At 69.2% G+C, this 56132-nt stretch carries 54 protein-coding genes and 1 pseudogene (2 of these 55 cut by a window edge); 26 read left to right on the forward strand and 29 right to left on the reverse strand.

Going from position 1 to position 56132, the window contains the following annotated elements:
• Together OZ671_RS01700 and OZ671_RS01705 are read right to left on the reverse strand one after the other, a co-directional pair.
• Positions 1-887 carry the 5' portion of a glycosyltransferase family 4 protein gene (locus tag OZ671_RS01700; protein WP_268859113.1) on the reverse strand. 268 nt of this gene lie to the left of the window's left edge, so 887 of the gene's 1155 nt are visible here — the first part of the coding sequence; its start codon is at positions 885-887; its stop codon lies off the left edge, out of view.
• The gene (locus tag OZ671_RS01705; protein WP_268859114.1) at positions 884-1852 is read right to left on the reverse strand and encodes an NAD-dependent epimerase/dehydratase family protein; all 969 of its coding nucleotides are present in this window, start codon (positions 1850-1852) and stop codon (positions 884-886) included. The genes OZ671_RS01700 and OZ671_RS01705 overlap by 4 nt, the downstream gene beginning before the upstream one ends.
• An 84-nt stretch (positions 1853-1936) precedes the next feature.
• Here OZ671_RS01705 and OZ671_RS01710 point away from each other — a divergent pair, with 84 nt between their 5' ends.
• Together OZ671_RS01710 and lptB are read left to right on the forward strand one after the other, a co-directional pair.
• Positions 1937-3013 carry an inositol-3-phosphate synthase gene (locus tag OZ671_RS01710; RefSeq protein ID WP_268859115.1) on the forward strand — a complete coding sequence of 359 codons (1077 nt, stop codon included), beginning with the start codon at positions 1937-1939 and terminating at the stop codon, positions 3011-3013.
• Between the two features lie 48 nt (positions 3014-3061).
• A complete protein-coding gene (gene lptB, locus OZ671_RS01715; protein ID WP_268859116.1) occupies positions 3062-3778 on the forward strand; it encodes an LPS export ABC transporter ATP-binding protein in 717 nt (238 codons plus the stop codon).
• A gap of 175 nt (positions 3779-3953) precedes the next feature.
• Here lptB and OZ671_RS01720 read toward each other — a convergent pair whose 3' ends face one another.
• Positions 3954-4463, reverse strand: coding sequence for a phosphatidylglycerophosphatase A family protein (locus tag OZ671_RS01720; protein ID WP_268859117.1), 510 nt, complete (start codon positions 4461-4463; stop codon positions 3954-3956).
• Entirely contained in the window at positions 4460-5620 is a 1161-nt protein-coding gene (locus OZ671_RS01725; protein WP_268859118.1) for a hypothetical protein, read from the reverse strand. The genes OZ671_RS01720 and OZ671_RS01725 overlap by 4 nt, the downstream gene beginning before the upstream one ends.
• A gap of 131 nt (positions 5621-5751) precedes the next feature.
• Here OZ671_RS01725 and OZ671_RS01730 point away from each other — a divergent pair, with 131 nt between their 5' ends.
• From OZ671_RS01730 to OZ671_RS01740, 3 genes are read left to right on the forward strand one after another with little or no spacing between them, the layout of a single operon-like run.
• Positions 5752-7011 (forward strand): LptF/LptG family permease, encoded by a 1260-nt coding sequence (locus OZ671_RS01730; RefSeq protein WP_268859119.1) that lies wholly within the window; start codon positions 5752-5754, stop codon positions 7009-7011.
• Positions 7008-8195 (forward strand): LptF/LptG family permease, encoded by a 1188-nt coding sequence (locus tag OZ671_RS01735; protein WP_268859120.1) that lies wholly within the window; start codon positions 7008-7010, stop codon positions 8193-8195. The genes OZ671_RS01730 and OZ671_RS01735 overlap by 4 nt, the downstream gene beginning before the upstream one ends.
• A 9-nt stretch (positions 8196-8204) precedes the next feature.
• Positions 8205-8966: a glycosyltransferase family 32 protein gene (locus OZ671_RS01740; protein WP_268859121.1), complete on the forward strand. Its 762-nt coding sequence runs from the start codon at positions 8205-8207 to the stop codon at positions 8964-8966.
• A gap of 120 nt (positions 8967-9086) precedes the next feature.
• Here OZ671_RS01740 and OZ671_RS01745 read toward each other — a convergent pair whose 3' ends face one another.
• Positions 9087-9698 (reverse strand): DUF4833 domain-containing protein, encoded by a 612-nt coding sequence (locus tag OZ671_RS01745; RefSeq protein WP_268859122.1) that lies wholly within the window; start codon positions 9696-9698, stop codon positions 9087-9089.
• A gap of 270 nt (positions 9699-9968) precedes the next feature.
• On the opposite strand from OZ671_RS01745, the gene OZ671_RS01750 reads away from it, so the two are divergent.
• The 5 genes from OZ671_RS01750 to OZ671_RS01770 all read left to right on the forward strand — a co-directional run bounded on the left by OZ671_RS01750 (position 9969) and on the right by OZ671_RS01770 (position 13455).
• Complete coding sequence (locus OZ671_RS01750; RefSeq protein ID WP_103167859.1) at positions 9969-10247, forward strand: acyl carrier protein; 279 nt, start codon at positions 9969-9971, stop codon at positions 10245-10247.
• A gap of 1 nt (position 10248) precedes the next feature.
• Positions 10249-11460, forward strand: a complete 1212-nt coding sequence (locus tag OZ671_RS01755) for a beta-ketoacyl-[acyl-carrier-protein] synthase family protein (RefSeq protein WP_268859123.1) — start codon at positions 10249-10251, stop codon at positions 11458-11460.
• Complete coding sequence (locus tag OZ671_RS01760) at positions 11457-11834, forward strand: hypothetical protein (protein ID WP_268859124.1); 378 nt, start codon at positions 11457-11459, stop codon at positions 11832-11834. Before OZ671_RS01755 ends, OZ671_RS01760 begins: the two co-directional genes overlap by 4 nt.
• On the forward strand, positions 11831-12244 hold the full coding sequence (locus OZ671_RS01765; RefSeq protein ID WP_268859125.1) for a MaoC family dehydratase: 414 nt from the start codon (positions 11831-11833) through the stop codon (positions 12242-12244). Before OZ671_RS01760 ends, OZ671_RS01765 begins: the two co-directional genes overlap by 4 nt.
• A gap of 122 nt (positions 12245-12366) precedes the next feature.
• Entirely contained in the window at positions 12367-13455 is a 1089-nt protein-coding gene (locus OZ671_RS01770) for a fatty acid desaturase family protein (RefSeq protein ID WP_268859297.1), read from the forward strand.
• A gap of 22 nt (positions 13456-13477) precedes the next feature.
• Here the strand turns inward: OZ671_RS01770 and OZ671_RS01775 are convergent, their stop codons facing one another.
• From OZ671_RS01775 to OZ671_RS01795, 5 genes are all read right to left on the reverse strand, one after another.
• Positions 13478-14374 carry an HNH endonuclease gene (locus tag OZ671_RS01775; RefSeq protein WP_268859126.1) on the reverse strand — a complete coding sequence of 299 codons (897 nt, stop codon included), beginning with the start codon at positions 14372-14374 and terminating at the stop codon, positions 13478-13480.
• A gap of 231 nt (positions 14375-14605) precedes the next feature.
• The gene (locus OZ671_RS01780; RefSeq protein WP_268859127.1) at positions 14606-18970 is read right to left on the reverse strand and encodes an autotransporter domain-containing protein; all 4365 of its coding nucleotides are present in this window, start codon (positions 18968-18970) and stop codon (positions 14606-14608) included.
• 273 nt (positions 18971-19243) lie between these two features.
• On the reverse strand, positions 19244-20722 hold the full coding sequence (locus OZ671_RS01785; protein WP_268859128.1) for a glycosyltransferase: 1479 nt from the start codon (positions 20720-20722) through the stop codon (positions 19244-19246).
• A gap of 55 nt (positions 20723-20777) precedes the next feature.
• Positions 20778-22259 (reverse strand): FAD-dependent oxidoreductase, encoded by a 1482-nt coding sequence (locus tag OZ671_RS01790; protein WP_268859129.1) that lies wholly within the window; start codon positions 22257-22259, stop codon positions 20778-20780.
• Positions 22259-22726, reverse strand: coding sequence for a YbhB/YbcL family Raf kinase inhibitor-like protein (locus tag OZ671_RS01795; RefSeq protein ID WP_268859130.1), 468 nt, complete (start codon positions 22724-22726; stop codon positions 22259-22261). The genes OZ671_RS01790 and OZ671_RS01795 overlap by 1 nt, the downstream gene beginning before the upstream one ends.
• 176 nt (positions 22727-22902) lie before the next feature.
• On the opposite strand from OZ671_RS01795, the gene OZ671_RS01800 reads away from it, so the two are divergent.
• On the forward strand, positions 22903-23451 hold the full coding sequence (locus tag OZ671_RS01800; RefSeq protein WP_442957043.1) for a DUF305 domain-containing protein: 549 nt from the start codon (positions 22903-22905) through the stop codon (positions 23449-23451).
• 80 nt (positions 23452-23531) lie between these two features.
• Here OZ671_RS01800 and OZ671_RS01805 read toward each other — a convergent pair whose 3' ends face one another.
• A complete protein-coding gene (locus tag OZ671_RS01805; RefSeq protein ID WP_268859131.1) occupies positions 23532-25037 on the reverse strand; it encodes a M81 family metallopeptidase in 1506 nt (501 codons plus the stop codon).
• A 249-nt stretch (positions 25038-25286) separates the two neighbouring features.
• Between OZ671_RS01805 and OZ671_RS01810 the strand changes: the two genes are divergently transcribed.
• Genes OZ671_RS01810 through OZ671_RS01830 form a run of 5 tightly spaced genes read left to right on the forward strand, consistent with a single transcriptional unit; the run spans position 25287 to position 30495 of the window.
• The gene (locus tag OZ671_RS01810; protein ID WP_268859299.1) at positions 25287-26879 is read left to right on the forward strand and encodes an ABC transporter substrate-binding protein; all 1593 of its coding nucleotides are present in this window, start codon (positions 25287-25289) and stop codon (positions 26877-26879) included.
• A 31-nt stretch (positions 26880-26910) separates the two neighbouring features.
• Positions 26911-27852: an ABC transporter permease gene (locus OZ671_RS01815; RefSeq protein WP_268859132.1), complete on the forward strand. Its 942-nt coding sequence runs from the start codon at positions 26911-26913 to the stop codon at positions 27850-27852.
• On the forward strand, positions 27849-28724 hold the full coding sequence (locus tag OZ671_RS01820) for an ABC transporter permease (RefSeq protein WP_268859133.1): 876 nt from the start codon (positions 27849-27851) through the stop codon (positions 28722-28724). The genes OZ671_RS01815 and OZ671_RS01820 overlap by 4 nt, the downstream gene beginning before the upstream one ends.
• Positions 28721-29533, forward strand: coding sequence for an ABC transporter ATP-binding protein (locus tag OZ671_RS01825; protein ID WP_268859134.1), 813 nt, complete (start codon positions 28721-28723; stop codon positions 29531-29533). Before OZ671_RS01820 ends, OZ671_RS01825 begins: the two co-directional genes overlap by 4 nt.
• On the forward strand, positions 29530-30495 hold the full coding sequence (locus OZ671_RS01830) for an ABC transporter ATP-binding protein (protein WP_268859135.1): 966 nt from the start codon (positions 29530-29532) through the stop codon (positions 30493-30495). The genes OZ671_RS01825 and OZ671_RS01830 overlap by 4 nt, the downstream gene beginning before the upstream one ends.
• Before the next feature lie 62 nt (positions 30496-30557).
• On the opposite strand, the gene OZ671_RS01835 is transcribed toward OZ671_RS01830, so the two are convergent.
• Positions 30558-31331, reverse strand: coding sequence for an IclR family transcriptional regulator (locus OZ671_RS01835; RefSeq protein WP_268859136.1), 774 nt, complete (start codon positions 31329-31331; stop codon positions 30558-30560).
• 134 nt (positions 31332-31465) lie between these two features.
• On the opposite strand from OZ671_RS01835, the gene OZ671_RS01840 reads away from it, so the two are divergent.
• From OZ671_RS01840 to OZ671_RS01850, 3 genes are all read left to right on the forward strand, one after another.
• Positions 31466-32779, forward strand: a complete 1314-nt coding sequence (locus OZ671_RS01840; protein ID WP_268859137.1) for an aspartate aminotransferase family protein — start codon at positions 31466-31468, stop codon at positions 32777-32779.
• A gap of 112 nt (positions 32780-32891) precedes the next feature.
• Positions 32892-33941 (forward strand): AraC family transcriptional regulator, encoded by a 1050-nt coding sequence (locus tag OZ671_RS01845; protein WP_268859138.1) that lies wholly within the window; start codon positions 32892-32894, stop codon positions 33939-33941.
• On the forward strand, positions 33844-34296 hold the full coding sequence (locus OZ671_RS01850) for a PaaI family thioesterase (RefSeq protein ID WP_442957044.1): 453 nt from the start codon (positions 33844-33846) through the stop codon (positions 34294-34296). The genes OZ671_RS01845 and OZ671_RS01850 overlap by 98 nt, the downstream gene beginning before the upstream one ends.
• 210 nt (positions 34297-34506) lie before the next feature.
• Here the strand turns inward: OZ671_RS01850 and OZ671_RS01855 are convergent, their stop codons facing one another.
• Positions 34507-35421 (reverse strand): LysR family transcriptional regulator, encoded by a 915-nt coding sequence (locus tag OZ671_RS01855; protein WP_268859140.1) that lies wholly within the window; start codon positions 35419-35421, stop codon positions 34507-34509.
• A gap of 140 nt (positions 35422-35561) precedes the next feature.
• Here OZ671_RS01855 and OZ671_RS01860 point away from each other — a divergent pair, with 140 nt between their 5' ends.
• From OZ671_RS01860 to OZ671_RS01875, 4 genes are read left to right on the forward strand one after another with little or no spacing between them, the layout of a single operon-like run.
• Positions 35562-36608, forward strand: a complete 1047-nt coding sequence (locus OZ671_RS01860) for a cupin domain-containing protein (RefSeq protein ID WP_268859141.1) — start codon at positions 35562-35564, stop codon at positions 36606-36608.
• Entirely contained in the window at positions 36605-37312 is a 708-nt protein-coding gene (locus OZ671_RS01865; protein ID WP_268859142.1) for a fumarylacetoacetate hydrolase family protein, read from the forward strand. Before OZ671_RS01860 ends, OZ671_RS01865 begins: the two co-directional genes overlap by 4 nt.
• A complete protein-coding gene (gene maiA / locus OZ671_RS01870; RefSeq protein ID WP_268859143.1) occupies positions 37309-38013 on the forward strand; it encodes a maleylacetoacetate isomerase in 705 nt (234 codons plus the stop codon). The genes OZ671_RS01865 and maiA overlap by 4 nt, the downstream gene beginning before the upstream one ends.
• Before the next feature lie 58 nt (positions 38014-38071).
• The gene (locus tag OZ671_RS01875; RefSeq protein WP_268859144.1) at positions 38072-39439 is read left to right on the forward strand and encodes an MFS transporter; all 1368 of its coding nucleotides are present in this window, start codon (positions 38072-38074) and stop codon (positions 39437-39439) included.
• 75 nt (positions 39440-39514) lie between these two features.
• Here OZ671_RS01875 and OZ671_RS01880 read toward each other — a convergent pair whose 3' ends face one another.
• The 12 genes from OZ671_RS01880 to OZ671_RS01935 all read right to left on the reverse strand — a co-directional run bounded on the left by OZ671_RS01880 (position 39515) and on the right by OZ671_RS01935 (position 50985).
• Positions 39515-40270 (reverse strand): enoyl-CoA hydratase/isomerase family protein, encoded by a 756-nt coding sequence (locus tag OZ671_RS01880; protein ID WP_268859145.1) that lies wholly within the window; start codon positions 40268-40270, stop codon positions 39515-39517.
• 29 nt (positions 40271-40299) lie between these two features.
• Positions 40300-41280 (reverse strand): Bug family tripartite tricarboxylate transporter substrate binding protein, encoded by a 981-nt coding sequence (locus OZ671_RS01885; protein WP_268859146.1) that lies wholly within the window; start codon positions 41278-41280, stop codon positions 40300-40302.
• 38 nt (positions 41281-41318) lie between these two features.
• A complete protein-coding gene (locus tag OZ671_RS01890; RefSeq protein ID WP_268859147.1) occupies positions 41319-42470 on the reverse strand; it encodes a CaiB/BaiF CoA transferase family protein in 1152 nt (383 codons plus the stop codon).
• A 78-nt stretch (positions 42471-42548) separates the two neighbouring features.
• Positions 42549-43490 (reverse strand): LysR substrate-binding domain-containing protein, encoded by a 942-nt coding sequence (locus OZ671_RS01895; protein WP_268859148.1) that lies wholly within the window; start codon positions 43488-43490, stop codon positions 42549-42551.
• Positions 43491-43643: 153 nt separating this feature from the next.
• Positions 43644-44003 carry a hypothetical protein gene (locus OZ671_RS01900; RefSeq protein WP_268859149.1) on the reverse strand — a complete coding sequence of 120 codons (360 nt, stop codon included), beginning with the start codon at positions 44001-44003 and terminating at the stop codon, positions 43644-43646.
• Between the two features lie 73 nt (positions 44004-44076).
• Positions 44077-44538, reverse strand: a complete 462-nt coding sequence (locus tag OZ671_RS01905; protein ID WP_268859150.1) for a nuclear transport factor 2 family protein — start codon at positions 44536-44538, stop codon at positions 44077-44079.
• A 590-nt stretch (positions 44539-45128) separates the two neighbouring features.
• On the reverse strand, positions 45129-45923 hold the full coding sequence (locus OZ671_RS01910) for an HpcH/HpaI aldolase/citrate lyase family protein (protein ID WP_268859151.1): 795 nt from the start codon (positions 45921-45923) through the stop codon (positions 45129-45131).
• A 69-nt stretch (positions 45924-45992) separates the two neighbouring features.
• Positions 45993-46988 (reverse strand): Bug family tripartite tricarboxylate transporter substrate binding protein, encoded by a 996-nt coding sequence (locus tag OZ671_RS01915; protein WP_268859152.1) that lies wholly within the window; start codon positions 46986-46988, stop codon positions 45993-45995.
• A gap of 23 nt (positions 46989-47011) precedes the next feature.
• Complete coding sequence (locus OZ671_RS01920) at positions 47012-47530, reverse strand: MaoC family dehydratase (RefSeq protein ID WP_038308283.1); 519 nt, start codon at positions 47528-47530, stop codon at positions 47012-47014.
• A 13-nt stretch (positions 47531-47543) separates the two neighbouring features.
• On the reverse strand, positions 47544-48668 hold the full coding sequence (locus OZ671_RS01925) for a CaiB/BaiF CoA transferase family protein (RefSeq protein ID WP_268859153.1): 1125 nt from the start codon (positions 48666-48668) through the stop codon (positions 47544-47546).
• Positions 48665-49813, reverse strand: a complete 1149-nt coding sequence (locus tag OZ671_RS01930) for a CaiB/BaiF CoA transferase family protein (RefSeq protein ID WP_268859154.1) — start codon at positions 49811-49813, stop codon at positions 48665-48667. Before OZ671_RS01930 ends, OZ671_RS01925 begins: the two co-directional genes overlap by 4 nt.
• Entirely contained in the window at positions 49813-50985 is a 1173-nt protein-coding gene (locus tag OZ671_RS01935; protein WP_268859155.1) for an acyl-CoA dehydrogenase family protein, read from the reverse strand. The genes OZ671_RS01930 and OZ671_RS01935 overlap by 1 nt, the downstream gene beginning before the upstream one ends.
• A 185-nt stretch (positions 50986-51170) precedes the next feature.
• Here OZ671_RS01935 and OZ671_RS01940 point away from each other — a divergent pair, with 185 nt between their 5' ends.
• On the forward strand, positions 51171-51932 hold the full coding sequence (locus tag OZ671_RS01940) for a GntR family transcriptional regulator (protein WP_268859156.1): 762 nt from the start codon (positions 51171-51173) through the stop codon (positions 51930-51932).
• A gap of 15 nt (positions 51933-51947) precedes the next feature.
• On the opposite strand, the gene OZ671_RS01945 is transcribed toward OZ671_RS01940, so the two are convergent.
• The 3 genes from OZ671_RS01945 to OZ671_RS01955 are packed head-to-tail and all read right to left on the reverse strand — an operon-like array spanning position 51948 to position 54392.
• Positions 51948-52625, reverse strand: coding sequence for a class I SAM-dependent methyltransferase (locus tag OZ671_RS01945; RefSeq protein WP_328286328.1), 678 nt, complete (start codon positions 52623-52625; stop codon positions 51948-51950).
• Between the two features lie 43 nt (positions 52626-52668).
• Complete coding sequence (locus tag OZ671_RS01950; RefSeq protein WP_268859158.1) at positions 52669-53409, reverse strand: nitroreductase; 741 nt, start codon at positions 53407-53409, stop codon at positions 52669-52671.
• 23 nt (positions 53410-53432) lie between these two features.
• Complete coding sequence (locus OZ671_RS01955) at positions 53433-54392, reverse strand: hydroxymethylglutaryl-CoA lyase (RefSeq protein ID WP_268859159.1); 960 nt, start codon at positions 54390-54392, stop codon at positions 53433-53435.
• Between the two features lie 199 nt (positions 54393-54591).
• Here OZ671_RS01955 and OZ671_RS01960 point away from each other — a divergent pair.
• A pseudogene (locus OZ671_RS01960) lies at positions 54592-54849 on the forward strand (integrase core domain-containing protein); the annotation flags it as partial.
• 176 nt (positions 54850-55025) lie between these two features.
• On the opposite strand, the gene OZ671_RS01965 reads toward OZ671_RS01960, so the two are convergent.
• A complete protein-coding gene (locus tag OZ671_RS01965; RefSeq protein WP_328286329.1) occupies positions 55026-55811 on the reverse strand; it encodes an AraC family transcriptional regulator in 786 nt (261 codons plus the stop codon).
• Between the two features lie 257 nt (positions 55812-56068).
• Here OZ671_RS01965 and OZ671_RS01970 point away from each other — a divergent pair, with 257 nt between their 5' ends.
• Positions 56069-56132, forward strand: the start of a protein-coding gene (locus OZ671_RS01970) for an MFS transporter (RefSeq protein WP_268859160.1). It continues 1109 nt past the right edge of the window; 64 of the gene's 1173 nt are visible here — the first part of the coding sequence; it begins with the start codon at positions 56069-56071; its stop codon lies beyond the right edge, outside the window.

Here is a 56132-nt window from a genome sequence, read left to right on the forward strand (position 1 = left end):
GCAATGCCGAAGGCCTCCAGGCGCGATGCCAGCGCAAAGACGTCCGAACCATGCAGGAGATCGCGGATCTCGGGGCGCGGACGGCTGCCGGCAAAGCGGATCCGGTCGGCCAGCCCGCGCGCCGCCACCAGCTTTTCGAGCCCCGCCCGTTCGCCGCCGTCGCCGACAATGGTCAGCCGGGCGGCCTGCGACGGCAAACCCTCGAGCGCCGCGGCGAAGGCCAGCACGAGGGCCCGGGGGCGCTTGCGTTTTTCGAGCCGCATGACCGAGACGAACTCCACCGGGCGGCCTGCCGCCCCGTCCCTTGCGGACCCGGCGGGCCTGCGCCACCAGTCGAGGTCGATGCCGTTCGGAATGACCGCGACGGGACGGCCGCCGGTCAGCGGCCGCATGGCCTCGGCCGTCACCGAGGAGACGCCGACATAACGCACCGGCCAGCGGGAATAGCCGAACGCGCGGTCGAGCAGCTTCAGCGGCAGGTCGTAATAGCGCAGGACCGAATGGAAGGTCGCAACCGCCGGCAGCCGCCGCCGGGCGGCAATATGGAGCGCGGCATGCGCGACCGGGGTGATGATGCCGCAATGGGCGTGGATCACGTCGTAGCCACTGGCGCCGATGGCTTCCCCGAGCGCCTGGAACGGCCTCGGCGTCACGGCAATGCCGCCGCCCGGCAGGCGCGGACCGGGCAGGCGCAGAACCTTGATGCCGTCGACGTCGGCCGGGCCGTCGACGCCGGCAATCACCTCGACCTCATGGCCCTCGGCACGCAGTTCCAGCGCGAGATCGCGCATCTGCAGCTCGATCCCGCCGAGCCGTGGCAGGAACCAGTCGCTGACGAAGGCGATCTTCAGCCGGCCGGCCGGTGCGGGGAAGAGGGAGTCGGTCATGCATAGCCCTGTCGGACATACCAGGCCCAGGCCTCGGCGAAGGCGATGGCCGCCGGCCGGGGCCGGTAGCCGAGCTCGCGCATCGCCCTGGCACTGGAACAGTGATGCGGCAGGCAGGCGATGGCCGCGCTGGTTCCGTTGAAATCGAGCTCCCGGCCGGCCAGCAGGCCAGCGAGATCGCCGGCGGCGCCCGCCGCGCGCACCAGCCAGACCGGCACCTCCGCCACCCGTCGCGGCCGGCCGGCGGCCTCCCGGATCTGCCGGAAGGCCTGCGCATAGGTCAAGGCTTCGCCGCCAAGCACGTAGCGGCCGCCGGCCGGCGCCTCCAGGGCGGCCGCGATGACGGCATCGGCCACATCGCCGGCATGACAGAAGTCGTTGCCACCCGGCGGCGCGGGCACGAGGGGCGCCCGCGCAACCTGCAGGATCAGCCGGCCCGAGGACGGTTTCCAGTCCCACGCGCCGACCAGGAAGCCGGGATGGACGATGACAGCGTCCAGACCGCGCGCGGCCTCGGCCATCACGGCGGCCTCGGCTTCGCGCTTGGAGGTCGCATAGGCGCTTTCGACCGGCCCCGGCGCCAGCATGGTCTCATCGCCCGGTGCCTCGCGGCTGCCCCAGGTCAGCGTATCGACGCTCGATACGAACAGGAACCGCACCCCGGCCGCGCGGCAGGCCGCCGCAAGCCTTGCCGTCGGCGTGACATTGTCGGCCCTGTAGGCGGCAAGGTCGCGCCGGCCGATGGCGACGCGCGCGCCCGCATGGATGACCGCGCGGGCACCCGCGACGAGACCTTCCAGCGCATCGGCATTTAGATCGGCCCGGATCACCGGCCCGCCGAGGCCCTCGAGCGGGCGCTGCGGGCTCGTCGGCCGCAACAGCGCTGTGGCCGCGATGCCACGGCCTTGCGCCTGACGCAGCACGGTATTGCCCAGAAGGCCGGTCGCGCCGGTGACGATCAGCACGCGGTGGCTTTTAATGACAGGACAATGAAGTATAAGAATGCCGCGCGGTCGGCAGTCTTCGGCCAGAGCGCCTGGAGATTATTCGTGTCACGAGCCGTCATTCGGGTTGCCATCGTTGGCGTCGGCAATTGCGCTTCATCCTTCGTTCAAGGCCTGAATTTTTACAAGGACGCCAAGCCGGACGAGGCGATTCCCGGCCTCATGAACGTCGAGGTCGGTCCCTACCATATCCGCGACATCGAGGTCGTCGCCGCCTTCGATATCGACGGCCGCAAGGTCGGCCACGACCTGAGCGAAGCCATTTTCGCTGCGCCCAACAACACCTACAAGTTCGCGCGCGTGCCCGAGACCGGCGTCATCGTGCAGCGCGGCCCGACGCTCGACGGCATCGGCAAGCACCTGGTCGAGGTCGTGCACGAATCGACCGAGGCGCCAGTCGACGTCGCCGCCGCGCTGAAGGCGGCCCGTGCCGACGTGATCATTTCCTATCTGCCCGTCGGTTCGCAGAAGGCGAGCGAGTTCTATGCCGAGCAGGCCCTCGCCGCCGGCTGCGGCCTGATCAACTGCGTGCCGGTCTTCATCGCCTCCGACCCGGCCTGGGCCAAGCGGTTCGCGGAAAAGAGCCTGCCGATCGTCGGCGACGACATCAAGAGCCAGGTCGGCGCCACCATCCTGCACCGGGTGCTTGCCCGCCTCTACGAGGACCGCGGGGTGAAGATCGAACGCACCTATCAGCTCAATTTCGGCGGCAATACGGACTTCCTGAACATGCTCGAACGCGAGCGGCTGAAGTCGAAGAAGATTTCCAAGACCCAGGCCGTCAACAGCCAGATCGACGTGCCGCTGGCCTCCGACCGCATCCATATCGGCCCGAGCGATTTCGTGCCGTTCCTCGACGATCGCAAGATCGCCTATATCCGGCTCGAAGGCACCGGTTTCGGCGGCGTTCCGCTGAATGCCGAAGTCAAGCTGGAAGTCTGGGACTCGCCCAATTCGGCCGGCGTCGTCATCGATGCCGTGCGCTGCGCCAAGATCGCCCTCGACCGCGGCGTCGGCGGCCCGGTGATCGGCCCGTCCAGCTATTTCATGAAGTCGCCGCCGCAGCAGTTCACCGACCCCGAGGCGCGGGATCTCACGGTCTCGTTCATCGCAGGGGCCTGACCGGGCCGGGGCATCGCCATGATGCCCGCGCGCCCTGAAAGGTAGCCCATGCTCGTCGCCCGCCGGATCGCCAAGGCCCATGGCGGCCGCCCGGTCGTGCTGGGGGTGGATCTTGCCTTGCGGCGCGGTGAAGTGGTTGGCCTGCTCGGCCCCAACGGGGCGGGCAAAACCACCACTTTCGGCATGATCGCCGGCCTTCTCGTGCCCGATTCGGGCCTGGTGACGCTCGACGGCGTCGATATTACCGGCTTCCCGCTGTTCACCCGCGCCCGGCTCGGCCTCGGCTATCTGCCGCAGGAGCCGTCGATCTTCCGCGGCAGCAGCGTCGACGACAATATCCTGATCGTGCTCGAATCGCTGATGCCCGATGCCGCCGCCCGCGAGCAACGGCTCGGCACGCTGATCGCCGAATTCGGGCTGGACCATGTCCGGCGCTCGCGCGCGGGATCGCTGTCGGGCGGCGAAAGGCGGCGGCTCGAAATCGCCCGGACCCTGGCGAGCGATCCCTCGTTCATCCTGCTCGACGAACCCTTCGCCGGCGTCGATCCGATCGCGGTGACGGAAATGCGCCTCGTGGTGCGCCGGCTGACGACGCGCGGCATCGGCGTGCTGATCACCGACCACAATGTGCGGGAGACGCTCGGCCTCGTCGACCGCGCCTATATCATCGACGGCGGCCGCATCCTGGCCGCCGGCCCGGTCGACCGGATCGTCGGCGACCAGCGGGTGCAGGACGCCTATCTCGGCGCCGGTTTCGAGCTGTAGCCGGTGGCGGCGCCGGCCATCCACGTTTCGTTCACCAAATCCTGCGATTGTCAGCACCGTGTAATGCGTGAGGTTGCCGACATGACGACCTTTGTGGAAGGCACCAGCCTTGGTGTAGCGTTCGCCTGTGCCCTGCTCGCGGCACGTGTGCTCATCGGCCTCGTCTGAGGCCGGCTCAGGCCAGCCAGCCGAAACGGGCCAGGACGTGAAGGCCGGCGAGCGCATAGAGCGCCGCCAACCCGTCATCCAGCATGATGCCGAGACCTCCTTCGACATGATCGTCGGCCCAGCCGATCGGCCAGGGCTTGGCGATGTCGAACAGGCGGAAGGCGGCAAAGCCCGCGACAGCCGCCACGAGGCCCGGCGGTCCGAACGCGACGACAGCGGCCATGGCCCAGGTCTCGTCGAAGACGATCGCCTGGTGGTCGTGGACGCCGGCGGCCCTGGCGGTCGCACCGCAGGCCCAGATGCCGATCAGGCCGAAGAGCACGACGAGCGCCAGCGCGGCGAGCGGGCCGGCGGCGGCAAGGCCGAAGCCCAGGGGAAGGCCGACCAGCGCGCCGACCGTGCCGGGCGCCTTGGGCACGAGCCCCGCCCCGCCGGAGAGCGCGATCCAATGGGCGGGGGCCGCCGCAAGGAACGCCCGGTCGAGCCGCCGCAAGGGGGCCGCAGCCTCGCCTTTCATGGCGCGGCCCCGGCCGGCGCCTCGGCGTCACCGCCCGCCGGGCCGGCATCGCCGTAGAGGCGGTAGCGCTTGTACACCGTGCCGCCGATGCGCTCGATGATCCGGCGCATGCGGGTGTTGTCGTCGAGGATCCAGCTCATTTCGAGCGAGCCGGGATTGCGGTTCTGCGAGAACAGCTGGGCGATCGCCGCCATCGGCAGCCGCGCGCCGAAGGTCGTATCGCGCAGATCCGAGCGCACGCCGAGCAGGGTGAACCGGTAGCTGTCGAAACGGTGGGTCAGGAGGCGGTAGGCTGCCCGCGCCCAGTTGAACGGCAGGAGGCGGCCGTCCAGGCCGCGGAACAGCTCGTAGGCGTTCGGCAGGCCGAAGGCGAAGGCGGACACCTTGCCATCGACCTCGATGAAGGTGGCGTGATTGGCCCTCAGGATCGGCCGCGACACCTTGAGCAGGGTGGCAAGCTCCGGCGCGGCGAGCGGCACGAAACCCCAATTGTCGTTCCAGGACGCGTTGAACAGCTCCGTCATCAGCTCCGCCTCGCGGTCCAGCGCCGTCAGGTCGAGCATGCGCGTGGTCATCTGTCCCTGGCCGGAGGCCTTGGCGACCGTCATGCCGCGCCATTTCGCGGCATGGTCGAGATCGATCACATAGGCGAGCAGGTCCTTGACCGGAACGAGGCCGGCGGCCTCGACATGGGCGCCGAGATAGGGCGGATGCCACGGCATCAGGATCATGGCGCCATGCTCCTGCCCCTCGACCTGCAGACCCGCCTCCTCGTTGATCGAGAAGGTATAGGGTCCCTGCAGGATCCGCCGGCCGCGACGGGCGTGCCAATCGCGTGCCGTCGCGATCAATGCGGCCACCACCGCCCCGTCGTCGACCGCCTCCAGGCAGCCGAAATGGCCGATATGGGCCCGCTCCGGCGGTGTCAGCCGATCATATTGCGCCGAAATGCGGCCGAGCGGCCGACCGGCCGCGTCGAGCGCCAGCCAGAAGGCCGCCTCGCCATGGCCGAAGAAGGGCGCCCGCTTGGGGTCGAGCAGCTGCATCCGCTCGAAATCCAGGGGCGGCTCGAAGCCGGCGAGGCCGGAATAGAGATGCCGCGGGACCTGGACGAAGCGCTTCAGATCTTTTCGCGTCGCAACTTCGACGATCCGCACCCGGTTCTCCCCGTTCCGCAAGGCCTGCCCGCCCGTGCGCCGGGCCCGCCGCATGCTGTCTATCGCTTTGTCGGCTGACAGGCCATGGCGGCAATGGTGCAATCCGCGTGCAAAGGGATTAGATCAGGCACATGCGGCCGCGCCAGGATATCGTCGGAGAGACCGCCGCCCCGCGCGGCCCCGCCTGGCGTGATGCATGGACGCCGCGCGGCGCGGACCGGTCGCACCGCTTCCCGCGCCAGCAGGCGCGGCGCATCGCCCGCGACGTCGCCCTGCAGGTCGGCCTGGTCCTTTTGCTGATCGAGTGCATTTTCGTTTCCGAAAAGCTCATATCCGGCCTTCTGGAAGAGGTCCTGAAGATCCAGGCGCCACTGTCCAAGACGCTGGTCATGATGGCCGCGCTGCTTCCGGAAGTGTTCGAGCTGGCGCTGCCGACCGCAGTCCTGATCGCCGTCTACCGCGTGGCGCTCGCCATGCGCGAGGATCGCGAATTTCTGATGCTGTCGAGCCTCGGCATTCCCCCGCACGGACTGATTCGGCTGGTGCTCGGGCTCGGGCTCGGCGCGCAGCTCGCCACTGTCTTCATCGGCGGCTTCATCGATCCCCTGTCGCGCTATGCCTTCCGGCTCGTCATGTTTACCGCCCAATACGACGCGCTCGCCGGCAATACGGTGAGCGCCAACCGGCTGTTCGAGACGCGGGTGGGCACCGTGGTGGTGACGCCGCGGGCCGGCGGCGAAGGCCGGCCGCGCCTGTTCGTGCGCCAGGAGGACGGGCCGGGCCGCGAGCGGGTGGTCGTGGCCAACGGCGCCAGCCTGACCGGACCGAGCGAAACCGGCCGGGTCTCGCTGCATCTCTACGACTTCTCGGTCGACGAATTCGCCTCCGCAGGGGCGGAGGCGCCGCGCACCGGCCGACCGCCGACCGCACCGGTCTCCTCGCTGCGCGGCAGCTCCACCCAGCAGACGCTGGTCATCAACGACGTCGTCCCATTCGACCCGCGCAGCCGCAACGTCGCCGAGCTGACGACCGGCGAATTGCTGTTCTCGGCCGGGACCAATGACGGCCACCGGCTGGAGCTCGGCAAGCGGATCGGCCGCAGCCTGCTCTGTCTGCTCGCGCCGCTGATCGCCATCCTCGCGCTGTCCTTCACCACCCGCTTCAACCAGGCCTTCGTGCTGCCGCTCGCCTGCGCCGGGCTGATGGCGACGGAGATTGTCGGCACGGTCGCACTCGGCGGCCTTGCCGCGCCGGGCGGCCCGCTCGGCGGCAGTGTCCTTGCCATGCTCGCCTTCCTGGCCGTCATGGCCGCCCTGCTCGCCTATGCCATGACCCGTTTCGCCGCCATGCGCTCCTCCGCGATCGCCCGGCCGGGGCTCAACCGCTCGTGACCGGTGCCTTCGCCCGCCTGACCTCCAAGCCGACCGGCCGGCGCTTCGGCCTGGTGCCGCTCGGCACGTTCACGCGGACCATCGCGCTCGCCCATGCCCGCCACCTCGCCACCGTCATCACCGCCCTGCTGATCGTCGCGCTGACGCTGGACGTTGCGCCGCGCGCCGACCGGATCCTCGCCAGCGCGCCGGACCAGGGCCTCTTCGGTCTCGTCAGGCACCTCGTGGCCTATATCGCCCTGCGTCTTGCCGATCTTACCGGCACCCTGCTGCCGCTCGGTTCGTTTCTCGGCCTGTTCTGGTCCGAGGTCACCCTGACGCAGACGCGCGAACGCGTGGTGATCTGGAACGGCGGCCGCTCGCCTTTGCAGGCCCTGGTGCCGCTGGCGCTCGTCGGCGTGGTCTGCGGGCTCGTGCAGGTGGCCTCGATCGGCCTGTTCCGGCCGCTCGCCGTCGCCTACCAGATCGAGCACGGCATCGGCGAATATGGCCGCCGTTTCGACCGCAGCCTCAAGGCCGAGCCGCGCTGGATCACGCTCGACAACCAGATGGTGCGGGCGAGGCTCGACTACCGGCAGAGCCGGCTGGTCGAGCCGGAGGTCTTCGAGGTCTCGCCCGACGGCCGGCTGGTGGCGCGTATCGCCGCCCGCGGCGCCGTCGCGGCGGGCAACGGGATCTGGACGTTCAGCGACGGCAGCCGCTGGACGGCGCCGCGGCCGGGCGGGCCGGCGCCGGCCGGCGCGGACGACGCCCGCTGGTTCGATACGGAAGCCGTGGCGCTGCCGCTCGACCCGCTCTGGCTCGCCAATCATGGCATCGACGCGCGCTATCTGCCCCAGGCGACGCTCGCCGCGCTGGCGAGCCGCGGCGACAGCGTCCCCGATGCCGCCAGCTATTCGACCTGGTGGCACGTGCGCGTCGCCCAAATTCTGCTGCCGTTCGGCATGATGGTGCTGGCCTCCGCCCTGGCGATGACGCTGGTGCCCCACCGCCTCGCCTTCGGCGCCCTGATGACCATCGGACTGACCGGCTACTTCCTGCATGTCGCCACCAATATTTTCGTCTGGATCGGGGAATATGGCCGTTTCCCCGCCGTTTTCGCCGCCTGGGGCATGCCGCTTGCCATGATCGCCGCCGCCTTCGTCCTGCTCGTCCGGCTCGAACGGGCCGGCCGTTCGTCCTGAACGGCCGGCATGATCCCGGCGATCCTCCACCAGACCTGGGAAACCCTCGACCCGCCGGCGCGTTTCAAGGCGTTCCGGGACGGCATCCGGCGCGTCAATCCCGGCCTCGACATGCGGCTCTACGACGAGGCCGGACGCCGCGCGCTCATCGAGCGGCACTGGCCCGAGGCGCTCAGGACCTACGACCGGCTGCCCTTCGGCGTCGCCAAGGCCGACCTGTTCCGCCTGATCGCGGTCCATGGCGAAGGCGGCTTCTACGCCGATCTCGACATGGAATGTATCCGGCCGATCGAGCCGTTCCGCCACACGACGCAGGCCGTGTTCTCGATCGAAACCGAAGTGACGCCGCAGCGCCAGCTGGAGCTCGGCTATGCCCGGCCGTTCCAGATCGCCAATTGCATGTTCGGCGCGCCGGCGGGGCATCCGTTCATTGCCGAGCTCGTTTCAGCCACGCTGCGGCGACTGGCGGCAGCCCCGCTCAGGCGGGCCGATGCCATCGAGGACATGACCGGCCCCCGCGCGCTGACGCGCCACTTCTACTGGCGCAGGCCTGGCAACGTCGCCGTTCTCGCCCAGGTGCACTGGCTGCCGCCCGATCTCTATGCAGCGATCCCGGCTCTCGCGCGGCACATCCATTTCCGCCACCACTGCGCGGGCAGCTGGAAGGACGGGAACGGCCGGCCGCTGCCGCTCATCCGGCGCTGGATCGAGCGCAACCTCCTGCCAAATCCCTACCCACGTGGCCTCTGGCACGATTTCGGCTGGCGCTGAATGGCGAATGGCGAATGGCGAATGGCGAATGGCAAATAAGCAGGCAAGAAGCGTCGAGGGATAGCAAGCACCTCGCCGTGTCATTTCCCTTCCCGGTTCGCCATTCGCCACTCGCCCTCGCTACATATCCAGTCGGATTCGCTCGCGGATCGCCTCGCCCGTCGCGAGATCGTAGCCGAATACGTCGACGTAGTGGATTTTCGGGATGAAGCCGACATCGTCGGCCTGCGCATAGGCGTAGACGACACGCACCGTGCGATCGCCGACCCTCAGCAGCGCGCGCGGCTGGCCGCGCTCGTCCAGATCGACGATCGCCTCGCGGGCGCGGTAGCCGGCGACGCGCGCCGCATAGCGGCCTTCGCCGATGCGCCGCGACGACACGCCGAAGGCGAAGACCCGTTCGAAGAAATTGAGCTGGCGCTTCTGGCCCTCCTCGTCGAACCGGCGCCAGAACGCTTCCACCGGGCGGTCCGGATCGAGCTTGCCGTCCGGACCGAGCCGTGCGGCATAGACGATCAGGCTGCGGTTGATGGAATGCTGCACGTAGAACAGGAGGTGCGGATCGGTCGCCACCGGCAGATCGGGCCGTGCCACCATCAGGCGACGGCTGACCGTGACCTCCGAGCCGCGCGCGACGATCGGCGGCAGGCTCTGCGGCTGAGCCGAGGCGCGACCGGCGAAACCGAGGGTCGCGGCCGCGACGGCTGGCAGGAAGGAGCGACGGTTCACCATGATGTCGGGCTGGATCCGTGATAGATGGGGCAATATCGCATAGACATGGGCAATCATCCTGTGCAACAGGCAAACACGGCGTAGATAGGGCGCCAGGAACCGTATAGGAACGACGGACGGTATAGGAACGCGTGACGGAGCCGGCGGGGGCCCGGAGACTTGCCAGGCATGCGCCTGCCCCATGGACAGCTTTGTTGCAGGCCCTTGGCTTGCGGGCGCCGAGCGCATAGCTTGCGCCACTTGATCCTCAATTCCAAAGAAGGCTGATGAATGAGCGATATTGCGACCCGCTTTGGAGAGGATGAGCTGACGCTGCAACTCGTTGAAGTCATTGCGAAAGAGGGGATGGTCGACCTGACCGACGTCGGTCCCGAGACGACCCTTGAATCGCTCAATATCGCCAGCGTCGACTACATGATGATTCTGGCGGCGGTCGAAGAGAAATTCTCGGTCTACGTGCCGATGGACGAGAGCCTGGCGCAGGTGAAGGATGTCGGCGGGCTGCTGGCCGTTCTCAAAGAGCGCATTCTCGCCGAAAAGCAGGCCTGACGTGCCCGGCAGACCAGTCGTCATCACCGGCATCGGCGCCATCTCGGTCGCCGGCCTCGGAGCCGAGGCCCTCTGGCTCGCCGCCTCCCAGGGCATTTCGGGCGCCCGCCCGGTCAGGCTTACCCGCGACGTCAACAATTCCGTCAAGGTTGCGGCGCAGATTCCCGAGCTCAACCTCCCCGAAATCTTCCCCGACAAGAAGACCGGATTCTACGACCGCTGCACCGCCTTCGCCCTGATGGCCGCGGACGAGGCGGTGCGCGATGCCGGGCTCGCCGACGCCATGCCCTTCGGCAATCGCAGCTCGGTGATCGTCGGCACCGGGGTCGCCGGCATCGGCTCCATCGAGGACGGCACGCTGACCCTGGCGGCCGGCAAGCGCCCGGATCCGCTCACCGTGCCGCGGGCCATGACCAGCGCCGCCGCCTCGCAGGTCGGCATGGCCTATGGCTGCACCGGCACCACCTTCGTCATTTCCAGCGCCTGCGCCTCCTCGTCCCAGGCGCTCGGCATGGCGCTCATGATGGTGCGGGCCGGGCTGACCGACAGGGTCATCGTGGCCGGCACCGAGGCCATCGTGACGCCGGGCGGGTTCAAGGCCTGGGAGGCCATGCGCGTCCTGTCGCCCGATCTCTGCAGGCCCTTCTCCAAGGGGCGCAACGGCCTGCTGCTCGGCGAAGCGGGCGCGGCCCTGATCGTCGAGGCGGAGGACACGGCCTTGGCGCGCGGCGCGCGCATCCGCGCGCGGCTTCTCGGCTACGGCACGACGAGCGATGCCAAGGACATTCTGCGGCCGGATCTCGACGGCGCCGCCGATGCGATGGCCGCCGCGCTCGACGACGCGGGCGTCGCACCCGGCGCCATCGACTATGTCAACGCCCACGGCACCGGCACGGTGCTGAACGACACCACCGAGAGCGAGGCGATTCGCCGGGTCTTCGGCAATCACGCCGCCGACCTGCCGGTCAGCTCGACCAAGCCCGTGCACGGCCATACGCTGGGCGCGGCCGGCGCCGTGGAGGTGGTGATCACGGTGCGCGCGCTCGAGGAGGGACGGATCCCGCCGACGATCAATTTCGCCGCGGCCGACCCCCATTGCGCGATCGACTGCGTGCCGAATGTCGGCCGAGACAAGCCGATCGGCCTCGCCCTGAGCAATTCCTTCGCCTTCGGCGGCATCAATGCCGCGCTGGTGATCGGGCGCGCGGCGTGAGCCCGATCGGCCGCAAGGCCTCGCTGCGCCTCGCCGTCACCGCGGCCGCCGGCGATGCCAAGGCCTATGCGCTGGCCGTCGGCGCCGAACCCAGCGCCGGCCGGTTGCCGTCGACCTATCCGATCCGCTGGCTGACGGACGCCGCCGTGGTCGCGCTCATGCGCGATCTCGGTGCCGACAAGCCGGGCGCCCTGCCGGTGCACGAAATGCAGACCGTGGAGCCTGTCGCCCCGCTGCCGCTCGATACGCCGCTGACGCTCGCCGTCGAGGCGCACCGCAGCGACGCCATCCATGTCGACCTCAAGGCGGAGGTGGCACAGGCGGACGGCCGGGTGCTTGCCCGCCTGCACACCCTGCTGCGGCTCCTGCCATGACGCTCGGCGGCTTCACGACCGGCGACCAGTTCGCGCCGCGGCGCTTCGGGCCGATCGATCTCGCCTGGGTGCGCCGCTACGCCACGGCTTCGGGCGACGACAATCCGATCCATGTCGATGCCGGCGCGGCCCGGGCCATCGGCTTGGCCGGACCGGTCGTGCAGGGCATGCTGCTGATGGGTCTCACCGACACGGCGCTCGCCGGCTGGCTGCCGGGCGCGCAATGCGACAAGCTGTCGACCCGCTTCGCGCTGCCGGTCGCGGTCGGCGAGACGCTGTCGATCGCGGCCCGCGTCGTGCGCGCCGACACGTCCGAGGACCGCCCGCGCCTGACGCTGCGCATCTTCCTGCGCAATGGCGGCGACAAGGTCGTGGCCCTCGCCGAGGCGATCGTCTCCGATCCCGCTTGAGGCAAGCGCTCGCCCCTGGACCTTCCGGGGCCAGCGGTGGCGCGTTGTCGCGGCGCGCCGGCTTCGGTATCGTGCCGCCCGCCCGATCCGGGCCGTGCATCCGGAGTGACGCCTTGACCGTCATGAACCCGCCATCCGTCGAAACCAGGTCCGCCGCGAAGAGCGAAAGCGCTCAGCTGCTGAAGGCCGCGCACCGGCTGACCGCCGATCTCATGCAGCCGCGACCGCTCGTCTACTGGGCCGATCTCCTGGCCAGCACCGTCATCGGCTACGGCAGTGTCGCCGCCGCCGTCGCCGCCGGCCTGCCGGTGCCGGTGCGTGTCCTCGCCGGCATCGTCGCCGTGCTGGCGCTCTACCGGGCGATCCTGTTCATTCACGAGCTGACCCATGTCCGGCTGTCGACCCTGCCCGGCTTCTGGACCGGCTGGAACCTGCTGGTCGGCATTCCCCTGCTGGTGCCCTCCTTCTTCTATGAAGGCGTGCACACATTGCACCATGCCAAGACCCATTACGGCACGATCCGCGATCCCGAATATCTGCCGCTCGCCCATGACCGGCCGCTCAGCCTCGTCGCCTTCACCGTCGCCTCGCTCACCTTCCCGCTCCTGCTGATCGCGCGTTCGCTGGTCCTGGTGCCGCTCGCAGCGGTCATTCCGCCGCTTCGCCGCCTGATGGTCGAGCGCCTGTCCGCGCTCGTCATCAATCCGGCCTTCCGGCGGCCGGAACTGACCCCGACGCTGGCTCGCCGCTGGCTGGTGCTGGATGCGGCGGCCAGCCTCTATGCCTGGACGGTGGCGGCATTGGTTCTGACCGGGGCGATCTCCTGGAGCTCCGCGCTGATCGTGCTCGCCATTGCCGCCGGCATCGCCCTCATCAACCAGTTCCGCACGCTGTTCGCCCACCACTGGGAGAACGAAGGCGAAGAAATGGACGCGGTCGAGCAGCTCATGGACACGGTCAACGTGCCGCCGCCCGCCATGCTGCCCATGCTCTGGGCGCCGGTCGGTCTGCGCTATCACGGGCTGCACCATTTCCTGCCCGGCCTGCCCTATCACAGCCTGGGCGAAGCCCATCGGCGCCTGGTCTCGGCCCTGCCCGCCGACAACGCCTATCACCTGACCAACAGCACTGGCGCTGGCGCCGTGCTCGCCCGGCTGCTCGCCCATCAGGCGCGGGTGGCCGAGGAGAAACGGGTACGGAAGACGGGTTGAGAGCGGCGGGCGGCGCCCCTGCCTACTGCTTGAAGCAGTTTTCCCGGTGCCAGTTGAGAAAGTGCGGGTGCGGCCGATCGGCGGCGCGTTGCGGCAGCCGCGCGCGGCCGCTCCTGTTGATGATCGACCTGACGCTGTCGACATCGTTGACCTTCCGGGAAATCAGGATGTCCAGGTCGTCGCTGAGGCTGATCAGCCCGCGGTCGAACATCCAATGGACGGTTCCCGACAGGGCGATGCCGTTCTGAATCGCGTCCGGCCCCCGTGCCCCCACGGGGCGGATATGGGCGGCCTGAACCTCGGCGCGCCCGCCGCCATTGATCAGCTTCAGGCCCGTGATGGCGCAGCGCTCGTCATAGGCCCGCAGGACCACCTTGCGAAAAATCGCGTTCCGGACATAGCGCGACGTCAGCGCCTTCATGCGATCCTGCTCGTCACCCCATTGAAAAGGAATCTGGTCCTCCGCGAAGCCGGCAGCCTCCCCCGCCGGATCGTTTCGCGGCAGCATGTCCTCGCGATCGAAACCGAGGTCGCGAATGCGGTTGAAATCGTCGCTCGACAACGGCCTGACCGCGGCCTGAGCCCGGCCCGAGGGAACGCCGCGCTCGTTCAGCATGCCCCGCTCGACATAGACGCCGTTGGTCCTGAACGGAACGGAGGTCGGAAATTCCATGTAGCTGCCGGGCTCGATCAGGGCGACGAACATGCCGTCCGCCGTCGGATCGGGAACCACGCCCTCCACCTTGGCCATGGCAAAATAGCCGCGCGTGCCTGGCACCTTGGTGGGCTCGAGATAGATGATCCAGTCGCCGATGCATTGCCGCACCCGGCCGAAATATTGACGCGGGAACTGGTATCGTTCGGAGGGGCTGTCGTCGTAGATCGAATCCGTGCGGTGCATGAAGATTGCCGATCCCATCAGGCACCTATCGCAGACTTTCCACCGGACCGATCGGGGCGCCGCGTTCCGCAGAATCGCCCGCTTCTTTTCAAGACATCTTGGGGCCGTGTCCGACCGACCTCAATGCCCGATCCTGGCATCCGGTCCTTCGCGCGGGATGGCCGCGAGCGCGGCGAGCGCGGCATCGAGCCGGCCGGTCGCAGCGGCCGGCCGGGCATGGCCCGCGACAATGCGGGCGGACCTGCCCTCTCACCATTGGTAGCGGAGCGTCCCGCGGCCGGCATAGCTGGAGCCACGGCCTGAGAAGCTGCCTTCGAAGGTCGCGGCGGCCGACCAGCCGCTCGTCCATTTGAGCTCGGCGCCGGCCGAGGTCAGCAGCGCATTCGGCGCCTCGCGCGCGCCCTGCACGACGAAGCCGGAGGCCGGCAGGCTCGTGAACGCGGCGCCGACGACGGCGTTCGGGTTGACATTGTGGGCCCAGGCGAGCCGGCCGCGCAGGGTGAGCTCGGCCTCGCCGATCCGGAGCGCCTTGTCGGCCCTGAGGCCAAGCTCGGCGCGCCAGGCGGTCGCCGAGCGTCCGGCATAGTCAAGCGCGAACAGGCCGGAGCCCGAGGTCACCTGCTCGCGATAACCAGGCACCGAGAGGCTGACGACCTCGCCGGCGGCATAGGGCGTCAGCCCGGCAAAGCCGGTCGCGACGCGATAGCCGGCCTCGATCCGGCCGGAGACGGCGTTGGCGGTGAAGCGGCCGGTGAGCCGGTCGCCCATGAAGCGCCGCTCGGTGGTCACGTCCTGCCAGCCATGGGCGAGCGCCGCCGCGACATAGGCCGCGCCGATCTGGTGGCGGCCGTAGAGACCGATCTGGAACACGTCGGAGGAGCCGCCGCCGAGCCCCTGGCCAAGCCGGTAGCTGGTGCCGGCCGCACCCAGCGCGAAGCCGATCGTCGTATCCGGCGAGAGGCGATAGTCGGCACCGAAAGCGCTGCCATAGATGCTGGTCGAGGTGCCGTGCGAACCGATCGCCGCATGGCCGCCGAGCGCCTGCACGCCGCCATAGCCGGAGGCCCAGGCGCTCCAGCGCGTGGGCTCGGCGACGATGACGCCGCGCGGCCCCCGCGCGAGGTCGGCCATCTCGGTCGCGCTCGCATGGCGGCCGTTGGAATAGGGATCGGTCATCAGGCCGAGGAAGCGGCTCATCACGCCGATGGTCGCGGCTTGAATGCCGGTCGCGGCCTCGCCGGAAGCACCGGACAGGCCCGTCGGCGTCAGCGCACCGAAGACGAGCGGAATGCCGCCGGCCGTGTTGAACGAGTTCACCAGGGCGCGTGCGACATGGGCCTGATTGACGGTCAGGCCCGTGCCGAAGCGCGGCGGAGTGGGACCGCCCGGGTCCGGGCCGCCGGGGTCGGGGCCGCCGGGGTTCGGGCCACCCGGATTGGGGCCGCCGGGGTTGGGGCCGCCCGGATCGGGCCCTCCCGGCACGTAGTTCAGCGTCAGGTCGAGATGGACGCTGGTGGCGTCCTGCTTCAGCGCGACGGTAAAATTGGCCGGCAGGTTGGTGTTGACCGGGCCGGCGAAGGCACCGCTGATCGTGCCGGCGGTGAGGATCGTATAGCGCTTGGTGACATAGGTGCCCGGCGCGTAAGAGGCCGCCACCGTCGCGCCGCCGAGCGTCGCCGTGCCCGATACGTTCACCCGGTCGGAACCGAGCGGCGAGACCTCGACGGCATAGGTCGAACCGGCCGCGAAGGTCAGTCCCCCCTGGACGGTCAGCGCGCCGATCGAATTGCCGGGCGCCAGCGTGCCGCCGGCATGGATGACCGTCTCGCCGACCGTGCCGATGCCACCGAGCGTGCCGCCGGCATTGACCGTGACCAGGGGCGAGGCGACGATCGAGCCGTTGACGCTCAGCGTGCCGCCGTCGACCGTCGTCGTTCCGGTATAGCTGTTGGTGCCGGAAAAGATCTGATGGCCGGCACCGGTCTTCACCACCGAGACCCGGCCGCCACCGTCGGAATCGAAGATCGTGCCGGCGAAATCGGCCGTGCCGCTGGGCATGGCCAGTGTCAGCGTGCGGTCGTCCGCGCCCATGGCGATGACCCGTCCGGTCGCCGCACCCGACAGGGAGCGCAGGGTCACCGCCAGCGCATAGGTCGTGTTCAACAGCCCGTCGACGACATGGTCGGAATTCGCCGAGAACGCATCCAGCGCCAGACCCCAGAGCTGGCCGGTCGCCGTGACATGGGTCTTGGCATGATAGCTGTTCGCCGCCCGCAGCAAGACGCCATGCATCGCACTGCCATTGCCGGCAATGGTCAGCGTGCCCCCGCCATCGACATCCGATATGGCTGTGTCGACCGAGATCCAGCCCGAACCTGCGTCGAGCGTGCCGCCACGCGCGGTGACGACCAGACCGTTCGCGAGGGTAAGAGTGCCAATGGCCTCGCCATTGCGCAGGGTGCCGCCATCGAGCGTGACGAGCCCGCCGCCGAGCGCCGCGCCGGCCTGGAAGTGCAGCACGCCGCCGCTGATCGTCGTCCCTCCGGAATAGGTATTGGAGCCCGACAGCACAACCGTCGCCGCACCGGTCTTGATCAGGCTGCCGGCGCCGGTGATGGCTCCGGCGATCGTTGCATCGTTGTCCGCCTGGTGCAGGGTGAGCGACGCTCCGCCCGCAATGTCGATGCCACCGACGAGGCTGCCTGTCAGTCCCAGGGTCAGACGGCTCGCGCCGCCGGTGAGAGCGATCGCGAGCGCACGCGTCCCAGTCTGGCCACTGAGCCCGCCGGAAATGGTGCCGGTATTGACGATCGTCAGCGCGCTGCCGGTGATGCCGGCGCCGCCCGGGCCGTCGAAGGGCAAAGGGCCGTTCAGGGTGAAGGTGCCATTGCCGCCGAGGATCACCCCCCGATTGGTGATGGTCGTGCCGTCGGCCTGAATGCCGGCCCCGCCCACGCCCGTTGCCACCGGTCGGCCTGATGACGGCGCGCCGTTGCCGCCGGTGATGCGCCCTTCGTTGTCGATGCTGCCGCCGGTCGCCTGAACGCCCGCGCCGCCGCTTACGGTACCTCCCCCGACAAAGGACGGCAGACCGCCAGTTCCGCCGGTTATTTCGCCGTCCCTGGTGTTGGTGATGGCAGCGCCGTCGGACCGAATGCCGACGCCGCCGCCGCCGGCCATACCCAGGTTGGTATCGCCACCAGTCCCTCCGAAGATCCTGGCGCTGTTCTCGATGATGCCGCCGGTGGCGATCACGCCAGCGCCGCCCCGTCCCCCAACCCCTCTGTCACTATTCCCGCCGGCGCCGCCTTGCAGCAAGCCCGAATTTTCGACCTTGCCGCCCGACTGGAGAACAACAGCCGCAGCGCCATGTCCACCGCGATTGGCGTCGCTGCCGACCCCGGCCGCCCCCCCTTTGATGTCGCCCGCATTGACGAGCCTGCCGGCGGCGCGGAACAGGATACCGGCGCCGCCTTCGCCACCAGTGCCGGCTCCGCCCCCGCCAGATCCACCGAGAATCTGGGCGCCGAGGCTGTTGGTGACCTCGCTGATGCCCGCAAGGGCATGGCCACTGCCCACTTCGACGCCGCTGCCGCCCACGCCGCCGGCGTAGCCGCTTCCCGCTGCCGAGCCTCCACTTCCCCCGCCGATCACGAGCTGATTGATGAGCACGCTGCGCGCGCCATCGCGCAGGATCACGCCAGCGCCGCCGCCGGCACCAGGACCGGCGGCAACCGCGCCGGCCCAACCGCCGACGATCCCGCTCGTATTGGTGATGGTGCTGCCCCACGCCTCGAGGCCGGCGCCGCCGCTTCCCGCCGCGCCTGACGTCGTCGCGTCTCCACCCTTGCCTCCCGCTATCAACTGCTCATTGACGATCGTTCCGCCATTGGCCAGAACCCCCGCGCCGCCGCGCCCGGCGGTGCCGGCGCCGCCCACCGTCCCGCCAGCGCCTCCCGCGACAATCCCACCGACATTGGTCAGGCTGCCGCCATCGCGAAGAAAGAGGCCCGCGCCGCCATCGGCAGCCCCGGTTGCCGTCGAACCGCCGCCGCGGCCACCCGTGACCCCACTGCCGGCCACGGTGATCTTGCCGCCGTCAAGCACCAGAAGGCCCGTGCCGCCGCCGCCGGAACCATGGCTGGGCCAGCCCGGCACGATCGCAGCCGCGCCGATTCCGCCATCACCACCGGTGATGGTCCAGTCGTTGGTATCGACCTCGCCGCCACCCCGCAGCACAAGCCCGGCGCCGCCGCCGCCGCCGCCATTGCCCGTACCGGCCGAGCCAGTGCTGCCGTCATAACCTCGCGTCAGGATCGCGGCCCCGCTGATCACGCCGCCGGCTGCCCCACCGCGACCGTCGGAGAAGGCGGGATCATAGCCCCCGCCATGACCGCCTGCCTCATCGGTGCCGGCAGAACCAGCTGGAGCGCCGCGGCCCGGCAGCCCGAAACCGCCACCGCCGCCGCCGCCGCGGCCGCCGCTCCAGCCGTCGGAGCCGCTGCCGCCGCCGTGCTCGATCTGCTGGCCCAGCGCTGGCGCCGGCGCCGTCAGCGCAGCGCTCGCCAGCATGAGCGCGACCAGGGAAGCGCGGGACAACAGATGTTTTGGCATGCCTTGGCTCCGGCGCTCGTCCACGGATCGCGCGCCGGATGCAGATTCTGCGGGCCGCAACCGCCGGAAGGGTACCGCCAGGCGCCTCCTCTCAAAATACGGCACCTGTCGTATTTCGGTGCGAGGGCCGCGCGGCGGCTGGCCGCGATCCGGAGGTTCGCTTCGGTCCCGACCGCGTCGTGAGAATTGGAAAAGCCCCGCATGGACAGGGCTCTCCTTCGACCGCATTCGCGCGCGACGGCCGGCAGAAGGGCCCACGGGACGCATGCGCCGTCATGGCCAGCGAGCCCTGATCGTCTCGGCGATCAGGACCAGCCAGTTGCGGACCTGCGTGAAGACCAGGAAATCGTCATAGGCCCGCTGCTGGGCGCTGCGGCCGAGCGTCTCGCGCCGCCAGGGATCGCGCAGCAGGCCGTCCAGCGCCGCCGCGATCGCGCGCGGATCCTCGGGATCCGCCACGAGGCACCCGTCGAGATCGGGGCGGACCTGCTGGCGGAGCCCCGCAGCCTGCGATCCCATGATGGCCGCGTGCTTCCACATGGCTTCCGTCACGGTCAGCCCGAAGCCTTCCTGGAGCGAGTTCTGCACCACGATGTCGGAGCAGCGCTGCAGGGCGTTGACCAGCAGCGCATTGTATTTCTGCGAGCTCATCGGCAGAACGACGATCGCGATGTCGTCCTGCAGGTCCGGCGCCAGGGCGGCATAGGCCCTGCGCAGCTCCTCCAGCACCTCCCTGCCCTCGGGATCGTCCTGGATCGATGCCGGATCCGGGCCCGCCAGGACCAGCCGGGCGAGCTGCAGCGTGCGCCGATGCCCGTCGCGCAGGCCGGCCTTGCCGGGAAGATCACGCTTCAGCGCGGCGAAACCCTGCATCAGCGGCAGGAACCCTTTCAGCCGGTCCCAGCGCGAGACCTGGGTCACGATCGGGCGATGGAGCAGGCCGATATCCTCGGGCTCCGTCGCAGGCGCCCAGTTGCCGGTGCGCTGGAGCCGCTCGGCCGGCTGCGGGAAGGGCGGCGTCAGCATCGGCCCGGGCGCGCGGATCAGCGCGCCGTTGGCCAGGATCCCGACCAGCTTGTGAACCGACAAATCCCTGTTTTTGTGGCTCAGCGGATCGATGCCCGGATGAATGATCGATGCCCGTCCGGCAAGGCAGCTCGGAATGTATTCCGGGGCGGTGAAGACCGCGTGGTCGTAGGCCGATGCGCAGGCATCCAGGAAGCGCCAGGCGGCGCGGGTTTCCGGCGTCTTGCGGTCGAGGCCGATATGGCAGCGCCAGATCGCGGCGATCTCCTTCGTCCGTCTGAGGACAGCGCCCGCTCCCAGCGGCTGGGGGTCATGGACCACGAGCACGTCGCCGGGCGCGACATGATGCGCCGCCGCCGCGGCGGTATCGCGGCTGACCCGGTCGTAGAGCGCACGCTCGGTTTCACCGAGGTTCGGATCGCCCTCGCCGTGGATCAGGTTGTGGAGGCGTTTGGTGAGCCGGAAGAATTCGGGTTCGTCGGCGTCCATCACCAGCCAGTTGGCATCGACGCCGAGCTCGCGCAGCAAGGCGACGAGCGGCGGCAGCAGCTCGGCGACGCCGCCGCCGCGGCTGGTGCTGTTGATCATCCAGACGCGGCGCCCCTGAAGAGCAGGGAGCAGGCTCCGCGCTTCCTGGCGCAGATCACGCACCGCCCGGCTGAGATTGGCGACACCTTCGTAGTCGTCCAGCGACACGTTGTGCCTGGCCTCGACCAGATGCACCATGGCGAAACTCCCGCATCGTTCCTGCCCGCGCCGGCCGGTGGACGCGCGCGGATCGTCAGCCGAAACCCTTCGCCGGCGCGAGAGGCGTGCGCGCCGGCCCGTGGATGACGGCGCCGTCGGCCGCGAAGATCGAGCCATGACAGGGGCAGTCCCAGCTCCGCTCGACATTGTTCCAGGTCACCGTGCAGCCCTTGTGGGTGCAGGCGGCGGACAGCGCATGCAGCGTGCCGTCCGGCTCGCGCCACAGGGCGATCTTGTCCTCGCCCCTGACGATCACGCCTCCCTCGCCGGCGCCGATGTCGTCGGGGCCCGCGACATATGACCCGCTGTCGCCATTGTGATGGAAGCCGGACGGCAGCGGTCGCGCGGAATCGTAGAGCTCCGTCCACGGATGGCGCTTGCCGCGGATGCGATCGGCGATCATGAGGCCGGCCGCGGTGCCGTTGGTAATGCCCCAGGCATTGAAGCCGGTCGCAATGTGGAAGCCGGCCGCCCTGGCGGGATCGGGCTCGCCGGCCAGCGGGATCCGGTCGGCGGTGTCGTAGTCCTCGTTGCACCAGTGCCAGAGCGCTTCGCCGACCGGCAGATGCGCCCGCGCCCATTGCTCGAGCGCCGCAAACCGCGCGGCGACATCGCCGTCGAGGCCGGTGCCGAAATGCGGGCCGAGCACGACAAGGACCGGGCCCGAAGCGTCGCGCCCGGTGCGCAGCGAATGGGAAGGCTCCTCGGCGCTGATGAACATGCCGTCCACCGCGCCGGGATCGTCGGTGCGGAAGGCCATGACCACATGGCTGCGAGGCTGCGTGCGGTTCGCCATGCCGACCGGCGTCTGGATCGTCATGTTGGTGGCGACGACGACATGGTCGGCCTCGACCGCTCCGCGCGCCGTGACGGCGCGCCAGCGCGCGCCCTCGTCGATGGCGAGCACCCGGCTGTCCTCGTGAATCCGGCCGCCGCGCGCGACGACGGCTCGCGCCAGGCCCTCGAGATAGCGGACCGGATTGAACTGCGCCTGATCGGGGAAACGCAAGGCGCCGGCCGTCACGAAAGGCAGCGGCGCGCGCGCCACCACCTCGGCCGCGAGGCCGAGGCTGCGCGCCGCTGCCGCTTCCGCGTCGAGATCGCCGCGGCGGCCGGGGTCCTCGGTGTAGACATAGGCCGCCTTGCGCTCGACATCACAGGCGATGCCGTGCCCGGCGATCCACTGGTCGATCTGCGCCGCGCCGCACATGTTCGCCTCGGCATAGGCGCCCGCCCGCTCGGTGCCGACGCCGGCGATCAGGTCGCGATAGATGAGCCGGTGCTGCGTGGTGATCTTGGCGGTGGACCGGCCGCTGACCTGGCGCCCGACGCGCAGCCCTTCCAGTACCGTGACCGCGCGGCCCTGCTCCACCAGCCGCAGGGCGGTGGTCAGGCCGACGATGCCGGCGCCGACGATCACCGTCTCCGCGCGGTGGTCGCCGTCCAGCGGCGGGAAGGGCGCGGGCGCGGCGCCGGCGGCCCATACACTGCCCGTCCGGCCCGCCGGTTTCGCCATCAGCGGGCCTCGTAGGTGCCGACGAGCTCGGTGGAGGCGATGACATGCGGCCGCGCCCGATCGATGACGTCGGCAATGGGCGTCTTCGGTCCGCAATGCAACGTCTCGACATCGAGCGCCGAGAGGCGGAAATGGTAGTGGTGCACGCCATGTCCCCTGGGCGGCTGGGGACCGTCATAGCGGGCATTGCCGAAATCGTTGACGCCCCGGCCGAGGCTTTCGGTCTTGGCGCCGGCCGTGGTGCCCTCCGGCAGTTGACTGCGCTCGCTGGCGATATCGTAGATCGCCCAGTGGCGGAACAGGCCGCTCGGCGCGTCCGGATCCTCGACGACCAGGAGGAAGCTCCGGGTGCCCGCGGGTGGGTCGCGCCACCGCAGCGGCGGCGACAGGTTGCGCCCGTCGCGGGCATGCGTGTCCGGAATGGGCTGACCGTCGGCGAAGGCGGGACTTTCGAGCGCGAAAGCCATGGCGGGAACTCCCTGCTTTGCGGTGGCTCGACCTCGATTCCTGTGCCCGCGCGGATCGGTTCGGCAAGAACGCGCTGGGCCTCTCGATGTCCAGGGAACGCCGGGCGCCAATGGCGGGTTCCAGCCTGAGGCAGGTCGGAGGCTTCGATGCCTCCGGCCCGGAACGGGAGCGGCCCATGGCAGAACACGACCATCCTATGGCGCAGCACGATCAGGCGCCTCGTCAGGCGCACGACCATCCCGACCGCCACGGCGGGATCGGCTGGAACTATGGCATGCTCGCCGTCAACGTGCTGCTCGGCCTGGCCGTCATGTATCTCGGCATGTTCACGATGATCGACGGCTGGCACGATTTCCGCCAGAACATCAACATGGCCTATATGGCGCTGACCATGGCCGCCCCGATGGGCATCATCATGCTGGCGACGATGAGCCGGATGTATCCGCGCCGCGGCCTCAATACGGTGCTCTGTCTCGGCTTCGCCCTTCTCTGCATCGCCGCGCTGGCCGCCACCCGTGCCCAGACGCTTGTCGGCGACCGGCAGTTCATCGCCTCGATGATCCCGCACCATTCCGGCGCGATCCTCATGTGCCGGCAGAACCGCCTGACCGATCAGGAGCTCATCCGTCTCTGCGACGAGATCGTGAGGTCGCAGCAGCGGGAAATCGAGCAGATGAACCGGATCCGGTCGCGTCTGGACGGCCAGGCCGCCGCGCAGCGATGACGGAGGCGCCCGAGCCGCGGCGATGGCTCGGCCTCGTCGCCAGGCCTCGCCGGCCACCCCCGGCGCTTCCGCGGACGGCCTCAGCTGGACGAAGGGTCCCGGCTGATCGGGAACACGCCCTCCCGCAGGCGGGTATAGGGCAGTCCGGTGATCCGGCTCGTGCAGGGCCCCGGCGTCGCGACCGTGTAGCTGCCCTTGGCGATCGGATCATAGGCGCGCCGGTGCGCCACCGCCGCCTTGATGCCGATGGCCTTCAGCCGTTCCGGGTGGATGCCCTGCGAGCGGAACTGGGCGAGGTCGAAGGGCGGGGTCTTGCGGCTGGTCAGCAGCACGGTGACGCCGCCGGTGGTCACCACCGCGCTCGGTCCCATGCTGAACTCATGGCCCTGCGAGGCGGCAAGGTGGCTGTTGAGGTCCTCCAGCCGGAAGCGGCCGTCGCTCGCGCTGACGAAGGTGACATCCGCCTCGACCGGCCCTTCGGCAATGGCGCTGCCCTTGCCGCCGATGGAGAGCCGCCTGACCTCGCCGGGTTTCGCGCCGGCCAGCGCCGCGACGGCGGCGGGGTCGGCGATCGCCACCGCGCTGTCCGCAACCCCGTGGCGCAGGAAGGCGCGCAGCACCGAGGTGCCGTCGCCCGGCGCACCGCCGCCGATATTGTCGGCAGGTTCGACGATGAGATGCGGGCCGCCCGGGGCGGCCAGCGCCGCGCGCACCGCCGCGTCGATATCCCATTCCGGCGGCAGGCCGAGATCGCGCAACGCGATCGCGGTCCGGTTCAGACGATCGAGTGCGGCACGGGCATCCGCCTCCGGCCCGGTGGTGGCGAGCGAGAAGGCGACACCCGCCTCCGGCACGTCGGAGAAGGAATAGCCGCCGACGACATTGACCACCCAGATGTCCGGATTGTCCCGCTCGATGCTGCGCGCCAATGCTTCGAGGTCGCGCATCGGCCGGTCGGCCGTGCCTGTGCCGGTCGGCGGCCAGACGACCGGCGCATTGACGGAGACCATGCGCGGCAGGCGCCGCTCGTTCAGCGCCCGCGCCAGCAGCTTGGCCGACCGCACCGCCGCCTCGCGCGCATCGCTGTGCGGGTTCTCCCGATAGGCGACGAGCGCATTGGCGTGATCCGCCATGGCGGCGGTGAAATTGGCATGCAGGTCGAAGACGCCGAAGACGGGAATGTCCGCGCAGCCGGGAACGCTCCTGATCCGCGCCAGCAGGGTGCCTTCCGGGTCGGTGCAGGCCTCGGTCACCATCGCCCCGTGCAAGGCGAGCCAGATGCCGTCGAGCCGGCCGGCGGCGAGCGCGGCGTTCAGAGCCGCCTCGCATTCGGCGAGAAACTGGTCGAATACGGCCTGGTCGACCGTGCCGGACGGCAGCGCCGTATAATCGACCGTCGGCACCACCACCCAGCCTTCGGCCTCCGCGACCTCGAGGAAGCCGTCGACGGTCGAGCCGTCGCCCCGCCGCGCCAGCACGTCGTCGGCGCGACGGATGCTGAAATCGGCGAGCCGGGTGACCTCGTCGACGAAACTGTGCGTCTCGTGAAAGAGCGCGGCGAGCAGGATGCGGCGGCGCTCGGCCATGGCGGACGGTCCTTCCCTCTTTGCGGCATTCGGCCCGCCCATTTCGCCCCCTCGGGCCGGACCGGATCAAGCCGGGCTCGTTCCTTCTGGTGAAACAGCCGATCCTTGACGCGAATTTGCGCCCTTCCTAGCCTGATCCGAGAAGGGCCGAGACCGCCGGTCTTTCGACGACGAACCGGGCGCCCAGCCGTCCGCGGAGCACGCCGGGAACCGGCGGCCTCGACAATATCCGGGGGAGGGTCGCGCGTGATGACATCGCCGTTTCCGATGGCGCAGTTGCCGGTGGCCGCGGGCGGCCCGTCGCGGCGCAGCCTGCTGCAGATCCTCGCCGCTGTCGGCGCGGGTACGGCGGTACCCGGCGTATGGAACGGGCCGGCCCTCGGCCAGGCACCGGTTGCCGGCGGCACGCTCACCATCGGCGCCGATGCGGATCCGATCGGCCTCGATCCGGTGACAGTCACGGCCTTTTCGTCCTTCGATTTCACCAGCCTGATCTACAGCGGCCTCCTGCGCTGGAACGCCGAGATGAAGATCGAGCCGGATCTTGCGACCGGCTTCGAGCAGCCCGATCCGACGACCTACATCTTCAAGCTGCGGCAGGGCGTGACGTTCCACAACGGCCAGCCCTTCACGGCCGCCGACGTCAAGCACACGTTCGACCGGATCATGCACCCGGCGACCGGCAGCCGGCTGAGGGCGCTCTATTCCAGCATCGAGACCGTGACGGCGGTCGATCCGACCACGGTGCGCTTTGCCCTCAAGACGACGGACGCGGCTTTCTTGAGCAATCTCGCGACCAATCCGAACGGCGCCATCGTGCCCAGGGGCGTGGACGGCCTCGACCGGCGGCCGGTCGGCACCGGCCCCTTCGCCTTCGAGGCCTATCAGCCGAACCAGCAGTTCGCGCTGACGCGCCATGCCGGCTATTACGAGCCCGGTCAGCCCCATCTCGCCCGCGTCGTGTTCAAGTTCTACAAGGACCAGGCGACGCTGACCTCGGCGCTGCGCTCGCGCGCCATCGACATGACCTGGCTGAAGGATCCGAAGGTGGCGGCCGCCATCACCCGCGCCGCGCCCAACTTGGTTTCGGCTCCCGGCCAGACCTCGCGCACCTTCCCGATCTGGCTGAACATGAAGGCCAAGCCCCTCGACGACGTCAGGGTACGCCGCGCGCTGAGCCTTGCGACCAACCGCAAGGCCTCCCTCGACACGGTGCTCGGCGGCTCCGGCAAGATCGGCGCGATGATCCCGGAAAGCCAGGTCGGCGGCTATGACGGCACCGGCGAGCTGCCCTACTACCGGCACGATCCGGCGGCGGCGAAGGCGCTGCTCGCCGAAGCCGGCCATGCCGACGGCATCGATCTCGGCGACTACATCATCGTCGCGGCCAATCCGCTCGACGTCGCCTGCGCGCAGATCCTGCAGCAGCAATGGCAAGCGGCCGGCATCACGGTGAAGCTGGTGCCGATGGAGACCGCGCCGCTGCTCAACATGTGGGCCACCGGCACCTGGCCGACGCTGCTCTCGGTGGCGCTGTCCTGGACGCCGGATCCCGATACGATCTTCCAGTATGTCCGGTCCGACAGCGGCTTCGGAAAGGCGATGGGCGCCAGCGACGCCGAGCTCGACCGGATGATCCTGGAGGCGCGTGCCGAGCTCGACACGGCAAGGCGCGCCGCGCGCAACCTCGACATCCAGAAGCGCATCGCCGACCAGGCCTATGTGCTGCAGATCTACCAATATCCGCTGCGCTGGGAGATCTGGTGGAACCATGTCCACGGCTACGTGCCGCTGGCGGCCAACATCCGCTCCTTCGTGCGCACGACATGGCTGAAGAAATAGCGTCCGGCCACCGGCGAGGGAACCGGCTGCAATGACTCGCTTCATCCTCGGCCGTCTCGCCGCGATGGCGGCGATCCTCCTCGGCGTCTCGCTCGTCGCCTTCCTTCTGATGCGCGCGATCCCCGGCGATTTCGCGGTGGCCGCCGCCGGCGCCCAGAATGTCGGCCCTGACGTGCTCGCCGCGATCCGCCGCGATCTCGGCCTCGATCAGCCGCTGATCGCGCAATATCTCGCCTGGCTCGGCCATGCGCTGAAGGGCGACCTCGGCACCTCCTTCGTCACCCGCCAGCCGGTGCTCGGCGAGGTCGTGGGCCGGCTCGCCGTCACCTTCGAGCTGACCCTGATCGCCGCCGTCATGGCCGCGGTCCTGGGCCTCGCCACCGGGCTCGCCGCGGCCCGGCTCGGCGGCTTCGTCGACTGGCTGCTCCGGCTCGTCAACGGCTTCGTGCTGGCCGTGCCGAACTATGTCGTCGCCACACTGATCGTGCTGCTGTTCGGGCTCTACCTGCCCGGGGTCACGATCTTCGGCTACACGCCCTTCTTCGAGGCTCCGCTCGCCAATCTCGCGAGCCTCCTGCTGCCGGCTCTCGCGCTGGCGCTCGGCGTCTCCGTGACGATCGCCGAGAACACCCGCGCGGCGGTGCTCGAGGTCGCCTCGCAGGATTTCGTCATGGTTGCCCGCGCCAAGGGGCTGAGGCCCCGGACGATCCTCGGCCACTATCTCCTGCGCAACGCGCTCACCCCGGTCATCACCGCCGCCGGCCTCAAGATCGCCGCCCTGCTCGGCGGCTCGATCCTGGTCGAGACCATCTTCGCCATTCCCGGCATGGGCCAATATCTCTTCGATTCCATCACCAGCCGCGACTATCCGGTGATCCAGGCCATCGTGCTGGTCGCCGCCGGCATCGTCGTGCTGGTCAATACGGTCATCGACATCGCCTATGCGCGGGTCGATGCGCGGGTGCAGATGTGAGCGACGTCGCGGAGGACACACACCTTGGCGCGGCCACGCCGGCGGCGCGCCGGCGCCGGCCCGCGAGCCGGGGCGGGCTGCTGGTCGGCATCGGCCTTGCCATGCTCGCGGCCATGCTGATCGTCACGGTCTTCGCGCCGCTGATCGCGCCCTTCGATCCCGCCGCCACATCGCCGGATTCGCTCGCCGGCGCCAGCGCGCGGCACTGGCTCGGCACGGACCAGATCGGCCGCGACGTCTTGAGCCGCCTGATCGTCGGCGGCCGCACCACGCTCATGATCACGGTCAGCGCCGTCGCCATCGCGCTGGTCGCCGGCCTGGTCCTCGGCCTCGCCGCCGGCTATTGCGGCGGCTTCGTCGACGAGACGATCATGCGCGTGCTGGACGTCGTCTTCGCCTTCCCGGTGCTGCTGCTCGCCATCGCCGTCGTCGCCGCCCTCGGCCCGACCGTGCCCAACCTCATCGTCACCATCGCCATCGTCTATACGCCCGCCATGGCGCGGGTGGTACGTGCGCCGGTGCTCAGCGTGAAGCGATGGGACCATGTGGAAGCGGCGCGCAGCATCGGCATGAGCGAGCTGCGCCTCGTGCTGCGCCACATCCTGCCCATCGTGGCCTCGCCGATCCTGGTCGCGACCAGCCTGACCCTGTCGCAGACCATCTTCACCGTCACCGCCCTGTCCTTTCTCGGCCTCGGCCCGCCGCCGCCGGATCCCAACTGGGGCGGCATGCTTTCGGAAGCGCGCCAGTTCATGGAGCTCGCGCCGCTCACGGTGATCGGCCCCGCCGCCGCCATCGTCTTTGCCACGCTCACCTTCATCGTGCTCGCCAACGGCCTGCGCGAGGTGCTGGATGTCGGGGGATCGCGATGACGGTGCCTCTCCTCAGCGTGCGCAACCTGACCGCCAGCGTCGCGACGCGCCATGAACGCGTCCAGGCCGTCCGCGGCATCTCCTTCGACATCGGCGCCAACGAGGCAGTCGGCTTCGTCGGCGAATCCGGCTGCGGCAAGAGCGTGACGGCTCGCGCTCTCATGCGGCTCGCGCCGGAAGGGGCTGCGATCGACCTCGGCGGCTCGATCCTCTTCCGCGGCGAGGACATCCTGGCGCTCGACGAGGCCGCGATGCGCGACCTCCGTGGCCGGCGCATCGCCATGGTGTTCCAGGATCCGATGACCTCGCTCAACCCGGTCATGACCATCGGCGCGCAGATGGCCGACATGCTGCGGCGTCATCTGAAACTCTCCGGCGCGGCGGCGCGCGAACGCGCCATCGACCTCCTCGGCCTCGTCGGCATTCCCGATCCGGAGCGCCGCATCGACTGGCACCCGCACCAGTTCTCGGGCGGTCAGCGCCAGCGCGTGCTGATCGCCATCGCCATTTCCTGCGAGCCGGATCTCTTGATCGCCGACGAGCCGACGACCGCGCTCGACGTCACCGTGCAGGCGCAGATCCTCAGGCTGCTCATGCGGCTGCGGCAGGAGCGCGGCATGGCGCTGATGCTGATCACCCACGATTTCGGCGTGGTCGCCGGCATGGTCGACCGGGTCAACGTCATGTATCGCGGCGAGATCGTCGAAACCGGACCGGTCGGCGAGGTCTTCGCTTCGCCGCGGCACGCCTATACCCGGGCGCTGCTCGACGCGGTGCCCCGCCTCGACGGCATGGGAAGCGCACGATGACCGCGACGCCGCCTCTCGTCGAGGTCCGCGACCTCTCCGTCCTGTTCCCGGCCCGGGCGGGCGGGCGGCCCGTCAAGGCCGTCGAAAAGGTCTCCTTCGCCATCGCGCCGGGCGAGACGCTCGGCCTGGTCGGCCAGTCCGGTTCCGGCAAGACCACCACCGGCCGGGCCGTGCTGCAGCTCCAGAAGGCGCATGAGGGTTCGGTCAGGCTGCGCGGCGAGGAGCTGACGACGCTGCGCGGCCGCGCGCTGCGCGGCATGCGGCGGCACATGCAGTTCGTCCTGCAGAACCCCTATTCGAGCCTGCATCCGCGCATGACCATCGAGGCGATCCTCGCCGAACCGCTGATCGTCCATCGCACCGTGCCGGCCGGCCAGCGCCGCGAGCGGGTGGCGGAGCTGCTCGAGCTCGTCCATCTCGACCCGGCGATGATGCGCCGCTATCCGCACGAATTCTCGGGCGGCCAGCGCCAGCGCGTGGTCATCGCCCGGGCGCTGGCGGTCAATCCGGACTTCATCGTCTGCGACGAGCCCGTCTCGGCGCTCGACGTGCGCACGCAGGCGCAGATCGTCGCGCTGCTCAAGTCGCTGCAGGAAAGGCTCGGGCTCTCCTATCTCTTCATCGCCCACGATCTCGCCATCGTGCGGGAGATGGCCCACAAGGTCGCCGTCATGTATCGCGGCCACGTCGTCGAGATGGGGCCGACCGCCGAGGTCTACGATCGCCCGGGCCATCCCTATACCCGCCTGTTGCTCGACGCCGTGCCGGTGCCCGATCCGGCCCTGCAGCGGGAACGGCTGAAGCGCGCGCCGCCCGATCTCGGCTTCCTGGATGGCGACGGCGGCGCCTGCATCCATGGCGAGGACCACGCGCGGACGGGCACGCCCTGGCGGCACGAGGTGTCGTCCGGCCACGTCGTGTCGTGCCGCTACTGGCCGCGGGACGGAACCCGGGGATCGTGACGGCGAAGCGGCCTTGCACAAGACATCGCTGTGACGCGAGGCCCGACGCGCGGCTCCTCGCCTCAGCCCGAGCCGAGCCGCGCCGAAATGCCGGACGCCACCTCGCGCAGGCGCTTGCCGGCCTTGGCCGCCAGCGAAGGAGGCATGCGCATCAGTGGCGCGGAAATGCTGAGCGCGGCGACCGGATAGCCGCGCTCGTCGAGGATCGGCACGCCGACGCACATGGCCCCGTCCTCGTTCTCGCCCATTTCGGTCGCGTAGCCGAGCCTGACCGCCTGCTTGAGCTGGCGCGCGACCTCGTCGCGGTCGATCAGCGTGCGGCCGGTGCGCTCGGCGAGCGGCAGGTCGAGCTGGCGCTGCCGCTCGGCCTCGGGGAGGAAGGCGAGGATGGCCTTGCCGAGCGCGGTCGAATGCATGGGGTGGCTGTCGCCGATGCGCGCCTGCATGCGCAGCGAGCGGTTGGCCTCGATCAGGTCGACATAGACCACGGTGCCATTGCCTTTGACCGCCAGATTCACCGTCTCGTTGAACTCGTGCATCAGCTCGATCATGGCCGGCCGCGCGCATTCGCGGATCCTGGTGATGCTGGCATCGGCGCGGGCGATCGCCCGCAGCCGCGGCCCGACCGTGTAGCGGTCGGTCGCCCTGTTGTGATCGAGGAAGCCGGCCGCCGACAGCGTCTGCAGATAGCGGAAGGTGGTGGTCTTCGGAATGCGCAATTCCCGGCTGACCGCGGTCAGCGCGATCTCGTGGCCGTGCCGCGCGACCAGCTCCAGCACGCCGAGCGCCTTCATGACGGGCTGGACGAGATAGGGATTGTCGGACGTCTTCGCCATGTCGGCCTCGCCTGCCCGCGACGCCAGCCGCATAGCCTGCATCCTCGAATTCCGCAAGACGAAACTACTGTTCCTTGTGATGGTGCAGCCGCTCTGGTCTGCTCGGCCCCGGAACGTCAAGCGGAGGACAGGCAATGGCGGCGAACGGCACGCAGCAGGCGCAAGGCCTGAGCTTCGAGGAATCGGCCCGGCAGATCGCGCGCAACGCGCGCTACATGGCCGGCGGCGTGAACAGCAATTTCCGCCTCGGCATGGTGCCCGGTCCGCTCGTCTTCGAGCGCGGCGAAGGGCCCTATCTCATCGATGTCGATGGCAACCGGATCATCGACTACTATTGCGGCATGGGCGCGACCGTGCTCGGCCATTCGCCGGCGCCGGTCATCGAAGCGGTGAGGCGGCAGTCCGAAAAGGGCATTCTGTTCGCCGGCCAGGCGCCGGTCGAATATGAAGCGGCCGAGCTCGTCTGCATGCGCGTGCCCTGCGCCGAGCGCCTGCGTTTCGGCTCGTCCGGCTCGGAGGTGGCGCAGGCCGCCATCCGCCTCGCCCGCGCCGCTACCGGCCGGCGCACCATCGTCAAGTTCGAGGGCCATTATCACGGCTGGTTCGACAACATCCTCTGGTCGACCGCGCCCGGGCTCAATGCCGCCGGTCCCGACGAGGCGCCGATACCGGTCGTCGGCAGCCGCGGCCAGGACCCGGCGGGCCACGAGGGCCTGTCGATCCTCGCCTGGAACGACCTCGCCGCGCTCGAGGCGCGCCTTGCCCAAGGCGACGTCGCGGCCGTGCTGATGGAACCGGCGATGTGCAACCAGGGCGCCATCGCACCCGCCGCCGGCTATCTCGAGGGCGCACTCGCCGCCTGCCGCAAGCACGGCGCGCTGCTGATCTTCGACGAGGTCATTACCGGCTTCCGCCTCGCCGCCGGCGGCGCGCAGGAACGGTTCGGCGTGACGCCGGACCTCGCCATCATGGCCAAGGCCATCGCCAACGGCTTTCCGGTGGCGGCGGTCGCAGGGCGCGCCGAGCTCATCGACCTCTTCGCCGACGGCGTCCTGCACGGCGGCACGTTCAATGCCCAGCCGATCGCCATGGCGGCCCTCGTCGCGACCCAGAAGGCGCTGACGGCCGAGCACTATGCGACGAGTTCGGTGCACGGCCAGCGCCTTCAGGACGGCATCCGGGACATCCTCAACGGCGCCGGCATCAAGGCCCAGGTCGCGGGCTTCCCGCTGATGTTCCACGTCGCCTTCGGCCTCGACGCGCCGGCCCGCAACTATCGCGACGTCGCGCGTGCCGACAAGGCCGCCTATCAGCGCTTCGCCCTGGCGCTGCTCCGGCGCGGCGTGCGCGTCTTGGAACGCGGCGCCTGGTTCGTCTCGTCGGAACATGATGCGGCGATCGTCGATGCGACGCTGGAGGCCGTGCGCGGCGCGGCGGCCGAAGTCTGAGCCACAGGCGCCGGGCCCCGCCGCCCTTTCGCGCCAGGCGGTCGATCGCTGCGACAGCCGGCCAGCCATCCGGGCGCGCCTTTCGGCATTGCCGTCGGAGCGAAGGCCGCCGATGATGCGGCAGGAACAGGCCGGCGAGCGCTTCGGCCGGACCGCCGGAACGCGTCTTGACCCATGCCTGCCAATGGCTGACACGGCCTCCTTCTATGTCGAGCTGGCGCCGCGGGATCGCCGCCGGAACCCGGTCGACCACCTCTTCATGCTCCACGACTGCGGGCGGTTGATCGGCGCCGAGGCGAAGCTGTTCTCGTCGCCGTTTCTCGAGATCTGCCTGGTCGGGCGGCGGCAGGCAGGAGGTGCGGGCGAAACCGCGGCGCCCCTGGCCTGGACGGCCGTCTGCCGCAAGCCCCGTTTCGGCCAGCGGCCGCGGTCACGCCCGTTTCACGGCTGGATGCTCGGCTTCCGCTGCCGGCCTCTCGACATTGCCTGGGAGGGCGCGGCGCTGCTCGGCCTTGCCAGGTCCTTCGTTGCAGAGGTCGAGGGCGGCGCCACACCGGATGCGATCGCCCATGCCCTCGATGACTGGGCCGGAGCCGTTTGCGCGGCCCTTGCGGTTCGCACGGATACCGGACGGGGGCGGCCTGCCGACGAGCCGGCCGCCGACCCGGTCGACCGATGCCTCGCGGCATTGGCGCCGGGACGCGCGGCCAGTGTCATGGCACTGGCCGCAAGCACCGGCCTTGCGCCGCGCACGCTGCAGCGGCGGTTCCTGAGCCGCGCCGGCCTGCCGCCCAAGCGGCTCATGACGCTTCAGCGCTTCACCCGCGCCATGGCGGCCATCGCCTCCGGCGGCAACCTCGCACAGGTCGCCCTGGAGGCGGGCTATTGCGACCAGGCGCATCTGAGCGCCGATCTCAAACGCCATGCCGGCCTGTCGCCGAGCCGGTTTCGCGCGCTGGCAGAACGGCAGGTGATGCCGGCCCCTGTCCGATTTTTCCAAGACGAAGATCTGCAACAGCGGGCACGTCTCGTCATGCGCCATTGCGCTGAGGAGATTGCCGGAGATGAGCTTCGTTCCCAAGGACCCCGATTTCGACGCCCGCGTCCGCGCGAGCTTCGCGCGCCAGACGGCCATGACGAGCCTCGGAATCGAGATCGCTGAGCTCGGCGCCGGCGCCATCGTGCTGCGGATGGGCTATGCCCCCGCCTATACCCAGCAGCACGGCTTCATCCACGCCGGCATCATCGCCACGGCGCTGGATTCGGCCTGCGGTTATGCCGCCTTCTCGCTGATGCCCGACGATGCCGCGGTCCTCACGGTCGAGTTCAAGACCAACCTGATCGCGCCCGCGGCCGGCGACGTCTTCCTGTTCCGCGCGCGTGTCGTGAAACCCGGCCGCACCATCAGCGTCTGCGACGCTAAGGCCTTCGCGGTGCAGGCCGGACGCGAGAAGCTGATCGCGACCATGACGGGCACCCTGATGGCCGTGTTCGGCCGCGAGGCGATCACGCATTGAGCGCGGTCGGTCATGTCCGGCCAAAGCGACGGCTCGGCGTGAGCAGCGGCTCGGCATGACCCGCCGCCGGCGAAACATTCGACGGACATGGCCAAGATCTTGCCGTTTCTCTGTTCTTCGGGAGGTAACTGGAGATCACGGTCAAAATGGTCTGTGACGGATCCGAGACCATCGGCTCCGTCCGATCCCGCCATGCCACCGATGCTTATATCAATCTTCACCATGCAACCGGCCTTGCACGCATGCGGCGGCAACCTGGCGAAAGGCCTCGACGGCGGCGTTCGTCCTCTCCGCGCGGAAGCAGATCCGCAGCTCGTAATGCGGCATGACGGTTGCCACCGGCCGGTAGACGACATCGGCGGCCTGGATGGCCGTCACCCATTCCGGCACGAGCGTGATGCCGAACCCCGCGGCGACCAGCGCCAGCAGCGTATGGACCTGGCGCGCCTCCTGCACGATGCGCGGCGCGAATCCCGCATCGGCGCAGGCGGAGAGGACGATCTCGCCGAGCCGCGTCTGCAGCTGCGGCGGGAACAGCACGAAGGGCTCGTCCGCGAGCATGGCGAGGCTGAGCCGCGCATGGCCGGCCAGCCGATGGCCCCGCGGCAAGGCCACTAGGAAGGGGGCCGCGACCAGCACCTCGGAGGCGATGGCGGGCGCAGGCAAAGCAGCCGGCAAGGGCGCGGGAACCAGCGCGACATCGAGACTGCCTTCGGCAAGGCCCGCGATCAGCGCGACACGATCGGTCTGGTGCAGCCTCAACGCGACGCCGGGATAGCGTCCGTGGAAGGTCCGCAGGACAGTGCTGAGCCTCGACCAGATCGCATTGTCGACGAAACCGAATTCGAGCTGGCCGATCGCTCCGGTGCCCGCGGCCCGCGCCGCCCGCGCGGCGGCGGCCGCCTGCGCCAGGGTGCGCTGGGCCTCGGGCAGGAAGACCCGGCCGGCCTCGGTCAGGCTCACGCGATGCCGCGACCGGTCGAGCAGGCGGACGCCGACATCCGCCTCCAGCAGCCGGATATGCTGGCTGATGGCGGACTGGGCGATGTGCAGCTGTTCGGCGGCACGGCCGAAATGCAGCTCTTCGGCGACGCGGACGAAGGTGCGCAGGTGCCGCAATTCCATCAGGAATCTCCTGATTTGTGATCTCAAATTGAGATCATAGAATTATGAATCGATATTGGACAGAGATAACGAGCGCGCCCTAGCGTTCCCTGGATCCGGCCGGACCGGCCGCCAAAGGAACACGACGGGAGCAACGCGCCATGAGCGACAGCCTGGGGACCCTGGAAGAGCTGCCATCCGACTACCGCGCCGCCATGGCTTCCGCCGGCGTCGCGCCGCTCTGGCCGTCGATGCGCGTCATGCTGCCCCATGGCGCGCCGGTCCCCGCGACGCAGGCGCACCATTGGGCCTTCGGCGTGCTGCGCCCGCTGCTGATCAGGGCCGGCGAACTGACGCCGGTGGAAAAGGCCGAGCGCCGCGTGCTCGTGCTCTGCGACCCCGGCCGCAACGGCGCCCTGCAGGCGACCGCCAGCATCTATTGCGGCCTGCAGTTGCTGCTGCCGGGCGAGAGCGCGCCGGCCCACCGGCACACGCCGAGCGCCGCCCGCATCGTCGTCGAGGGCGACGGCGCCTATACCATCGTCAACGGCGACAAATGCCGGATGGAGCGGGGCGACCTGATCCTCACCCCCGGCGGCATGTGGCACGACCACGGCCATGACGGCGACGGCCCGGTCATCTGGCTGGACGCGCTCGACCTGCCGGTGCTGGTCGGCCTCGAAGGCTCCTATGCCGAGGAAGGCCCGCTGCAGCCGGCGCGCAACCGGCCGGATGCCTCGGCGGTCGAATACAGCCAGCCGGGCCTGGTGCCGCACCGCGCGCCCGGCGCGCCGCGGCCGCGCTTTCCCATGCTGCGCTATCCCTGGCGCAACACGGAAAGCGCGCTCAGGGCAATCGCCGCCCATGCCGGCAGGACCGATCCCGTCGCGCTCGACTACGTCAATCCGGAAACCGGCGACAGCTGCCTCAACATCCTCGGCTTCACCGCCATGATGATCCGGCCGGGCGAGACCATCCGGCTGCCGACACGGTCGATCAGCTCGGTCTTCCATGTCGTCGGCGGCAGCGGCACGGCAGCCGTCAACGGCGCCGGTTTCAGCTGGGACGCGCGCGACAGTTTTTCGGCACCGGTCTTCTCGACGGTCGATCTCTCCGCCTCGAGCCGGGAGCCGGCCTTCCTGATCCGCATCCATGACGGGCCGCTGCAGGAGAAGCTCGGCTACTACGAGGAGCGCGGCCGGGCATGACCGACACTGCCGCCATCCGCTATCTGTTCCCGCCGGCGCCGCCGGTCGCCATTCCCGTCGACGGCGACGGCCGGCTGCTGCCGGTCGGCCGGATCTTCTGCGTCGGCCGCAACTATGCCGACCATGCCAGGGAAATGGGGGTCGAGGTCGACCGCGAGGCGCCGTTCTATTTCACCAAGCCGGCGGACGCGATCGTTCGGAGCGAGGCCGCCATCCCCTATCCGCCGGGGACGGCGGACTATCACTACGAAATGGAGTTCGTCGTCGCGATCGGCACGCCCGTCCATGCCGTGCCGCCCACGCGGGCGCTTGACGCCGTGTTCGGTTATGCGACCGGGCTCGACATGACGCGCCGGGACCTGCAGCTGGAGGCGCGCGCCAAGGGCCGCCCGTGGGATCTCGGCAAGGCCTTCGAACAGTCGGCGGTCATCGGCCCCGTCACGCGGCGCGAGGCGTTCGGTGCGATCGGCGGCCAGACGATCCGGCTGACCGTCAACGGCGCGGTCCGCCAGGAGGCGCGGCTTTCCGACCTCGTCTGGAGCGTGCCGGAGCTCGTCTCCCATCTCTCGCGCTTCTATCACCTCGCACCGGGCGACCTGATCTATACCGGCACGCCCGCCGGCGTCGGCGCGGTGGCTGCCGGCGACAGGCTGGACGGCACGATCGACGGGCTCGCCCCCGTGCGCCTGACGATCACGCCATGACCCGCCCCGCCCCCGCGCCGGACCGGCCGGCCGCGTCCGGCGCGGCCGTCTCGAGCCTCACCTTCTACGGCTATTTCCGCAGTTCCGCCTCCTGGCGCTGCCGGATCGCCTTCAATCTCAAGGGCATCGCACCGGAATTCGTCGCGGTGCACCTGCGGCGCGAGGGCGGGCAGCACCGAAAGCCCGCCTATCGGGCGATCAACCCGCAGCAGCTCGTTCCCGCCCTGGCGGTCGGATCCACCATCCTCACCCAGTCGCTCGCGATCATCGAGTGGCTGGAGGAAACCCTGCCCGACCCGCCCCTGCTGCCGGCGGAGCCGCTGCGCCGGGCCGCCGTGAGGGCCTTCGCCCATGCCATCGCCATGGACATCCACCCCCTGGGCAATCTCCGGGTGCTCAATCACCTCGCCGGCACGGCGGGCTGGGACGAGGCGGCGGCGCACGGCTGGGCACGACACTGGATCACCGAAGGGCTCGGCGCCTGCGAGCGCCTGCTGCAGGGGCGCGGCGGCGAGCGCTACTGCTTCGGCGACATGCCCGGGCTCGCCGACCTCTGCCTCGTGCCGCAGCTCGGCAATGCACGGCGCTTCGGCGTGGACCTCGCCGCCTTCCCGCGGCTTGCCGCGGTCGACCGGCTGTGCGCCGGCCATCCGGCCTTCGTGGCGGCGCTGCCGGACCGGCAGAGCGATGCCGAGCCCTGACGGGCGCGGCCGCAAGAATCCAGAAACGACCAAACAACGACAGAGGGAGAAACGAACCATGGCTGCACCATCGGGAGGGGCGCTCGACATCACGGCAGTGGTCGACCGCAGCCCCATCGGCTCATTCCAGCGCCTGACCCTGGCGCTCTGCGGCCTGGTGCTGATCATCGACGGCTTCGACGTCCAGGCGATCGGCTATGTCGCACCCGCCATCGTCGCCGAATGGCAGGTCGGCAAGGGCGCGCTCAGCGTCCTCTTCACCGTCAGCGTCGCCGGCGCGATCCTCGGATCCCTGCTGCTCGGCATCCTCGCCGACCGCTGGGGCCGCCGCCCGGTGCTGATCGGCAGCACGCTGTTCTTCGGCCTCGGCATGCTCTCGACCGCCTGGGCCCGGTCCTTCGAGGAGCTGCAGTGGATCAGGCTGATCACCAATATCGGCCTCGGCGGCGTCATGGCCAATGCCATGGCGCTGGCTGGCGAATACAGCCCCGCCCGCTGGCGCGTGACGCTGATGATGCTGATCTCCTGCGGCTATACGTTCGGCGCCGCCATCGGCGGCCTGGTGGCGGCCGTGCTGATCCCGTCTTTCGGCTGGCGGTCGGTCTTCGTCTTCGGCGGCATCGCGCCGCTCGTCATCGCGGCCGCCATGCTCGTCTGGCTGCCGGAATCGATGCAGCTGATCATCGCCCGCGGCTGGAGCACCCAGCGCATCGCCGGTTGGCTGAAGAGGATCGATCCGGCCGTCGAGGCCGGCCCGGCCACGCGCTATCACCGCCCCGATGTGACGAAGGGCCGGCTCGCCGACCTGTTCCGGGACGGCCGCGCGCCGATGACGCTGATCCTCTTCGCCATCTGCTTCATGAACCTGCTCGACCTTACCTTCCTCTCCAACTGGGTGCCGACGGTGCTGCGGGGCATGGACTTCTCGCAGACGCATGCCGTCCTCGCCGGCACCACGCTGCAGATCGGCGGCACGATCGGCACGGTGGTGATGGGCATCCTCATCGACCGCCTCGGTTTCGCCCGCGTCCTGGTGCCGTGCTTCCTCGCCGCCGCGATCGGCATCGTCCTGCTCGGCAATCCCATGGGGTCGATCGCGATCGTCTTCGCCGCGGCCTTCGTCGCCGGCTTCGGCATCATCGGCGGCCAGCCGGCGGTGAATGCCTTCGCCGGAACCCGCTATCCGACGACGCTGCGCGCCACCGTGATCGGCTGGGGCCTCGGCATCGGCCGGCTCGGCGCGCTCTCCGGCCTGATGGGCAGCGGCGCGCTGATGGCCCAGCAATGGCCGATCGGCCTGATCTTCGTGCTGGTCGCGATCCCCGCCCTGATCTCGGCGATCCTGACCGCCGTCATCGTGGGTATCAAATGGACGCCGGAGAGTACGGCGCCGGACCTGGCCGCAACTGTTCCCGCGCGGAACTAGCGTCCGGCCGTCGGCGGCACGACGGCCGACCCTGGGAGGCCCGCGCCACGAGGTGCGGGCACCTCAGCCAGCGACCTATCGCCCATCCCGCCGCCGCAGGAAACCGGCAAGGCCGGCGCGGGCTTCGTCGGTGTTGATGGCGCTGCAGAAATTCTCGACCGCATAGCCGATCTCGCTGCGCGTGTCGGTCGCGCGCATGAAGGCGTCGCGGGCGCGCTTCATGACGCCGGGCGGTTTCTCCGCGAAGATGCGGGCAAGGCCGAGCGCCGCCTCGACCACCTTGTCGTCGTCGACGACGCGGCTGACGAGGCCGAGCTCATAGGCCTCCGCGGCCGAGAAGGCACGGCCGGTGAACAGCAGCTCGAAAGCCCGGTGCCGGCCGACGATGCGCGGCAGGTGACCGAAATGAATGGCCGGGATCAGCCCGACATCGATCTCGGGATAGCCGAATGTCGCGCTTTTTCCCGCGATCAGCACGTCGTTCGAGATCGCCAGCGTCATGCCGCCGGCACGCGCCGCCCCGGCGACCGCCGCAATCGAGGGCTTGCCGAGATGGTACTGCGCCTCCGACAGCTCGACATAATGCTTGCGCAGCAGCGCATGGATGTCCTCGCCGCGGCCGCCGCTCAGGATGTTGATGTCGAGCCCCGCGCTGAAACGGCGAGGTATCGCGCTTTCGATGACGACGACGCGCACATCGTCGTCGGTGCGCGCCGCACTGAGATGGCCGAGCAGCGTTTCCACCATGGGCAGGCTCAGCGCATTGGCCGGAGCATGATCCAGCACGATGCGCGCGATGTGATCTTCGACGCGATAGTGGATGGGGGACATTCGGGTCACCGTTCGTCGTTGGGGACAGGTCAGCTTGCCGGGCCGAGGCCGATCTGCCGGGCGACGTCGAGCCAGCCCTCCGTCGCCCGCTCCAGGAAGCCCTGAAGGTTCGCGCGCGGCACGATGAGGGCATCGGCGCCGCGCGCCCGCAGCTGGTCCGCATAGGCCGGGCCGCTCGCGATCGGATCGAAGGCATCCTGCAGGCGCGTCATGATGGCCGCCGGCGTGGCGACCGGCGCCATCAGCGAGAAGCCGAAATTCAGGTCGAATCCCTCGAAGCCCGCTTCCTTCATCGTGGGAATGTCGGGCAGGACCGAGGAGCGCGTGGCGGAGGTGACGGCGAGCCCGCGCACGGCACCGGCGCGAATCTGCTCCGCCGACGTCGTGATGTTGTCGAACAGGAAGTCGAGCTGGCCCGAGAGGATGTCGGTCAATGCCGGAGCGCTGCCGCGATAGGCCACCGGCACGGCCTCGAAACCGGCCTTCTTCTGGAACAGCAGGCTGAGGATATGGGGCGAGGTGCCGTGGCCGAAGGTTCCGAAGGTCAGGCCGCGCGGCATCCTGGCGCCGAGCCCGGCCAGCTCCCGCACCGTCTTGACGTCGTGCTTGCCCGGCTTGACGACGAGCACGTTCGGCAGGGCGGCGGTGGTGCCGACCGGCGTGAAATCCTTCAGCGGGCGCAGCCGCGACGCCGGCAGGAGCAGCGGATTGAGCGCCTGCGTCGCGATCGTCGTGTGCAGCAGCGTGTAGCCGTCGGGATCGGCGTCGGCGACGCCCTGCGCGCCGAGATTGCCGCTTGCGCCCGGACGGTTCTCGATCACCATCTGCTGGCCCAGCGCATCGCCGAGCGGCTTGGCGACGAGCCGCGCGACGAAATCGGTCGGTCCGCCGGCCGCAAAGGGCACGATGATCCGGATCGGCCGGGTCGGCCAGTCGCTCGAGGCCTGCACCCGCGGCGCCATCAGGCAGAGCCCGCCGGCCACCATGCTGCGCCGTGACATCCAGGTCATGTGCCGTTCCCCCTTTTTCGTCCTGTTGCAGGGCGCTTTCATCGGCGCTCTTCGGTCGCGTTCAGCGCCGCGAGAACCGCGTGCGTATCGGCGCCCAGCTTGAGATGCGGGCGCCGCGGTTTCGGACGCTCGCCGTCGATCGACAGCGGCAGCCCGACCAGCCGGATCTCGCTGCTGCCGGGGCTCGCCTCGATGATGTCGAGCGCACGCGTCTGCGCATGGTCCAGGACCTCGGGGATCTCCATGATCGGTGCGCAGGGAATGCCCTTTGCCTCGAGCAGCGTGATCCATTCGTCGCGCGGCTTCCGCCTCAGCGCGGCGGTGACGAGGCCTTCGAGCTCGGCGCGGGCCCTGACGCGGCCGTCATTCATGGCGAACCGGCTGTCTCCGGCCCATTCCGGATGACCGAGAACCTCCGCCAGCCGCGCGAACAGGCGATCATTGCCGGCGGCGACGATCAGCGGCCCCGTGGCAGTCGGGAAGGTGCCGTAGGGCACGACCGAAGGATGGCCGGACCCGAGCCGTGCCGGCCGCGCGCCCGAAGCCAGATGGTTGGCGATGGGAATGCCGGTCCAGCACAGGGCGGTCTCGAACAGCGAGGTCTGGACGAGGCGCCCCTCGCCGGTCCGCGTCCGGTCGAACAGCGCGGCGAGAATGCCGATCGCCGCCCACATGCCGGTGCCGAGATCGCTGATCGAGGGGCCGGACCGGACCGGCAGGCCGCCCGGCTCGCCGGTGATGCTCATGATGCCGCTGAAGGCCTGGAGCAGCAATTCGTAGCCCGGCCGGTCCTTGAGCGGGCCGGCATGGCCGAAGGCGCCGATGTCGGCATAGATCAGACGCGGATATTTCGTGCGCAGGGCGACGGCACCGAGCCCGAGCGCGTCGGCCGCGCCCGGCCGCATATTGTGCACGAAGACATCGGCCGAACCGATCAGCCCGACCATGCTGTCGAGGCCTTCTTGCGTCTTCAGGTCCAGCACGACGCTTCGTTTGTTGCGGTTCATCTGGTGGAACAAGGCCGCGTCGCCGTCCCAATAGGGCGGACCCCAGCCGCGGGCATCGTCGCCGCCGTTCGGCTTCTCCACCTTGATCACATCGGCGCCGAGATCGGCGAGGATCTCCGCCGCGAAGGGAGCTGCCAGAATCTGGCCGAGCTCGATCACCCGGACGCCGCGCAACAAGGCCATCTGTCCCACTCTGTCTTGACCTGTCGCCACTCGTATCGGAGCGGACCGCGGCTGGATAAGACAGAATGGATCTGGCAGTCAGAGCGCTTTGTTATGGCTGCCGACGAAGCGGCCGGGCCAGAGTGCGTCGTCGATCAGCCGGCGCGTGGTTTCGACGATCACGTCGGCGACGGCGAGCGCAGCGCGCGTCGGCGGAACCTCCGACGACCGGCAGAGAATGACGCGCCGCGAAATGACGGGTTCGACGATCCGCCGCGCGCTCAGGCGGCCGTCGGCAAGCTCGGCCCGGACGGAGGCCAGGGTCAGGATGGTGTGGCCGATGCCGGCGGCGACGAAGTCCTTCAGCTGTGGCACCGCGTCGACCTCGCCGACCGTGTCGAGGGCCAGCCGGTTCTTCCGCGCATAGTCGTTGATCAGTTCGCGCAGCGAATGCGGACGGCCCGGCAGGACCAGCGGCAGCCGCGCGGCCTGCCTGAAAGCGATGGTGTCCCCGGGCGCGCCGCTCGGCAGTGCGGCCGGGCTGACGAGGTAGAGATCCTCCTCGACCAGCGGCGTCTCCTGGATGGCCGGGTCGTTCTGCGCCTTGAAGGTGATGCCGAGATCGATCTGGCGCTGCCTGAGCAGGGTCGGGATATGGCCGGTATTGCTCTCGCTCAGCCGCAGCGCGACGCCGGGAAAGGCGCTCATCGCCTGCTGGAAGACCGGCAGGGCCAGCGTCTTGGCGACCGACTGGGTCATGGCGAGCACGACCTCGCCGACGGCCGAGGCGGCATGGCCCCGGACGTCCTCCTTGGCCTGGGCGATCCTGGCGAGGATGTCGCGGGCATGCGCGTAGAGCCGCGCGCCGCTTTCCGTCGCCGTTACGCCACGGGCGGTCCGGTGCAGCAACTCGGTGTCCAGGTCCCGTTCCAGATTGAGGATGTGCAGGCTGAGCGCCGGCTGGGCGATGCGCAGGCGCAGGGCGGCACGCGAGACCGAGCCCTCCTCGACCACGGCCGCGAAATATGTGAGAGCCCGCACGTTCATCCGGTCACCAGCGCCAAGGTGTCTGCGGCTCCCCGGCTGCCGGAAGGGCCGTCGTCGCCTGAATATTCGCGCCTTCGGCACAAACAAAGAAGCCCCGTCCTCGCGGGGCCTGGTTGAGCGCGGGAGGACCTGCCGGTGCGGGCCCGGTCAGCCGCTCCGCCGGAAGCGGCTGACCGCGGCCGCGGCAAGGCCGCCCACGCCCGCTCCGATCAGGGCATAGCCGAGCAGGTCGTTCATCAGCCCGCTCCGATTCGCATTCGCGATCGCGATGGCCGTCTGCTGCGCGCTGAGATTGGCGACCCGCGCATCCATCATCGCGACGAAGCCCGGCTCGCCACATTTCGGCAGGAGCGCGCCTTTCGTTTCGGCGTTGGCGCCGTAGGCGGCAGCGACATTGGCCTCGCAGCGGGCGCGATCGGCGGGATTGAAGTCCATGCTCGTCTGCTGGAGATAAAATCCTGCAGCGAGGCAGGCAAAGCCGAGACCTGCATAAGCAATCGGGCGCATCGGCCTTTCCTTCGTCGACGAGAAAGGCGCCCGGCGCGGCCGGGCGCTCATGCTGGCTGAATGCAGGGCTCGCCTAGAACATCGTGTTCTGGTTCGCCGCACTCTGCGGGACGGGCTGGATCACGTCCCAATGCTCAACGATCTTGCCGTCCCGCACCCGGAAAATGTCGACGACGGCCGATCCGAGATCTTCAGTCGAACGCCGCGCGTGAACGTGAAGATAGACGAGATCGCCGTCTGTCGCGCTGCGCACGATCCGCACATTGTAGCGCGGATTCTGCCTGAAGAACGAGGAGAAGAAATTGACGAACGGCGCCCTGCCGTCGGGCACGCGCGGATTGTGCTGCCGATAGTCAGGCGCGATGACACGGGCAGCCTCCTCCGTCTCGTGCCTGTTGAAGAAGCGATCGTAGAACTCCAGCACGATGCGCCGGTTGGCCTCCTCGGCCAGGAGGTTCCGCTCCGCGGCTCCGGCCGGGCCGGCGTGCAGGCCGGCGAGGATCGCCACCGTCAGAAGGAATTTTACGAATGCCATGATCGCGGTCTTTCTCCAGCGCCCAAATTGCCAAGGCTTCGGGCCGGCCTCCGCGCTAGCTGGAGACGTGTGAAGCAATGTTCAAATTGGTAATTTCAAACCGGATCATGAGCACCCCCGATCGGGTCCGGTCGGCGCCGCGCGCCATGGCGGGAAAAGACGGCGGCGCCGCAGCTGGCAGGAGCTGCGACGCCGCTGGCCGGGCAGCGCCGGGGGCCTTTCAGGCGCTCACCAGCGGCCTGGAGGCCGACGCGTCCGGTATGGGACTGGCCGGAGCCATGAGCGAGGGTGAGGTCGTCGTCGGCGGTGGCGAAGAGGCTGACGCTTTGCGTGATCTGGCCAGATGCGCCGATGCCGAACCGTATCCGGCGGCCGCCGGGCGCAACCGGGCGCGCCGGTCTCCAGCGAGGCGGCCAAACCGCAGCCCTTGGCGGCAAGGCTCTCGTCCGGCACCGAGGTCGCGCTGATCGCGCCGCAACGGATTGCCCGCAGCATCGATCGCTTTTCCGAGTCTCCGATGGCGGAACGCTGCGCCGAAAGCCGGCATGGCCATGCGAACCACCGGCAGGAGCGGTGGCTTCGGCGAAGAATCAGGCGGCGCTCCGCGCGAGGATGGCGCGTGCCCGCGCCCGCACCGGCTCGTCGATCATCTCGCCGTCGATGGCGACCGCCCCCTCGGTCGCAACGATGCGGCTCGCCCACCGGATCTCGGCGGCCGTCGGCTCCCAACTGGCGAGAACCGGCCGGATCTGGCGCGGATGGATGCAGAGCTTGCCGCCGAAGCCGAGCTCGCGCGCATGCCGCGCATCATCCTCGATCCGGCTGCCGTCCTCGACATCGGTCGTCACGCCGTCGAGCGGCGCGACCTTCTCGCACAGCCTGGCGGCGAGCACGAGCTGCGCGCGCGCATGGGCCAATGCCGGCCGGGTGTGCGCGCAGCCGAGATCGCCGGCATAGTCGACCGAGCCGAAGGCAAGACGGACGACGCCCGTGATGGCCGCGATCCGTTCGGCCTGGGCGATGCCGCGCGCCGTTTCGATGAGGGCAATGACCCCGACGCCGTGCCGCGCGGCACGCTCGCCGATGGCCTGCAGCGCAGGCGAGAATTCAGCCTTGGGAACCATGATGGCGGCAGGCCGGACACCGATCGCCACGTCGAGATCGGCGCCATGCCACGGCGTGCCGGCGCCGTTGATCCGGAGGATCACCGGCAGCCTGGTGAAGGCCGTCGTGACGGCCTGCCGGGCCGATGCCTTGTCCTCGGGCCGGACGGCGTCCTCCAGATCCAGGATCACCGCGTCGGCACCGCTCGCCGCAGCCTTGGCGAACCGCTCGGGCCGGCTGGCGGGAACGAACAGCGGAGCGATGAAATCAAGACGGAGCATGGATGACGGCTCTCCCGGTCCGGGCCTTTGAAGGTGGCCGGGCCGCGGCCCGGGCGGCTCGCGCAGCGGTCAGCCGCCGGTGGCGATGCCGGCCTTCCTTGCGACATCGGTCCAGCGCACGAGCTCCTTCTCCATGAGATCGCGCATGTCACGCGGCGTGCCGGGCGGAGCGGCCTCGACATTCATCCCGGCCAGACGCTGGACGACCTTCGGGTCGCGCAGCAGGACATTCGACCGCTCGCTCCAGTACTGGACGATCGGAGCCGGCGTGCGCGCCGGGGCGAAGAGCCCAGCCCAGGCGACGACGTCGATATTGGCAAGCTCCGGCACGCCGGCTTCGGCGATGCTCGGAACCTCCGGGATGAGCGGCGAGCGGCGCGGAGACATGACGCAGAGCGGCCGGACCGTCTTGCCCTGGACCTGCGGCAGCGAGGAGGTCATGGCATCGATCATCAGGTGGGCGCGGTTCTGGTTGACGTCCATCAGCGCCTGGCCGCTGCCCCGATAGGGCGCATGCTCGAAGCGGGTGCCAAGATTCAGGGCGACCAGTTCCGTGATGAGATGGCCGGCCGTGCCGGTGCCGGGATTGGCCGCGGTATATTGGCCTGGCGAAGCGCGCCAGAGCTGCACGGCCTCGGCGAGCGTCCTGGCCGGAAAGTCGGGCGGGACGACCAGGAGATACCCGGTCCAGCCGAGCAGGCTGATCGGCTCGAGGTCCTTCTTGATGTCGAAGGGGAGATTGCTCCGGACCGCCGCATTGACCGACAGTGGCGAGTTGGAGCTGAGGAGCAGCGAATAGCCGTCCGGCTGGGCCTGCGTCACAACCTGGACGCCGATCGCCCCGGTCGCGCCGGCCCGGTTGTCGACGACCAGGGTCGCGCCGTAGCGGTTCTGCATCTCCTCGACCAGCAGGCGGCCGACGAGGTCGGAAAAATTGCCCGGCGGGAACGGCACCACGATGCGGACCGGACTCGATGGATAGTCCTGCGCGCGTGCGCGCCGGGCGCCGCCCAGGAGCGCGGCGCTCGCCATCGACGCGCCGAAAACGCGGCGAGACATGGTCATGGGATCCTCCCTGGTGTTTTCTTTTAGTAGTTGGCGAGATCGTCGATGGCATGCCCGCGCATGGGGACCAGCACGGTGCGCTCGAACGACATGAAAACGGTGCCGTCGGCCTTCTTGCCGGTGGTCCGCACCGTCACGACGCCCTGCGTCGGGCGCTTGGCGGAGGGACGCTTCGAGAGCACCTCGGATTCGGCATAGATCGTGTCGCCGACGAAGACCGGGGCGGTCAGCCTTATGTCGGTCCAGCCGAGATTGCCGATCGCCTTCTGGCTGATGTCGCTGACGCTCATGCCGACCACGATGGAGAGGGTGAGGCAGCTGTTGACGAGCGGCCGACCGAACTCCGATCTGGCGGCATAGGCCTCGTCGAAATGCAGCGGGTGGGTGTTCATCGTCAGCAGCGTGAACCAGGTATTGTCGGTCTCGGAAATGGTCCGGCCGGGCCGGTGCTCGTAGATGTCGCCGACCTCGAACTCCTCGAAATACCGGCCATAGCTCTCGCGATAGCGCGACGGGCCTACAGTCTTGGCGATGCCGACCATGGCATTGGGCTCCCTAGCGGTCCGTCGCGTCGCGACGAAGTATCTGGCGGGTGTGTTCACCGAGGCGCGGCGCCCTCAGGACCGGCCTTGCGGGCTCGTCGAGGAAGCGGATCGGCGGGCCGAGATGCCGCGCGCCTGCCGCATCGGTCAGCACCATCCGGCGCTGCAGGGCATTGGGATCCGCCAGGGCCTCCGGCAATGTGTTGACCGGCGCAAAGCAGACATCGAGCCGTGCCAGCTCGGCGGTCCATTCGGCCAGCGGGCGGCTCGCGAAGGTGGCCGAGAGAAAATCGATCACCGGCTTCTGGTGCGCGCCGGGACCGGCGAGGCAGGGCACGATCAGGTCGGGGCGGCCGAGATGGCCGAGCAGCGCGCGGATGAACTTCGCCTCCTGCCCGGCGAGGACCAGCTGCCGCCCATCCGCGGTGTCGTAGATCCGGTAGAAGGCCGCTCCGCCGGTCGTCCGCTCCAGCTTGACCTCCGGCTGGCGGTCGTCGCGCAGGGCGGGCCCGATGACATTGGCGCAGGAGGCGAGCAACGCATCGTGCATGGCGATGTCGATGCGGTCGCCCCGACCGGTCGTCGCCCGCCGCAGCAAGGCCATGAGAACGGCCGAGAGGCCTTGCAGGCCGCTCACCAGATCGGCGATCGGCAGGCCCGGCACGGCGGGGCGGCCGTCATCGCCCAGGGTGAGGCTGAGAACGCCGGCGAGCGCCTCGAGCGCGAGGTCGTGGGCCGGTCGCCCGCCATAGGCGCCGTCCTGGCCGAAGGCGCTGATCGAGCAGTAGACGATGCCCGGATTGCGCGCCGCCAGCGCCGCGTAGCCGAGGCCGAGACGCTCGGCGACGCCGGGACGGAAGCTCTCGACGAAGACGTCGGCGCGGTCGCAGTGCGCCAGCACCGCCCCGAGGTCCTGCGGGTCCTTCAGGTCGACGACGGCGCTCTTCTTGCCGCGGTTCAGGTTGCGGAAGAAGACGCTCTCCTCGCCGTCCATCGGGCCGATATGGCGCCCGGGATCGCCCTCGCCGGAAGGCTCGAACTTGATCACCTCGGCGCCGTGATCCGCCATGGCGAGGGTGAGCAGCGGCCCGGGCAGGAACCAGGAGAGATCGACGACCTTGAGGCCTTCGAGCTTCATGTCGAGGCCCTCAGCTTGGCCGCCGCGTCATTGTCGGCCCCGAGCGCGGCGCAGGCCTTCTGGGACGGGCGCCGGCCGTCGATCTTCAGCGGATTGGCGAGCACCTTGAGCGCGCCGCGGACGGGATGCTCGACCGTGGTCACCATGCCGGTGGCGCGCGTAAAGGGCGCCTCGAGGGCCTCGTCGACCTCGTAGACCGGCGCGACCGGGATCTTGGAGGTCAGGCGCGACAGCCAATCGGCGGTCGGCCGCTTGCGGAACTCCTCGTCGAGGACGGTGGTCAGCAGGGCGCGATGGCTGCGCCGCGCGGCCGCGGTGGCGAACCGCGCATCGGTCGTGAGATCCGGCCTATCGATCTCCTCGCAGAGGATGCGCCAGAACTTGTCGGTCATGCACATCACGAAGAGCCAGCCGTCGGCGGTCGGAAAGGTCTGGACGGGCACCTGGGACAGATGCGCGCTGCGCGGCTGGCGCGTCGGCTTGTCGCCCGCGTTCAGATACCAGACCGCCGAATAGGTGAGCTGGTGCATGGCGACGTCGAAGAGACAGGTGTCGACGTCGCAGCCCCTGCCCGTCCGGCGCGCCTGGAGAATGCCGCTCAGAAGGCCGACCGTGCCGGTCATGCCGGTCATCGAATCGATCATGGAGGCGCCAACGCGCGCCGGCGGCCCCTCGGGCTCGCCGGTAAGGCTCATGAGGCCGACTTCGGCCTGCATCAGATAGTCGTAGCCCGGCCAGTTCGCGCGCTCGTTGTCGCGGCCATAGGCGGAGATGTGGAGGCACACCACGGCCGGGTTGACCGGCGCAAGGCTCGCATAGTCCAGGCCCAGCGCCGCCGGCAGGCTGCCGCGCAGGTTGTTCACGACGGCATCGGCGTGGCGGACCAGGGCGTGGAAGTCGCGCCGGCCCGCGTCCGACTTGATGTCGAGCGTCACGCTGCGCTTGCCCAGGTTCCAGGCCTGGAAATATTCGCTGTCGGCGGCGCCGAGCATATGCGGTCCGACCCCCCGCGACGGGTCGCCGCCGGTTTCGGCCTGCTCGATCTTGAAGACCTCGGCGCCGAGTTCGGCGAGCATCATGGTGCCGTAGGGCGCGGCGCCGTACTGCTCGATGGAGAGAATGCGAAGATCGGACAGCGGTTTCATCAGACCGGGTTCCGCTTGATCAGCTGCTTGGCGATGATCAGACGCTGCATCTCGTTGGTGCCTTCGCCGATGCAGGTCAGCGGCGCGTCGCGATAGAGCCGCTCGATGTCGTATTCCTTGGAGTAGCCGTAGGCGCCGTGGATGCGCATCGATTCGGTGCTGTTCTCGAGCGCCGCCTCGGAGGCGAAATATTTCGCCATGCCGGCCTCCATGTCGCAGCGCTGGCCGCGGTCGAAGGCGGCCGCGGCGTCCAGCGTCAGCAGCCGCGCGGCGCGTGCCCGGGTCGCCATTTCGCCGAGCTTGAGGGCGATCGCCTGGTGCTCGGCGATCGGCTTGCCGAAGGTCTTGCGCAGCTGGGCATAGTCGGTCGCGAGCTTGAGAGCGCCCTCGGCGATGCCGACGCCGCGCGAGGCGACGTTGATGCGGCCGAGCTCGAGGCCACCGGTCGCCTGATAGAAGCCCTGCCCTTCGACGCCGCCGATGAGATGGTCGGCCGGAATGCGGTAGTCCTCGAAAATGAGCTCGGCGGAATCGATCGCCTTGTAACCGAGCTTTTCGAGCTTGCGGCCGACCCGGAAGCCGTCCTGCTTGGGCGCGATGAACAGGCTCATGCCGTTGCGGCGCGGCTCGGACTTCGGATCGGTCTTCACCAGCAGCGCGAAGCAGGACCCCTCGATGCCATTGGAGATCCAGGTCTTGGTGCCGTTGATGACATAGTGGTCGCCGTCCCGCCGCGCGGTCATGCGGATGCCCTGCAGGTCGGTGCCCGCATCGGGCTCGGTCAAGGCCAGTCCGCCGCGGATGTCGCCGGAGGCGAGCCCCGGCAGCCAGCGCCGCTTCTGAGCCTCGGTGCCGAACTTCTCGATCGCGAGGGCAAGCATCAGATGCGAGTTGAAGATGCCGGTGATCGCCATCCAGACGGACGAGATCTTCATGACGATCTCGGCATAGGTCCTGGCGGGAAGGCCAAGCCCGCCATAGTCGGCGCCGACCGTCGCGCCGAACAGACCGAGATCCTTCATCTGCGCGACGATCTCCGCCGGCCACCGGTCGGCGTGGTCGTGCTCCTTGACGACCGGCCGCACCTCGCGCTCGAGCCAGCGATCGATGGCTTCGAGGAGCTGCTGCTGATCCGCATTGTCCAAGACGTGCGCAGTGCCGGTGGCGCTCATGGCGGCAGGGATCCTCGCTCGATCAATCTATCTTGTCCGTACAATTATTATTTCAACCGGACATATGTCAATCCGCCCTTTGATTGATCGGACGAGAATTCATCGAGGCGGTTGACCCATGCGGACCGGGCCCTCACATCTGGCTGTGGCGATGAATCGGTTGGAAAGGCGTCGGGCGGGACAATATGGCGAACGTCGAAGCTGAAGCTGCGGCCGATGGCGGCGCGGACGTGCCGCTCTATCAGCAGGTCGTCGAATCCCTGCGGGCCTCCATTGCGGCGGGAACCTTTGCGGTCGGGGAGCGGCTGCCGACGGAAGATGCCCTCTGCCGCAGCTTCGGCGTCAGCCGCCATACCGTCCGGGAGGCGCTGAGGGCGCTGCGCGGCGAAGGCCTGATCGAGTCGCGCCAGGGGGCCGGCAGTACGGTCGTCAACCGTGCGTCGCGGCCGCTCTACACCTATTCGGTCACCAGCATCGAGGAGCTGCTGCAATATGCCGAGCAGGTTCGCTACGAGGTGGACAAGAGCGGCATCGTCGTCGCGGATGCGGCGCTCGCCGCGCGCCTCGGCTGCAAGCCCGGGGAGCGCTGGCTGCGCGTCGAAGGCTTTCGTTATGCGGCCGGCGAGACGATCCCGGTGTGCTGGACCGAAGTCTATGTGCGCGCCGACTATGCCGGCATTGCGCTGAAGATCGGCAAGGGCACCGGAACGGTCTATTCCTGGATCGAGGAAATGTATGGGGTGCGTGTCGAGAGCGTCGAGCAGACGCTGCGCGGCGAACCGCTGCCCGACGCGATAGCGCCGACGCTCGGCGCGGCTGTCGGCTCCATGGCGGTGGGCGTCCATCGCCATTACCGGCTGGGCGACGGCAGCCTGATCGAAGTGGCGTCGAACCTGCACCCGGTCGAGCGGTTCCGCTATTCGGTACGGCTCAATCGCCGCGGCTGAGTCACGCCGGTCCCTTTACGCCGCCGCCTCGAGAACCCGCGCGAGCAGCGGCTGATGCAGTGCGAACCGGCCGTCCGGGCTTAAGACTGCAACGCGCGCGAAGGCCGCCGCGACGGCATCCGCATGCGCTGCCGCAGCCGCAATACGGGCGGGATCGCCGGCGGTGACGGCGGCGAGGAAGGCCTCGAGGCTGGCGAAACGCTCGACGCGCTCGAAGATCACCGCATGCTTCTGCACCAGCAGGCCGCCGGCCAGGGCGGCATCGATCGCGCCCTGCGCCAGCGCGCGCACCTCCGTCTCGTCCTCCACCGGCAGGAAAGCCTCGAAAAAGCTCCCCTCCGCGAGCGGTTCGATGACGACGACGGGCCTGGATGCGCCCGCCACCCGCGACGCTTCCGTCAACGCCTGAGCCATGGCCTGCGCAGGGACATGGTGCAGCGAATTGAGAAAGACGCAGCCGTCGAAACTCGCATCGGCGAAGGGCAAGGCTTCGGCCGGGTGCCGCAGCACGGTTGCGTCCGGTGCCTTGGTCCGAGCCGTGGCGACGGCATCGGGGTCCGGGTCGATGCCGACGACGACAGCCCCCCGCTTGATCAGCGCGGCGGCGAGCAGACCGCCGCCGCAGCCGATATCCAGTATGCGCCGGCCGGCGACCGGCCGGAACGTCTCGTCCAGAAGCGCGAGCGTGTTCATGACGGCTCCGATCGACAAGCGAGCAAGATCCGGCGCCTGCCGGTCACGGAACGGACGTGGCTGGCGCCGGCGTCGCGCTGCCGTGGAAGGTCGTGAAAGCCGCCACCGGCTCGCGCTCGGTGATCAGGCGGTTCGTTGGTTCGCCCTGGTCGGGATGGCCCAGCGCCATGCCGGCGACGACGATCTGGCCGGGCGCGATGCCAAGATGCCGGCGGACGATGTCGGGATAGTTGCCGATGGCGGCGAGCGGACAGGTGTGGAGGCCATGGGCGCGCGCGAGGATCATCACCGACTGGATGAACATGCCATAGTCGAGCCAGCTGCCCTGGTTGAGGTCGTCGTCGATGGCAAAGACCAGGCCGACCGGTGCGCCGAAAAACGAATAGTTGCGGGCGCGCTGACGGTCGCCCGCCTCGCGGTCGCCGCGGGCGACCCCGGCGAGCTGATAGAGCGACCAGCCGGTCTTGCGCCGCCGGTCGATATAGGGCGCGCGCCACCGGGTCGGGTAATAGGCGAAATCGGGCCGCTCCGCCTCGCCCGACAGGAAGGTGTCGGTGAGCTCGCGCCCCAGCCGTTCCAGGGCCTCGCCCGTCACCACGTGGACCGACCAGGGCTGGATGTTGCTGCCGCTCGGCGCATAACGCGCGGCCGACAGGATACGCTCGACGAGGCCGATATCCACCGCATCGGAGCGAAAGGCGCGGATGGCGCGCCGTGTCTTCACGGCGTGCTCGACGGCGGCGACCATGACATCCCTGGGCTGAGGCGCCGGCATATCCCGCATCGACGTGTCCTTCCTTTCGAGGGTCACCGGCAGCTCACGGGCCATGCCGCGCGTTCGACCGGCTTGAGCGCCGCGGCGCGGGTGCCGCCGTTCAGGGCGCGGCTCCTGGGGCTGATGTCGAGCAGCGCGGCGATCTCGGATGCCGCCGCCATGATCCGCTGGAGGTCGAGGCCCGACGCGATGCCGGCGACCGCGCAGAGGTTGACGAGATCTTCGGTCGGATAGTTGCCGGCATCGCCGACCGTGTCGGGCATGGCGATGCCGCCGCCGAGGCCGCAGACCGCGCCCTCCAGCCAAGCGACCCCGGCATCGAGCGCGGCGAGGATATTGGCCGGCGCGAAACCACCCCGGTCGTGGATGTGATAACCGAACCGGCATTCCGGGAAGTCCGCGCGCAGGCGGGCGAACAGCGCGCTCACATGGCGCGGGTCTTCCAGGCCGACGGAGCCGGCGAGGTAGATGTTCCTGACGCCGTGCCGGTGGAGAAAGGCGACGCAGGCCATGACGTCGGCCTCCGGAATAAGGCCCTCATAGGGGCACCAGAAGGCCATGCCGAGCGCCATGACGAACCGGCGGCCGGCGGCCTCCGCAAGCGCGAAGGCCCTGACCGCCTGATCGAGCGCCTCGGCCCGCTCCATGTTCTGGTTCCGCCTGAGATAGGTGCGGCTGACGATCGCGAGGCCCAGCAGCTCGTCCGCCCCGGCGGCGAGGGCCCGCTCGGCGCCCCGGGCGTTGGGAACGAGCGCCCGGTAGACCGTGCCCGGCCGCCGCTCGATCCCGGCCATGACCCGTTCGGCATCGGCGAGATGGGGAACCACTTCCGGGTGCGCGAAGGAGGTCACCTCGATGGTGCGCAGGCCGGCCCGCGAGAGGAGGTTCACCATGCGGATCTTGGTCGCCGTATCAACCGGTCGCGGAAAGCTCTGCAGCCCGTCGCGCGGCGCGACCTCGACGATCTCGATCTCATGCGGAAGCACGAGCATGACGGCGCTCTCCGAACAGTCCATGGCAGTCGGACGGCGGTGCCTCCGAGACGTTTGTCGCGCCGAATTGGACTAGATTTGTCCGGATAAGATTATTGATGTCGGCATGAATATCAACCTGAAAGAGCGTCTCTCCTCCGAAGGGAGGATGGCCCACGCGCCGCTCCACGACGGTCTCTACGCATTGCAGCCGACGATGCATCGCACCATCAAGACCAGGCATCCGTGGACCGACGGCCAGGTCGAGAGGATGAACCGGACCATCGAGGAGGTCTTCGTCAAGCGCTTCTCCTGCGAGAGCCACGGCCGGCTCCGGCAGCACCTCGCCGACCTCGTCGCGGCCTATAACTTCGCGCGCAGGCTCAAGACCCCTAAGGGCCGCGCGCCCCACAAGTTCGTCTGCAGGGCCTGGACTGCAGGCTTCGAACCCAATCCGCTCCACCAGATGCCGGGATGAAACCTCTGGACAGGCAATGCCGAGCACCTGGACGGACGATGTCGCTTCGCGCAACCAGAACCTCGAGGCGGCAAGCCCGCGCAACGGACGGGAAAGCAGGACCTCGCAATCGTCCGGACGATTGGCAACAGAGCCAAAATGCGCAACTGCGAGGAGACGGCTCTGACGCCGGTCCATCACGGCCCCGCTCTCGGGGAATAGACGCTTGGAGGTACGCCCAGCTCCCGTCGAAACATCGCCGCAAACGCGCTGGGGTTCTCGTAGCCGTGTTCGAGCGCAACTTCCAATATCGAGCAACCCTCGGCAAGCCGCGGCAGGCTTAGAACGATCCGCGCTCGCCTGCACCAATCCCCGAAGCCCATGCCTGTTTCCCTGAGAAAAAGCCGCGACAACGTGCGGCTGCTCATGTTCATCTCATGCGCCCACGTCTCCAGGGTGGCATCCTGCGCCGGGTTGGCAACGAAGCGGTTGCAGAGATCCGCCAGGCGGGTATGCGAGGGCATCGGCACGTGGAAATCCAGTTCCTCCGCCGTCCGTATCTCTTCCAACAGCAGATCCATCACCTTCCCGTCACGCGCATCCAGCGCATAGACAACCGGAAGCGACATGGCGGTGATAATCAGCTCTCGAAGTAACGGCGCAACGCGAAGAACCCGGCAGCGCGGCGAGAAATTGCCCTGAACTTCGGGAGCGACATAGATCGTGCGCATTTGCACCGCTGTCGACGCATAAATCTCATGCTCTTCCAGGCTCGGCATCCAAACCGCCTGGCCAGGAGGGACAACCCATCGTCCTGCATTGGCGGTGACCATTATCGCGCCGGACGTCGCGTGGATCAGTTGCGCATGCACGTGGCTATGCCGAGGCATGGCCGTTCGGGCCGCATGCTCACTGGCATATGCGAAGACCGGCCTGCGGTCTGGGGGCACATCGAAGCTTTGAACAGGTAAGCGTGTCACCACACATCTCGTACGTGAATCGCCGCACAAGGCTCGGCCGTCACATGGCCGGCGGGCGACTCAAGAGTCGTAGAGCCATCCTTGTCTGAAACACAATGATTGTTGTCAGTTTCGCGCGCGAACGACTTTTGCCGTTCCGGTATCCCCCTGCGCACCGCTGGGTTTCGAAGCTGCCGTCAGCGATTTGAGCAGTCCCGTGAGCATGGCCGCAGCGAATGGCGATGAGTCCTCGCGACCGTTCGTAGGCACAAGAGGTTAATGTGAACAAATATCGTTTGGGGATCTTGACCGGCAGCCATGCCGTCAATGATCTCTATCAGGGCA

This window comes from Phreatobacter sp. AB_2022a, from assembly GCF_026847585.1.
Lineage (GTDB): Bacteria > Pseudomonadota > Alphaproteobacteria > Rhizobiales > Phreatobacteraceae > Phreatobacter.

Coding starts and splice junctions, on each gene's coding strand:
- lptB (WP_268859116.1), top strand. CDS start 3,062: ATGCTCGTCGCCCGCCGGATCGCCAAGGCCCATGGCGGCCGCCCGGTC.
- OZ671_RS01720 (WP_268859117.1), bottom strand. CDS start 4,463: ATGAAAGGCGAGGCTGCGGCCCCCTTGCGGCGGCTCGACCGGGCGTTC.
- OZ671_RS01730 (WP_268859119.1), top strand. CDS start 5,752: ATGCGGCCGCGCCAGGATATCGTCGGAGAGACCGCCGCCCCGCGCGGC.
- OZ671_RS01740 (WP_268859121.1), top strand. CDS start 8,205: ATGATCCCGGCGATCCTCCACCAGACCTGGGAAACCCTCGACCCGCCG.
- OZ671_RS01745 (WP_268859122.1), bottom strand. CDS start 9,698: ATGGTGAACCGTCGCTCCTTCCTGCCAGCCGTCGCGGCCGCGACCCTC.
- OZ671_RS01750 (WP_103167859.1), top strand. CDS start 9,969: ATGAGCGATATTGCGACCCGCTTTGGAGAGGATGAGCTGACGCTGCAA.
- OZ671_RS01765 (WP_268859125.1), top strand. CDS start 11,831: ATGACGCTCGGCGGCTTCACGACCGGCGACCAGTTCGCGCCGCGGCGC.
- OZ671_RS01770 (WP_268859297.1), top strand. CDS start 12,367: ATGAACCCGCCATCCGTCGAAACCAGGTCCGCCGCGAAGAGCGAAAGC.
- OZ671_RS01775 (WP_268859126.1), bottom strand. CDS start 14,374: ATGGGATCGGCAATCTTCATGCACCGCACGGATTCGATCTACGACGAC.
- OZ671_RS01780 (WP_268859127.1), bottom strand. CDS start 18,970: ATGCCAAAACATCTGTTGTCCCGCGCTTCCCTGGTCGCGCTCATGCTG.
- OZ671_RS01785 (WP_268859128.1), bottom strand. CDS start 20,722: ATGGTGCATCTGGTCGAGGCCAGGCACAACGTGTCGCTGGACGACTAC.
- OZ671_RS01790 (WP_268859129.1), bottom strand. CDS start 22,259: ATGGCGAAACCGGCGGGCCGGACGGGCAGTGTATGGGCCGCCGGCGCC.
- OZ671_RS01795 (WP_268859130.1), bottom strand. CDS start 22,726: ATGGCTTTCGCGCTCGAAAGTCCCGCCTTCGCCGACGGTCAGCCCATT.
- OZ671_RS01800 (WP_442957043.1), top strand. CDS start 22,903: ATGGCAGAACACGACCATCCTATGGCGCAGCACGATCAGGCGCCTCGT.
- OZ671_RS01805 (WP_268859131.1), bottom strand. CDS start 25,037: ATGGCCGAGCGCCGCCGCATCCTGCTCGCCGCGCTCTTTCACGAGACG.
- OZ671_RS01810 (WP_268859299.1), top strand. CDS start 25,287: ATGACATCGCCGTTTCCGATGGCGCAGTTGCCGGTGGCCGCGGGCGGC.
- OZ671_RS01815 (WP_268859132.1), top strand. CDS start 26,911: ATGACTCGCTTCATCCTCGGCCGTCTCGCCGCGATGGCGGCGATCCTC.
- OZ671_RS01825 (WP_268859134.1), top strand. CDS start 28,721: ATGACGGTGCCTCTCCTCAGCGTGCGCAACCTGACCGCCAGCGTCGCG.
- OZ671_RS01830 (WP_268859135.1), top strand. CDS start 29,530: ATGACCGCGACGCCGCCTCTCGTCGAGGTCCGCGACCTCTCCGTCCTG.
- OZ671_RS01835 (WP_268859136.1), bottom strand. CDS start 31,331: ATGGCGAAGACGTCCGACAATCCCTATCTCGTCCAGCCCGTCATGAAG.
- OZ671_RS01840 (WP_268859137.1), top strand. CDS start 31,466: ATGGCGGCGAACGGCACGCAGCAGGCGCAAGGCCTGAGCTTCGAGGAA.
- OZ671_RS01845 (WP_268859138.1), top strand. CDS start 32,892: ATGATGCGGCAGGAACAGGCCGGCGAGCGCTTCGGCCGGACCGCCGGA.
- OZ671_RS01850 (WP_442957044.1), top strand. CDS start 33,844: ATGAGCTTCGTTCCCAAGGACCCCGATTTCGACGCCCGCGTCCGCGCG.
- OZ671_RS01855 (WP_268859140.1), bottom strand. CDS start 35,421: ATGGAATTGCGGCACCTGCGCACCTTCGTCCGCGTCGCCGAAGAGCTG.
- OZ671_RS01860 (WP_268859141.1), top strand. CDS start 35,562: ATGAGCGACAGCCTGGGGACCCTGGAAGAGCTGCCATCCGACTACCGC.
- OZ671_RS01865 (WP_268859142.1), top strand. CDS start 36,605: ATGACCGACACTGCCGCCATCCGCTATCTGTTCCCGCCGGCGCCGCCG.
- maiA (WP_268859143.1), top strand. CDS start 37,309: ATGACCCGCCCCGCCCCCGCGCCGGACCGGCCGGCCGCGTCCGGCGCG.
- OZ671_RS01875 (WP_268859144.1), top strand. CDS start 38,072: ATGGCTGCACCATCGGGAGGGGCGCTCGACATCACGGCAGTGGTCGAC.
- OZ671_RS01880 (WP_268859145.1), bottom strand. CDS start 40,270: ATGTCCCCCATCCACTATCGCGTCGAAGATCACATCGCGCGCATCGTG.
- OZ671_RS01885 (WP_268859146.1), bottom strand. CDS start 41,280: ATGACCTGGATGTCACGGCGCAGCATGGTGGCCGGCGGGCTCTGCCTG.
- OZ671_RS01890 (WP_268859147.1), bottom strand. CDS start 42,470: ATGGCCTTGTTGCGCGGCGTCCGGGTGATCGAGCTCGGCCAGATTCTG.
- OZ671_RS01900 (WP_268859149.1), bottom strand. CDS start 44,003: ATGCGCCCGATTGCTTATGCAGGTCTCGGCTTTGCCTGCCTCGCTGCA.
- OZ671_RS01905 (WP_268859150.1), bottom strand. CDS start 44,538: ATGGCATTCGTAAAATTCCTTCTGACGGTGGCGATCCTCGCCGGCCTG.
- OZ671_RS01910 (WP_268859151.1), bottom strand. CDS start 45,923: ATGCTCCGTCTTGATTTCATCGCTCCGCTGTTCGTTCCCGCCAGCCGG.
- OZ671_RS01915 (WP_268859152.1), bottom strand. CDS start 46,988: ATGACCATGTCTCGCCGCGTTTTCGGCGCGTCGATGGCGAGCGCCGCG.
- OZ671_RS01920 (WP_038308283.1), bottom strand. CDS start 47,530: ATGGTCGGCATCGCCAAGACTGTAGGCCCGTCGCGCTATCGCGAGAGC.
- OZ671_RS01925 (WP_268859153.1), bottom strand. CDS start 48,668: ATGAAGCTCGAAGGCCTCAAGGTCGTCGATCTCTCCTGGTTCCTGCCC.
- OZ671_RS01930 (WP_268859154.1), bottom strand. CDS start 49,813: ATGAAACCGCTGTCCGATCTTCGCATTCTCTCCATCGAGCAGTACGGC.
- OZ671_RS01935 (WP_268859155.1), bottom strand. CDS start 50,985: ATGAGCGCCACCGGCACTGCGCACGTCTTGGACAATGCGGATCAGCAG.
- OZ671_RS01940 (WP_268859156.1), top strand. CDS start 51,171: ATGGCGAACGTCGAAGCTGAAGCTGCGGCCGATGGCGGCGCGGACGTG.
- OZ671_RS01945 (WP_328286328.1), bottom strand. CDS start 52,625: ATGAACACGCTCGCGCTTCTGGACGAGACGTTCCGGCCGGTCGCCGGC.
- OZ671_RS01950 (WP_268859158.1), bottom strand. CDS start 53,409: ATGCGGGATATGCCGGCGCCTCAGCCCAGGGATGTCATGGTCGCCGCC.
- OZ671_RS01955 (WP_268859159.1), bottom strand. CDS start 54,392: ATGCTCGTGCTTCCGCATGAGATCGAGATCGTCGAGGTCGCGCCGCGC.